Origin of the sequence: Rugamonas aquatica, assembly GCF_009380215.1 — a bacterium.
In the GTDB taxonomy this organism is placed as follows: domain Bacteria; phylum Pseudomonadota; class Gammaproteobacteria; order Burkholderiales; family Burkholderiaceae_D; genus Rugamonas; species Rugamonas aquatica_B.
The window spans coordinates 168,962-226,632 of record NZ_WHUG01000001.1 but is presented as its reverse complement, the minus strand read 5'-3'; the positions used below and the strand labels follow the sequence as shown (position 1 = coordinate 226,632).

The window sequence follows — 57,671 nt, the reverse complement described above, 5'->3', positions numbered from 1 at the left end:
AGGCGTCAGATTCAGGCGCGAGGCCAGCACGGCCTTGGTGGCCGGCAGCGTCAGTTCGCCGCCGGCTTCCTCATGCAGCTCCTTGAGCAGATAGCCCGCCACCCGCTGCGTGCCGGAGCGCAGCGAAAACGACTCCATGTCGCACATCAGGCTGTGCATGCGCTGGCTCAGGCCGGCCAGCATCTTGCACGCGAACTCGGGATCGGCGTGGATCTCGCGGTAGATCGCCGGCTTGGCTACGTGCAGCAGCAGCGTGTCCTCGGTGGCCTGGGCGGAGACAATGTAGGGGCTGCCCATGAACATCAGCGCCTCGCCGAAACTCTGGCCGGGGCCGATCAACTCAATCACCTTCTCGCCGCCGGCCAGCGACGTGAACGCCAGCTTGACCTGGCCATACACCACCTGGTGAAAGCCGACGCAATCGTCGCCGCGCTGGAAGATGGTGCCGCCGCGGTCGACGCGCAGCTCGGTGGTACCGAGCGCGATGCGCGACAATTCCTCCGCCCCCATCGAGTTAAACAGCGGCACCCTGGACAGGAAGGTCTGCACTTTGATTTTGTTCTTTTCCATACCCACCTCAAATGGTTCGCGAATACCGCACCGGCTGCGGACCTTCGACACGCGGCGCGTGCAGATAGCGGTCGAAGGCCATGCAGATATTGCGGATCAGCAGGCGCCCGCGCATCTTCACGCGCAAGCCCTTGCTGCCTATGCACAGCAAGCCCTCCTCTTCCAGCGGCTTCAGGCGCTCCAGCTCGGCGGCGAAATAGTCGGCGGCGGCCACGCCGTCCGGCAGCGTCAGGCTGGCGTAGTCCAGCTCGAAATCGCACATCAGCTGGCCGATCACGGCGCGCCGCAACAGATCGTCGGCGCTCAGTTCGATGCCGCGCGCGATCGGCAGTTCGCCCCGGTCCAGGCGTTCGTAGTAAGCCGACAGGGTTTTCTCGTTCTGGCTGTAGCTGGCGCCGACCGCGCTGATGGCCGACACGCCCAGCGCCACCATCGGCGCATCGGCATGCGTGGAATAGCCCTGGAAGTTGCGCTGCAACTTGCCTTCGCGCTGGCTGCGCGCCAGGTCGTCGTCCGGCAGCGCGAAGTGGTCCATGCCGATGTAGACATAGCCCGCTTCGGTCAGCCGCTCGATGCACAGACCCAGCATGGCCAGCTTGGTGTCGGCGTCCGGCAAGTCTTCGGCCTTGATCAGGCGCTGCGACTTGAACAGCTGCGGCATGTGGGCGTAGTTGTAGACCGCCACGCGGTCGGGCCGCGCCGCGACGATCTTGTCCAGCGTCGGCCCGAAGCTGGCCACGCTTTGCAGCGGCAGGCCGTAGATCAAGTCCACGCTGACCGAGCGGAAGCCGCAGTCGCGCGCCGCCTGCAGCACTTCCATCGTCTGCTCGTAGGACTGAATGCGGTTGACCGCCTGCTGCACCGCCGGATCGAAATCCTGAATGCCCAGGCTGATGCGGTTGAACCCCTGGCTGCGCAAGGTGGCGATGCGCGCCGGCGTCACCGTGCGCGGATCGACTTCGATGGAAAACTCGCCCTCCGCATCCGGCGCGAACTCAAACTGGCCGCGCAGCGTGGCCAGCAGACCGGCCATCTGCTCGTCGCTCAGATAAGTCGGCGTGCCGCCGCCGAAGTGCAGCTGGTCGACGCGGCGGCGGCCGGACAGCAGACTGCCCTGCATCGCGATCTCGCGGTACAGATAATCCAGGTACTCGACCGCCTTGTCGCGGTCCTGGGTAATGATTTTATTGCAGCCACAGTAGTAGCACAGCGAGGCGCAGAACGGGATATGCACGTACAGCGACAGCGGCGCCGCCGGATCGACGCCGGCCACGGCGGCACGGTACTGCTGCGCGCCGAAGCCGCCGTCGAAGCGGTCCGCGGTCGGGTACGAGGTGTAGCGCGGTCCCATCTGGTTCAACTTGCGCACCAGCGCCGCGTCGAATTCGACGGACGGGGTCAGTGCGATCACTCTGGCGGATGACATGATAGGACTCCGTTCAGCAAGGCATGGCCGCGTTCTTGCGGGCGTAGCACCACCAGGTGATGGCGATGCAACTGACGTAGAAGCCGATGAAGCACCACAGCGCCGCATCCGGGCCGCCGGTCATGGCGATCGAGGTGCCGTAGCTCTTCGGAATGAAGAAGGCGCCATATGCCGCCACGGCCGAGGTAAAGCCCAGCACCGCCGCGCCTTCCTTGTTGGCGTCGACGATGGCTTGCTGTTGCACGGCGGCCGGCTGGCCGGCTGCGGCGCGTTGGCGTTCGGTCAGGAAGATCACCGGGATCATGCGGAAGGTCGAGGCATTGCCGACGCCGGTGCCGGCGAACAGCAGCATGAACATCCAGAAGAAGCCGTTGAAGTTGCCGCCCGTGCCGCCGTGAGGCAGGAAGTTGATGACGCCGTACACCGCCGCGATCATGCTGGCAAAGGTCCACACGGTCACGCGGGCGCCGCCCAGCTTGTCGGAAATGATGCCGCCAACCACGCGCGCCAGCGCGCCGACCAGAGGGCCGAGGAAGGCGTATTGCAGCGGATTGACATCGGGGAACTGCGTCTTGATGAGCAGCGGGAAGCCGGCCGAATAGCCGATGAAGGAACCGAAGGTGCCGGTGTAGAGCCAGCACATCAGCCAGTTGTGCTTGCGCTTGAAGATCACAGCCTGGTCGGCGAACGACGCCTTGGCCGAAGCCAGGTCATTCATGCCGAACCACGCCAGCAGGCTGCTGACGGCGATGAACGGCACCCAGATGAAGCCGGCGTTCTGCAGCCACAGCGTGGTGGTGTGGCCGGCCTTGGTGGCGCTTTGCGAATCGCCGCCCAGCGCGCCGAACACGCTGCCGGTAATCACCAGCGGCACGACGAACTGCACCGCCGACACGCCCAGGTTGCCCAGGCCGGCGTTCATGCCCAGCGCGTAGCCCTTCTGCGCTTTCGGGTAGAAGAAGCTGATGTTGGCCATCGACGAAGCGAAGTTGCCGCCGCCGAAGCCGCACAGCAGCGCCAGCGCCAGCATGGTCGGGTAGCCGGTGGTGACGTCCTGCACCGCGAAGCCGATGCCGATGGCCGGGATCAGCAGCGAGGCGGTGGAGATCGTGGTCCACTTGCGGCCGCCGAAGATGGGCACCATGAACGAATAGAAGATGCGCAGCGTGGCGCCGGACAGGCCCGGCAGCGCCGTCAGCCAGAACAGCTGGTTGGTGCTGTACTGGAAGCCGATGGCCGGCAGGTTGACCACCACCACGCTCCACACCATCCACACGGCAAACGCCAGCGCCAGCGCCGGGATCGAGATCCACAGGTTGCGGTTGGCGGTGCTGCTGCCGCCGCTGCCCCAGAAGGAGGGGCTTTCCGGCTCCCAGGTGTTAATCATGTATTTGCTCATCATTTTCTCCTTGAATAGTTGTGGCTCAGGCAGGCACGGCACCAGCCAGCGCTTGCGGCTCAGGCTGTGACGCCGCCGTCGGGCGGAACGAGTAATGCATCCAGATCAGCGACACGCAGACCGTGCCGTACAGCAGCATGAAGGCGCTGGAACGCACGCCGGTCAGGTCCAGCAGCGCGCCGAACAGAATCGGCAGCACGAAACCGCCCAAGCCGCCAGCCAGGCCGACCACGCCGGACACGGCGCCGATGTTGTCGCTGAAATCGTCGCCGATGAATTTGAAGACCGAAGCCTTGCCGATCGCCATCGCGGTGCCGACCACGAACAGCAGCGCGGTGAACATCCACGGCGTCAGCGCCAGTTGCAGGTGGACGTCGCCGTGGGTGGTCTTGACGATCATCGCCGTCGGCGGATAAGACAGCAGGAAGAAGCAAACCCAGCACACCCACATCACCCACCACGTCACCTTGTAGGCGCCGTAGCGGTCCGAGATCCAGCCGCCCAGCGCGCGCAGCACGCCGCCCGGCAGCGAGAAGCAGGCCGCCAGCAGCGCGGCCAGGCGTAGGTCGAAACCGTATTCGCCGACGTAGTACTTGGTCATCCACAGCGCCAGGCCGACGTAGCCGCCGAACACCACCGAGTAGTACTGGCAATAGCGCCACACGCGGCGGTCCTTCAGCACCTTGAGCTGCTCGGACAGCGGCACGCTGGCGCCGCTCTGGTGCGATGGGTCGGTGGCCGAGAACACCCAGAACAGCAGCGCCGTCACCAGCATCGTCACCGCATACACGGTGGGCAGCGCTTGCCAGCCCCAGGCCGCGATGATGGCGGGGGCGACGAACTTGGTCAGCGCCGAACCGGAATTGCCGGCGCCGAAGATGCCCATCGCCAGGCCGCGCCGCTCACGCGAGAACCAGCGCGCCACATAAGGCGTGCCGACCGAGAACGAACCGCCGGCCAGGCCGATGAACAGGCCCAGCACCAGGAATTGCCAGAACTGCGTGGCCAGGCCGACCAGGTAGATGGCCGGCACGGTCGCGAGCATCAGCAGGAAGAAGACGATGCGGCCGCCGTAGCGGTCGCACCAGATGCCCAATGGCACGCGCACCAGCGAGCCGCTCAGCACGGGCATGGCGGCCAGCAGGCCGAATTCGGTTTCGTTCAAGCCCAGCATTTTTTTGATGGGGATGCCCAGCACCGCGAACATCATCCAGATCGCGAAGCAGATCGTGAACGACACCGTGCTGCTCGCGAGCACCTGAACGGCCTTGTTATTGTTAGACACTTTGAATCTCCTGACGGACATAGGGATGGCATCAGGGTAAGCGGCGCGGGCACGGCCGCCAATCGGCAGGAAGGCCAAGAGAACAAAGCAATCAGGCTAGCGCTCTAGTCCAAAAGAACTAGATAGATCGGCCAGGTTGACTGGAAGCTGATCCCGCTCAATCAACCATTCAAACGCTCAGCGCCGCCCCGCCATCGCGACCATACTTCAAGCCCGGGCATAGGTGGAACGGTCCCTCAACGGAGGCTGAGATGGCAGATGTGACGGAAATGACTTTTACAGGCGACTGGCGGATCGGTGTGACCAGCCGCGACGCCAGCTGGGACCAGCGCGTCGTCATCACCGGCGCGGCGGGCGGCGTGCTGACCCTGGGCGGCAACCCCGGCGCCATGCTCGATGTCTACGGCATCGGGCAAGCGCCCTGGACGCTGAGGATCGAACACAACGATGGCCAGCATGGCTGGCAGGCCAGCTTCTTGCGAAACTCATCGGCCATTGTCGGCATGCGCTATTACTGGGTGGTCGAGTCCGAGGACGACACGTCCCCTGCCAGCGATCGCGACTTCAACGATCTCGTAATACGGCTGGACAAGCTCGGCATGCTGGCGCAGCCGGTGCCGCCGTTCGCCGTCATGCCCGGCACCCTGCAGGCCATGCCCGAAGGCGTGTTCGAGGCGACGCTGGGCCGCTACCTGATGGCGGTGCGGGTGCAGAATATCTGGACGCTGCCGTGGCCCGCTTCCGCGCGCGTGGGCCTGACCGACCGCAGCCGCGCCTGGCTGGCGGCGGCGGGCGTCAACGTCATCGATGCCTGGTCGGTGCGGGATATGGAAGCGCTGGGCCAGTCCGTGGCGGGCGGCCGCGTGCTGGCGGGTTCGCTGGCGCCGTGGAGCCAGCGGATGATCTATTTCAAGGTCGACGTCGCCCAGGCGGCGGTGCGCAAGCACATCGTCGAACTGCAGGTGGTCAGCGACCAGGGCGCCGAGGAACTGGCGCTGATTAACAAGGCTGCGCGCGCGCCGATCTCGGTGTCGCGCACCACCTTCGACCCGGCCCGCTCGGCGTTCGTGGCGCGCTGCGACCAGGGCGTGATGACGGCGTCGATCAGGAAAATGACCGTGGATCTGCGCACCTTCAAGACCGCGGTCGACCTGGCGCGCCGCATGTGGAACGATGGTACGGGAACCGGCGGCGGCACGGGCGGCGGTTCCGGCGGCGGCGGCTCCATGGGCAGATGCAACCGGCTCGCGCTGGAAAAAGCCCGCGAGCAGCTGCGCGCTTTCCTCGAAGGCAAGGAGGTCGACCTGTGCGCCGTGTGGCGGCTGGTCGCCTGTTGCTGCGCGGGCGGCTCCGGCCAGGGCGGCGGCGGCGGCGGTGGCGATGGCGGCGACTGGACCGGCGGGCTCGATCCCGGACTGGGTTTCTTTGCCTGGCCGACCGTGGTCGACTACGGCGTCGACTACACCCATCCATTCACCGGGCAATACGGGCCGATTCCGTTCCAGGATCCATGGTGGAAGATCCTGCTCATCATCATCGCCATCATCCTGTCGCTGGCCGCGGCCGCGTCCGGCGGCGCCGACCTGGTCAACCGCAGCGACGACCGCGTGATCGGCACGCTCACCCGGTCCGTGCTCAATGCGCTGAAGACCAAGCCGGCCAGCCCGCCGCCCATCACCGATCCCGGCTCGGTCGACGCCGCCGTCGTCACGCTCAACGGCCACCGGGGCCTGACGCCGGCGATCTTCAGCGTGCTCGACGCGGCGGCCGGCGAAGCCGCCACCACGCCTATCGTCGCGCTGGGCGGACACATCGACACGCCGGGCACCATCCTCACCAACGCCCAGATCAGCGCGATCTTCCAGAACCTGGCCGATCATCCCGGCGACCCGGCCGCCCAGGACGCGGTCCGCATGTTCAAATCCGGCGCCCGCAGCGGCACCAGCACGGCGGTGCTGGCGTCGGTGGTGCCGATCCAGCCGCGCGGCCCCGAGGACGACGGCAGCACGATCTTCTTCCTCAACCAGCTGAGACTGGTGGCCGACGAAACCGGCGCCGCCACCTCCTGCCCGGGCGACTCCGGTTCGCTGTGGTTCCAGAAAAACAGCCTGGCCGTGATCGGCCTGAATCACGCCGGCGGCGATGGCGCGGAAGCGATCGCCTGCAGGATCGAAGACGTCCTCGCCGCGATGGCGATACGATTCGCATAAGGAGCACAGATCATGTCAGCCCCAGCCAGCAAAGTCACACTCGAACAGGCCGCCGCGTCGGAAACGCTGCGGCTGGCGCACGACCCCAACATCGTCTGCGTGGGCTACGGCCTGAAGCAGGTGGGCGGACAGCCGACCATGGTAGCGGCGCTGCAATACCATGTCCGCTCCAAACGGGCGTCCGAAGCCGAGATCCGTGCGCTGGGCAGCACGCCGGTCGCCGCCGCGGTCGAAGGCTATCAGACCGACGTGCTGCCCTGGACCATGGCGCGCCGCACCGCCTGCCCGAGCGCCCACCGTCCCACCGGCGCGCGCGGCGACAACGAGGAAGACCCGCTGGTCGGCGGCACGTCGACCTCCATCCTGGGCGCCTTCATGTCCTTCCCCACCGCTTACGGCACGCTGGGCGGCATCTGCTTCGACGCGTCGAGCGGCGCATCGATGGCCTTGTCCAACGCCCACGTCTACGGCAGCGACACCGGCCACGACGCCATCCAGCCTTTCACGCCGGTGTCCGACTACGTTGGCGGCGCGGTCGAATGGCTGGCCTGCGGCGGGCCGCTGTCGCACCTGTTCTTCTGGACCGCCCCATCGCCGCTGACCGGCATCCTGACGGCTGCCGCCGCCGGCGCTTGGGTGGCGGCCGCCGCCTCCGACGCCGAAGACCCGAGCCGCTGGGGCCAGCGCACCACCACCGTGCCCGCGCCCGGCGTGACAACCACCCGCGAGCAGATCCACCTGGAGGCGGATGTGCCCCGCATTCCCTTCCCCGGGCGCTACTGGACCACCGCCACGCGCTGGGACTACAGCCGGGTCACCAATGCCGGCGCCACCACCGGATCCATCGCGCAGGACAGGCCCAACGAGCACGTACTGGTCGGCAAACGGGTGTTCACCGACCGCGCCGTCTATGCCGGCGGCGACGCGGTGCGCATCTGCGCCCAGATCTGGACCAGCGCCGGCGAGCGCGATCCGGAGCGCTTCGTCGTCGCGCACAGCTTCCCGATCGCCGATCCCACCCGCGCGGTGCAGCGCGTGCTGCACCAGGACTACGTCTGCGCGCGCATCGACAGCGACACCGATGGCGAACGCAGCACGATCTGCCTGCATGGCTTCACCCATCAGGTGGCCGGCATGGCCCAGGTGAATTTCCCTATCATCGCTGCGCCGTTCGTCTTCATCGGCGAGGATTCGTCGGTCCTGCTCGATCCGGGGCCGGGCAATCCCTCCGGTGTCACGGCGCTGCGGCTGCCGGGGCGCCCGCTGGCCTTCGCCTGCCCGCCGAGCACGCACGTCGAACTGAAGGTGTTCCACTGCGGGACGAAGATCCACGCCACGGCCATCAGCGCCAACAACAGCGCCGTCGACCAGGCCGACGCCCACGGCGAAGCCGGCGAGGTGCAGACCATCACGCTGAGCGGTCCCGAGATCGTCCGCGTCATCCTCGACGCCGGCGACGACGAGGGGGAAGCCTACCTGGCCGAAGTGTGCATCGACAAACGCCGGCTCGATATCGGTCCATGGAAAGGCGTATCGACCTACTACACCGGAAGCTTCACGCTGCCGCTGAACGAAGCGGACGGCAAGTGGGCGGTGGTGGTCGTGACCCAGTCGCTGGACCAGACGCCGACCGGCGGCGATCCGATCCAGGCGGCGCGCCAGCTGGGCGGCATCGTCGACTCGGCCAATGTGGTGGAAACCGGCGAGTGCGCGTGCGAAATCCTGTTCGACCACACCTTCGACGTCCGCAACGACGTCATCATCCTCAAATAAGCGCCGGCGCGGCCGGACAGGCGATGTCGGCCAGCGTGACCGCGTCCAGCGCCGTCAGGTAGGCCAGCACCGCCTGGCCCAGCATGCCCTGCACGCAGCAGCGGCCCGCATGCACGCAGGTGGACTGGCGGGCGTCGAAGCAATCGGCCATATGGAAGTCCGGCTCGCTGGCCCGCACCACCTCGCCGATGCGGATGGCCGACGGCGCGCGCGCCAGCGCTATGCCGCCGTGCCGCCCGCGCACGGTGCGTATCACTCCCGTCAATCCCAGCTGGTACACCACCTTGGTCAGGTGGTGCCTGGACATGCCGTGGCGCTCGGCAATCTCAGCGATGGTCGCCAGCCGGTCCTGCTGCCCTGCCAGGTAGATCAGCGTGCGTAATGTGTAATCGGTGAAGGCGGTCAGGCGCATGGTGGGCTCCGTTGTAGAGGGCAGCGCCATTATTCATGCATCCAAAATATTTGTTCATAACCTGGATCAAGAAAAACCGGGATCGAATATGCATGTTTAAGCGCCGCGCCTAGAATCGGCTCCGTCGATCCGGCCCTTGCCGGTTCGCGCTCCATCCTCTCATCAGCCAACTTAAGGAACCATGCCATGCACGCCACACGCAAGCTCTGGACCTGGCTCGCCATCATCTGCGCCCTCTCCTTCGCCGTTCTCGGCTGGGTGGGTGCGGAAATCTACCTGACGGCGCCGCCCATTCCCAAACACATCACCAGCGTCGACGGCAACGAGCTGTTCGGCGAAGGCCAGGTCGACCGCGGCCAGCAAGCCTGGCTGTCGGCCGGCGGCCAGCAGCTCGGCACCGTCTGGGGCCACGGCAGCTACGTCGCCCCCGACTGGTCGGCCGACTGGCTGCACCGCGAAGCGCTGGCACTGCGCCAGATCTGGGCCAAGCGCGATTTCGGCGCCAGCTTCGACGATCTGAGCAAATCCAACCAGGCCGCGCTGAACGCCCGGCTGAAGGAGGAAATGCGCCGCAACAGCTATGACGCCGCCACCGGCACCATCGTGCTGTCGGCCGACCGCGCCGCCGCCGTCCGCGAAGTCGCCAGCCACTACACCAGCCTGTTCGGCGACGACCGCGCGCTGGACCATCTGCGCGAACAGTACGCGATGAACGCCAATTCGCTGCCCGATCCGGACGACCTCAAGGCCTTGCCGGCCTTCGTGTTCTGGTCGGCCTGGGCTGCCGCCACTGACCGTCCCGGTTCCGTCGACCTTAGCTACACCAGCAACTGGCCGCACGAACCGCTGATCGACAACCGCCCCAGCGCCGGCGCCGGCATCTGGTCCATCGCCAGCATCATCCTGATGATAGGCGCGATTGCCGCCATGGTGATGGTGCACTCGGCCGCCAAGGAAGAAGCCGATCCTGTGCCGCCGAAGACCGATCCGCTGTTCAACCTCAAGCCTACGCCATCCATGCTGGCGACCAAGAAGTACTTCTTCGTGGTCATCGGCCTGATCCTGGCGCAAGTGGGCATGGGCGTCATCACCGCCCACTATGCGGTGGAAGGCCATAGCTTCTTCGGCTACCCGCTGGCGCAGATCCTGCCGTTCGTGGTCAGCCGCACCATCCACACCCAGTTCGCCGTGCTGTGGATCGCCACCGCCTGGCTGGCCACCGGCCTGTACATCGCACCGGCCATCTCCGGCCACGAGCCCAAGTTCCAGAAGCTGGGCGTGAACCTGCTGTTCTACGCGCTGCTGTTCATCGTGGTCGGCTCGACCGCCATGGGCTGGCTCGGTTCGCTGCAACACAAGGGCAATGCCTTCGCCTTCTGGCTCGGCAACCAGGGCCTGGAATTCACCAGCATGGGCCGTATCTGGCAGATCCTGCTGTTCGTCGGCCTGCTGTTCTGGGTCACGCTGCTGGGCCGCGCGCTGTGGCCGGCGCTGGTCAGGAAATCGGAAAGCCGTGGCCTGATCGTCATGGTGTTCCTGGCCGCGCTGTGCATCGGCGGCTTCTACGCCACCTCGCTGACCTGGGGCCAGCACACCCACTACTCGATGATCGAATACTGGCGCTGGTGGCTGGTGCACCTGTGGGTCGAAGGCTTCTTTGAAGTGTTCGCCACAGCCGTCATCGCCCTGCTGTTCACCCGCCTGGGTTTGATCCGCGCATCGACCGCCAACAGCGCCATCGTGCTGGAAACCATCGTGTTCCTGTTCGGCGGCATCCTCGGCACGCTGCACCACCTGTACTTCACCGGCACCCCGACCTTCGTGATCGCCATCGGCGCCATGTTCTCGGCGCTGGAAGTGGTGCCGCTGTCGATGATCGGCGTCGAAGCATGGCGCAACTACCAGCGCTCCAAGGCCGCGCCGTGGGTCAGCACCTACAAATGGTCGATCCTGTGCTTCATCGCGGTCGGCTTCTGGAACACCGTCGGCGCCGGCCTGCTCGGCTTCTCGATCAACACGCCGATCGCGCTGTACTACATGCAGGGACTGAACATGACGGCAGCCCACGGCCATGCCGCGCTGTTCGGCGTGTACGGCATGCTGGGCATCGGCTTGCTGCTGTTCTGCCTGCGCGGCCTGTGTGACCGCCTGGCCTGGTCCGACGCCCTGCTCAAGGTCATGTTCTGGTGCCTGAACCTCGGCCTGGCGATGATGGTGTTCATCTCGCTGGTGCCGGCCGGTATTTACCAGGCCTGGGCCAGCGTTAGCACCGGCATGTGGTTTGCGCGCTCGCCGGAAGTGATCCATTCCAAGCTGATGGAAACGCTGGTCTGGATGCGCGTGCCCGGTGACGTGGTGTTCGCCATCGGCACGCTGTTCCTGGCGCTGTTCGCCTGGCGCCTGCTGACGGCGCGCGGCAACAAGGCCCGCCTGGCGGCGGTGTCCGCAGACCGCGCCTGATCGTTCTTTGCGGGGCGGCTGAGCGGCCGCCCCGCTTTTCTTTTTGAGGAGTCCACCATGCCACACGATTGTTCCCAACCCACCGTCCCGGACGGCATCTATCCCTTCGATGCGCGCGGCGTCGCGCGCCGGCTGCGCCACGCCGCCATCTTCGGCGCGCTCGATGCGCTCAACCCCGGCGAGATCATGCGCTTCTGTAACGACCACGATCCGCTGCCACTGCTGGCGCAGATCCAGCACCGCTACGGCCCGCGCGTGCAGGCCGCCTATGTATCGCGGGTGACGGGCCACGTGATTATCGACTTCCTCGTCACCGAGCACTGAAGCCGCCGCCAATATCGAATTCGACAACCCAGGTCAAGGATTTTGCCGTTTGCTTCCCCTAGCATGGAAGCGCACTCAACTGAGAGTGCGCCCAACAACTAAAGGCGACATAACAATGAAAACGCAATTGAAACTGGTCGCGGCCGGCCTTGCTGGCGCCGTACTTGCCATGACCCACGCCAACCTGGCCGCCGCCCCCGAGGCGGTGCTGCCCACCATCACCCAGGAACTGCTGGCGCCGCCGCTGTTGCCGCCACCGATCACCCGCAAGACTCCGGCCAAGGTGGTGGTCAACCTGACGGTGGAAGAAGTCGAGCGCGAGATCGCCCCCGGCACCCGCTACACCTTCTGGACCTTCGGCGGCACGGTGCCGGGCAAGATGATACGGGTGCGCGAAGGCGACACCGTCGAGCTGCACCTGCTCAACCTGCCGGACAACAAGCTGCCCCACAATATCGACCTGCACGCCGTCACCGGCCCCGGCGGCGGCGCCGCGCAGACGCTGATCGCGCCCGGCAACGAAGCCAGCTTCACCTTCAAGGCGCTGGCGCCCGGCCTGTACGTGTACCACTGCGCCACCGCGCCGGTCGGCATGCACATCGCCAACGGCATGTACGGCATGATCCTGGTCGAGCCCAAGGAAGGCCTGCCGCCGGTGGACCGCGAATACTATGTGATGCAAGGCGAGTTCTACACCAACGGCGCCTACCGCGCGCCCGGCCTGCAGGGCTTCGACATGCAGAAGGCCATCGATGAAAAACCGACCTACGTGCTGTTCAACGGCGCCGACGGCGCGCTGACCGGCGCCAACGCGCTGACCGCCAAGGCCAACGCATGTACTTCGGCGTGGGCGGTCCCAACATCACCTCCAGCTTCCACGTGATCGGCGCCATCTTCGACCGCGTCTACACCGAGGGCGGCAGCCACTACCAGGAGAATGTGCAGACCACGATGGTGCCGTCGGGCGGTTCGACCATCGTCGAGTTCACGCCACGCGTGCCGGGCAACCTGACGCTGGTGGACCATTCGCTGACGCGCGCCTTCAACAAGGGCGCCATCGGTCTGATGGCGGTGAGCGGCCCGGAGCGGCCTGAGATCTACGGCAAGGGCATCAAGAAGGCCTTGCCTGGCGCGGCTGCGGCGGCGACCGCATCTGCGGCTGCCGCCGCCAAGCCGGCCGAGAAGCCTGTCGCCACGGCTGCCGTGAAGGCGGCCGACCGCGCCCAGCAACTGCGCGGCAAGGCGGTCTATGACGCCAACTGCTCGGCCTGCCATCAGGCGGATGGCAAGGGTGTGTCCGGCGTGTTCCCGCCGCTGGCCAATTCCGACTTCTTCCAGCAGCGGCCGTATGAAATGGCGCACATCGTGCTCAACGGGCGCAATGGCGAGATCGTCGTCAACGGCGAGCACTACAACGGCATGATGCCGCCGCAAGACCTCAGCGACGAAGACATCGCGGCCGTCATCAACTATGTCGGCGCCGAGTTGAACAAGGGGGCGCCAGGGCTGACGCCGGCCCAGGTCCGCGACATGCGTAAATCGCGCCAGCCATGAAGCCCCGCGCCGCGCACCGCCTGGCCGCACTGGCGCTGACCCTGTTGGCCGTAGCTGGCGCCGGCAGGGCCATCGCTGGCGATACGGCCATCGGCATGGCCGGGGATGCCGGCTACCGCGCCATCGTCGGCGGCACGCTGCGCAGCGTGCTGCCGGCCGACGGCGTGGCGGCGCCGGCCAGCGTGGCGCCCTATCTGCTGCGCACCCGGCTGGTGACAAACGCCGAGTTCGCAGCTTTCCTTCAACGCACACCGGCCTGGCAGCCCGGCGTCGTACCCGCGCTGATGGCGGCGCCGAGCTATCTTTCGGGCTGGCGCAGCGCCACCGATTACGCACCGCTGGCCGGCGACGCCCCGGTGGTGCGCGTCGGCTGGTACGCCGCCCGGGCTTATTGCGAGTCCGAAGGCGGCCGCCTGCCGCGCTGGTACGAATGGGAATTCGCCGCCGCAGCAGACGCCCACCGCCCAGACGCCCGCGACGATGCCGAATGGCTGGCCCACATCCTCGGCTGGTACGCCGATGCCGGCAAGCAGCCGCCGCGCAGCGTGGCCGCCGGCGAGGCCAACTACTACGGCATCCACGACCTGCACGGTCTGGTGTGGGAATGGGTCGAAGACTACAGCGGCCTGTTCGTCAACGCCGACAGCCGCGCCAACGGCGACCAAAAAATGCTCGACTACTGCGGCGGCGCGGCCGTCTCGCTGGCCGACCGCCGCAACTACGCCATTCTGATGCGCCTGGCCCTGCTGTCCGCGATGGAAGCAAGGCAGGACGGCGCCAACCTGGGATTCCGCTGCGTGCGAGATCCCGCTCCTCACGATCAAGGAAGCAAACCATGAACCATTTCACCTCCATACGCCGCGCCCTGCTGGCCGCCGCGCTGCTGCTGCCGCTGCACGCCTGGAGCGCCCCGGCCGCAGCCAGCCTGCCCGGCAACTCCATCTACCGCCTCGACGCCACGCTGACCGACGCCGGCGGCCAGCACTTCACCCTGCGCGACATGGCGGGCACGCCGGTGCTCATCACCATGTTCTACGGCGACTGTCACGCGGCCTGCCCGATCATCATCGAAACGCTCAAGCGCACGGTGGCCGCGCTGGGGCCAGACGGCAAGCGGCTGCGGGTCCTGATGATCAGCCTGGATCCGCGCCACGACACGCCGGCCACGCTGTCCGGGCTGCTGAAGATGCATCAACTCGATTCATCGCAATTCCGGCTAGTGGTAGCCGACGGCGACAGCCAGACGCGTGCGCTGGCGGCTGTGTTGAACATCAAGTATCGGGTGTTGGAAAGCGGCGAGATCAATCACACCAACCGCATCGCGCTGCTGGACACCAGCGGCACGGTGCAGGTGGACACCACCCGTCTCGATGCCGAGCCCGATCCGGCGTTCGTCAAGCGCGTGGCTGCGCTGATCCGGTAAGGAATTTACTCGGCCAGACGCTCGGGGATAGGCTTGAGCCGGTAATGCTCATGGAAGAACAGATCGGCCTTGTGCTGATCTGAGCAGAAGTTGGTCACTTCCTTGATTTTCCCGTGCTCGAATCGGAAGACCAGGCACCAGGTCAAGTCCAGGCCGCCGCCAGCGGTGCTCCATCCACGGTGGTGGTCGATGACATAGTCGCCCTGCTCTACGATAGCGAAGGGCTGAGCTTGGAACTCAGCTTTTCCAAGCTGATCGAAGAAAGCCAGCACCTCCCTGATGCCGCGCTTCTCGCCTGCGAGAGGGTGATGGCCTGGAATGCGCCAGACGATATCTTCCGTCATGACATCGCTGACCGCAGCGACATTCTTGCTTGCATATGCTTCGAAAAGTGCACCAATCTTTTGAAGGTTCGACATGAAATACTTCCTCTCGTGAGCGATGTAATTCCTGCGTAGAACGGACACCATGCATGGCGCCCCTGATCCGGCCAGGCCGGAACCATTATCAAAATGGCGACGTTAACTTTAAAGCATTTGCAAAATTCCCGCTATCCCAACAATGGGGTCAAGTCTGACATTTGGACACGGCCCCAGCCGTCGCATGCCGATACTGTCGAGTTCGTGTCCAAATGTCAGACTTGACCCCACCCACCTATTTAAGGCGATCTTTCGCGCTGAAGCGTTTTCCGGTGGCGGGATGTACGGCGCCAGCCTTGCCCAGTCCAAATAGCGGCATGTTCGCATAGACGTTCTCGCATGCGCCCGGCGAAATCTTGTACGTCTCATGCCAGATGCCGACATCGCCGGAAGTTCCCACTGCCTGGTTGAACTTTCGCCAGGCCGGAAGGTGCTCGGCGTCCTTATTGGTCGCGTAGGCCAGCAATTGCTCGGACGAGCGCCAGTATTGCACCATGATGGTGGTCCGGCCAAACCACGATTCAAACGACAGCAAGCCCGAGTCCGGCGTAGTCATCAACTCGCGCAGCATCTTCGGCATGGCCAACACGACCGGCAGCCACTTGTGGATTTTCCACGGCTTGTTGATACGCATGCCAATCAGGAAGACCACGAAGTCCCCCTCCACTTCCGCGGTCAGGCGTTCGGAACGAATCATCTACACTCCCATGCGATTAATGTCCGGCAGCCGGATGGCAGCCATTGTAGCCTGTTTGATAACTAACTAGATCAAGTTTTCTGCCAGCCTCCGCCAGCCGCGCAGCGACTTGCCGCGAGCCTTTTGCCGATCAAGCGGAATCCAGATCAAGAAATCTCAACATTGCGTCCTCCACAATTGACGGCACCATATCTAGTGCATAACCTTCTCAAACCAACTAGATATGGGATCAAGGAGAAAGCATGCAAGGATTGTTTCATACGCAGATCACCAAACGCGACGGCAGCGAGCAGGCCTTTTCGCTGGCGAAGATCGAGGCGGCGCTGTTGAGGGCCGGCCGCGCCAGCGGCGAGTTCGACCTGCCCGAAGCTCGCCACCTGGCCGAGTGCGCGCTGCTCCACCTGTCGTCGCTGCGCCCGCAGGAGCACATGACCGTCGAGCTGATACAGGACACCGTCGAACGCGTGCTCTACGACGCCGATTACCGCCACACCCTGCGTCGCTACGTGGTCTACCGCGAACAGCACGCCACATTGCGCCAGGACCGCCACGCGCTGGTCGACGTCGCCGCCTCGATCAACGAATACCTCGACCGCCAGGACTGGCGCGTCAACGCCAACGCCAACCAGGGCTACTCGCTGGGCGGACTGATCCTCAACGTGTCGGGCAAGGTCATCGCCAACTACTGGCTCAACCACGTCTACCCGCCCGAAGTCGGCCGCGCCCACCGCGAGGCCGACCTGCACATCCACGACCTCGACATGCTGGCCGGCTATTGCGCCGGCTGGTCGCTGCGCACCCTGCTCAACGAAGGCCTGAACGGCGTGCCGGGCAAGGTGGAATCGAGCCCGCCGCGCCACATGTCCAGCGCCATCGGCCAGATCGTCAACTTCCTCGGCACCCTGCAGAACGAATGGGCCGGCGCCCAGGCCTTCAGCTCCTTCGACACCTACATGGCGCCCTTCGTGCGCAAGGACAGGCTCGGCTACAACGAGGTCAAGCAGTACATGCAGGAGCTGATCTACAACCTCAACGTGCCATCGCGCTGGGGCACGCAGACACCGTTCACCAACCTCACCTTCGACTGGGTCTGCCCGGACGACCTGCGCGAACAAATCCCCTGCATCGCCGGCGAGGAAATGCCGTTCGCCTACGGCGCGCTGCAAACCGAGATGGACATGATTAACCGCGCCTACATCGAGATCATGATGACCGGCGACGCCAAGGGCCGCGCCTTCACCTTCCCCATCCCGACCTACAACATCACCGAGGACTTCGACTGGGACAGCCCCAACGCCGAACGCCTGTTCGAGATGACGGCCCGCTACGGCCTGCCCTACTTCCAGAACTTCATCAACTCCGAACTCAAGCCGAACATGATACGGTCGATGTGCTGCCGCTTGCAGTTGGACTTGCGCGAGCTGCTCAAACGCGGCAACGGCCTGTTCGGCTCGGCCGAGCAGACCGGTTCGCTGGGCGTCGTCACCATCAATTGCGCGCGCCTCGGCTATCTGCACCGCGGCGACGAGGACGGCCTGCTGGCCGCGCTGGACCGCTTGCTGGAACTGGGCCGCGACAGCCTTGAGATCAAGCGCAAAGTGATCCAGCGCCATATGGACAATGGCCTGTTCCCCTACACCAAGCGCTACCTGGGCACGCTGCGCAACCACTTCTCCACGCTGGGCGTGAACGGCATCAACGAGATGGTGCGCAATTTCGATATGCGCGGCGAGCGCGACATCACCTCCGACTGGGGCCGCGCACTGGCACTGCGCCTGCTCGACCACGTGCGCGCCCGCATGGTCGAATTCCAGGCCGAAACCGGCCATATGTACAACCTGGAAGCCACCCCGGCCGAAGGCACGACCTACCGCTTCGCCAAGGAAGACCGCAAGCGCTATCCGGCGATCCGCCAGGCCGGCACGGAGGACATGCCCTACTACACCAACTCCTCGCAGCTGCCGGTGGGCTACACCGACGATCCCTTCGAGGCGCTGGAGCAGCAGGATGCCTTGCAGCGCAAGTACACCGGCGGCACGGTGCTGCATCTGTACATGACCGAGGCGCTGTCGAGCGCGGACGCCTGCCGCTCGCTGGTGCGGCGCGCGCTGAGCCGCTTCAGCCTGCCTTACATCACGGTCACACCGACCTTCTCGATCTGCCCCAAGCACGGCTACCTCAACGGCAGCCATGCCTACTGCCCGAAATGCGATGCCGAACTGCTGGCCCGCAAACAGGCCGTCAATGCCTGAACTTTTTAAACTCAACCAAGGACTATCATGAACAATCTGCCACAAACCACCATCGCCGAACTCGACAACGCAGAGCGCCAGCCATGCGAGATCTGGACCCGCGTGATGGGCTACCACCGTCCGCTCGCCTCCTTCAACATCGGCAAGCAGGGCGAGTTCCATGAACGTAAATTCTTCAGCGAAGCCGCTGTCAACGCGGGCCGCTGACATGGGCCAGGCCAGCCTCAAGGTGGGCGGCTACACGCCGTTCAGCGCCACCGAATATCCCGGCCTGCTGTCGGCCGTGGTGTTCGTGCAGGGTTGTCCGTGGCGTTGCGGCTACTGCCACAATCCGCACTTGCAGCCGCGCACGAACGCCAGCCCGCTGCCGTGGGTGGACATACTGTCGGCGCTGGAACGACGCGTGGGCTTGCTCGATGCGGTGGTGTTCTGCGGCGGAGAGGCCACGATGGACCCGGCGCTCGCAAGCGCCATCGGCCAGGTGCGGGCACTGGGCTTCAAGATCGGACTGGAAACGGCAGGCATCTATCCTGAGCGCCTGGCCGGCCTGCTGCCGCTGCTCGATTGGGTGGCGCTGGACGTGAAGGCGCCCTTCGCCCACTACAGCGCCGTCACCGGCGTGGCCGGCAGCGGCGATCCGGTGCGCGACAGCATCGCCGCCGTGCTGGCCAGCGGTGTCGATTACGAGTGCCGCACCACCGTGCATCCAGCCCAGCTGCCACCGGCGCAGCTGACGGCGCTGGCGCACACGCTATCCGAACTGGGCGTCGACAACTATGTGTTGCAGGAATTCCGCGCCACCGGCTGCCAGGACCAGGCGCTGCTGACCAGCGCCGTCGCCGGCTATCCGGGCGACGAGCTGCTGGCGCGCATCGCGCCGCTGTTCTCCCGCTTCAGCGTGCGCCGCAACCACTAGGCGCGGGCGCGACGGCCCGGCAGAATGTCGAGCAAGCGGGTCAAGGCCTGCTTGCCCAGTTCCGTCAACGGCAGCGCGGTCGCGTCCAGCGTGTTCTTGACCAGCAATCCCAATTCCGTATCCCCCTGCATCGACAAACGACGCGAGAAGAACAGCGTGTCCGGGTCTTGCTCGCGCCGGGCCAGAGCGATGAAGTCGCGCGTGCAGGCGCCGATTTCCAGGTCCGGCTCGCCCGCCGAACGCAGCGGCGCGAAGCCCTGGCCGCGCCACGTAAAGTCGAAGGACACGCCGCCATCGGTGACGCACACGCGCATATGCTTGCCCTGCAGGCTGGCGCGCACATCGTCCGGCAACTGCGGACGCAGCACCAGATTCAGCGCGGCCACGCACAGCAGCGCGCCGGGATAGGCCGGCAGCAGACGGCCGAACGCCGCCAGCGCCGCAGGCAGCGGCCGCGCCGCGCCGCCCGATTGATGAGTGGTAACGGGATTCATGCTGCGTGCTCCAGGTGATAGTCGAGTCCGGGCTGGCCGTACCAATAGCCGTTGCAGGCGGCGGCCGGCAGCAGCGCTTCCATGGCTAGCGCCGTCGGCGTGGCTTGCGAGGCGCCGCCACGCGCAGCATCGAAAGCCGCGATAATCTGCGACATATGCTGCGACTGCGGGCTCAGCCTCACAACATCGACGCCCATCGCACTCATCTCGCCCATTTCGCCGATCAGGTTGTACACCAGTGCGGACTGGCTCTGGATGCCGTTCAGCACCAGGAATTCCTGCTTCTCCTTGGTCCGCATCATCAGGCCGTCCGGATGCTCGATGCAGCTGAAGCGGCAATCGTCCTTGGGCAGGTTGCGGTTGCGCGCGGTGAAGCAGCGCGCCGAGAACGCCAGCGGCATGCGGCCGAACGCAAACACCTCCGTCTCCATGCCGGCTGGGCGCTGCGCCTGCATATGCCGCAGCCCGCTGCGCCCCATCTCCAGCGGCATGACCCAGCGCTGCGCGCCCAGCCCGTGCAGCAGCGACAGCGTCGGCGGGTTGTAGATGTTCAGATGCGGCCCGGCGACAAAGCCGCCCTGCCCCGACAGCAGCTGCACCGCGCCCATGTCGTTGGCCTCGACCCGGTAGCGGCCGTTGCCCGCCAGCCGGCGCTGGGCGCCGAAGTCGGCGCTCGATTCGATCAGCGCGAGCGAGGACAGCAGCACCTGCTTGCCGCGCGATTCCAGCATGGCCGCCAGGTCCAGCCAGTCGGCGGCGCGCAGTTCGTGGCGGCGCGAGCACACCGTTTCGCCCAGGTAGACGATGTCGACCGGCGTCGCGGCCATCTCTTCATAAAACGCCATCACGTCGGCACGCGGCCAATAGTAGAGCAGCGGACCCAATGCAAGTTTCATCATGGTGACTCCAGGTTTCATTTCCACGAGCGGTGATAGGCGCCCAGCGTGTGCTGCTGCCCCTCCGCCAGGGTGTTCAGTTCGGACATCCAGCCCGGCTTGACCGAGTAGCGCGCGGCGTTGCCCATGCACTGGTCGAGCGCCTCGCGCCAGACCCGCGTCACCTGCGACACATAGGCCGGACTGCGCTGCCGTCCTTCGATCTTGACCGCCCGCACGCCCATCTCCAGCAGCTGCGGCAGCAGTTCCAAGGTGTTCAAGCTGGTCGGCTCCTCGACCGCGTAATAGGTTTCATCCTCGACTTCGAAGCGGCCCTTGCACAGCGTCGGATAGCTGGCGTTTTCCTGCGGCGTGTAGCGGTCGATCATCACGCCGTTCAGGCGCGACTCCAGGCCGTTGGCGTTCTGCTGCCAGCGCACCGCCTTGGCCGGCGAGCATACGCCGTGGGTATTGGGCGATTCGCCGGTCACGTAGGACGACAGCGCGCAGCGGCCCTCGACCATCACGCACAGGCTGCCGAAGCCGAACACTTCGATCTCGACATCGGTGTTCTTCACGACATGCTCGACCTGCGCCAGCGACAGCACCCGTGGCAGCACGGCGCGGGCGATGCCGAAGTGGCGCTGGTAAAAGTTGATCGCCTCGGCGTTGGTGGCCGAGCCTTGCACCGACAGGTGCAGGCGCAGCGACGGATGATGGTCGCACGCATATTGCATCAAGCCGGGATCGGCCAGGATGACGGCATCGACACCGGCCGCGGCGGCGCGGTCGATGGCGCTGCGCCACAGCGCGCTGGTGTCGGGTTGCGGATAGGTATTCAGGGCCAGCAGCACTTTGCGGCCGCGCTCGTGGGCGTAGGCGATGCCGGCCGCGATGGCGGCATCGTCGAAGTTGAGGCCGGCGAAATTGCGCGCATTGGTGGCGTCGCGGAAGCCCAGGTAGACGCAATCGGCGCCGAGATCGACGGCGGCCTTCAACGCCGGCAGGCTGCCGGCGGGACACACCAGCTCAATGGGCCGCGTGGGAGTGGATACGGGAGAGTCGGTTCGATTCATGTGGGGGTTGAGGCACGGGTAAAAAAATCATGGCCAAACGGCGAACGAACTGTATCCCGCCGTCAACCCGGAAATCCTTGATGTGAATCAAAGAAATTCCGCTTCAGCGGGTGGGACAATGCCTACCAGCACATAACGAAGGACAACAGCATGCATACGATCGCCCACTATCTCGATCAGGATCATCGCCGCTGCGACGATCAGTACACCTTGGCCGAGGCCGATATCGCCCGCCGCGACTGGACCTCCGCCGCGCCCCGCTTCACGCTGTTCCTGCGGATGTTCGAGCGCCACCTGGACAAGGAAGAGCGCATCCTGTTCCCCTGCCTGGACCGCGCCATGGGCAATGCCTACGGCCCCACCGCCGTCATGCGCGCCGAGCACGGCCACCTTCGCACCGAGCTGTCCCACATGCGCGCGGCCATCATGCGCCGCGACAGCGACGCCTTCTTCGACCACGCCGACACGCTGCGCGTGCTGATGCGCCAGCACAACCTGAAGGAGGAAGGCATCCTGTATCCGCACGCCGACCGCGTGCTGGAAGGCCAGGCCGAGGCCATCGTCGCCAGCATGGAAGGCCTGGCCCTGGCCGAAGCCGGGAGCCCCGCATGAACGCGCCTGCCGGACATATGGGCAGTACGCGCCTGCTGGACGTGGGCGGCATGGAGCCGCCCGAGCCGATGGTACGCATCCTCGAAGCGATCGACACACTGGGTCCGGACGAGCGCCTGCGCGTGCTGATCGACCGCGATCCGATCCCGCTCTACCGCGTGCTGCAACGCTACGGCTACCAGCACCGCACCACGCCGCAGGCCGACCAGCGCTATGAAGTGCTGATCTGGCTGGTGCCGGACGCCGCCTCCGCATGAAAGCCGCCGACGCTCCGCAGCGCTCGCTGTCGTTCGAACACAATCCGCCGCTGTCGCTGCCGATGCGCTACTTCCTCAGCGCCCCGCTGTTCGCGGCGCTGGCGGCCGCGCTGCTGGCGTGGCAAGGCCCGGCGGCGCTGCTGAGCCGCTGGTCGCCGCAAACGCTGGCACTGACGCACCTGATGGTGCTCGGCTGCCTCAGCATGACGATGGTGGGCGCGCTGTTGCAGATGCTGCCGGTGGTCGGCGGCATCGCCGTGCCGCGCTCGCGCACCGTGGGCGCGCTCGTGCACGCGGGCCTGTGCGCGGGCACGCTGCTGCTGGCGGCCGCCTTCTGGCTTGAACAGCCGCTGCTGTTCCGCTGCGCGATGGCGGCGCTGCTGGGCGCGCTGCTGCTGTTCCTGGGCGCGTGCACGGTCGGCATGTGGCGTCCGCATGCACCCGGCGCCGGCGCGGTGATGGCCGGCATCCGGCTGGCGCTGGCGGCGCTGGTGGTGACGATGGTGTTGGGCGGCATGCTGGCCGGCGCCTTCGCCTGGCCCGGCGCGGCCAACTGGCCGCTGGAACGCCTGACCGACCTGCACGCCATGTGGGGCTTGCAGGGCTGGGTCGGCCTGCTGGTGATCGCGATCGCCTTCCAAGTGGTGCCGATGTTCATGGTCACACCATCCTACCCGGCGCTGCTCACCGGCGGCTACACCACGGCGCTGTTCCTGCTGCTGACGGCGGTATCGCTGTCGAGCGGGCTGGCCGGGCCGGGGCAACTATTCCATCTGGCCAGCCAGGTGCTGCTGGCGACGGGCTACGGCCTGTTCGGCGGATGCACGCTGTATCTGCTGGCACGCCGCAAGCGCCCCAAGGCCGATCCCACCACGCTGTACTGGCGCACCGCCATGGCCAGCCTGCTGGCCGCGCTGGCCGTGTGGCTGTGGCCGGATAGCCAGGCTTCCAATGTGCGGCCCCTGTTGGTGGGCGTGCTGCTGGTGGCCGGTTTCGCGCAGTCCGCCGTGCAGGGCATGTTGTACAAGATCGTGCCCTTCCTGGCCTGGTACCACCTGCGCGAGGCGGCGCCGGACCCGCGCTGCAAGCTGCCCAGCATTACCAAGATCATTCCCGAGCACCGCGCGCAACGCCAATTCTGGACGCATGTGCTGGCCCTGCTATTGCTGGCGGCCGCCTGCTGGCAGCCCGACACGCTGGCGCGGCCGGCGGCGGCGCTGATGTGCGCGTCCTGCCTGTGGCTGTGGTTCAACCTGGCCGGCGCGGCCCGCCTGTACTGGCGGCTGCGCGCTGCGCCCGCTCCATCCTTTTCTGTAAGCGCAACAACATGAGCACCACCAGTTATCTCGACGCCTGCCTGCAACAAGCCAGGCCACGCCTGAACACCATGCTGATCCTGATGTTCAGCGAAGCCCAGTTGTTCGGGCAAAAAAGCCAATGGCTGGGCAGCGCCATCGCGTTGATGGAGCCGCTGGGCTTCCAGGAGCGGGCGATACGCACCGCCCTGTTCCGGCTGGCCGCGCACCAGGCGGTGCGGGTCGAGCGGCACGGCAGGCGCAGCCTGTGCAGGCTGGCTCCGGCCACGGCGGCGGCCGTCGCGGCTGCGCGCCAGCGGCTGGACATACCGCCGGCCCGCAGCTTCGGCGAGGATTGGACCATCCTGGTCAACAGCGGCGGCATCAGCGCGGCGCGCTACGGCGCGGTGCGCAAGCGTCTGCTGACGCTGGACTACTGCCAGCTCGCGCCCAACCTGCTGGCTCGGCCGACGGCTTACCGGGCCAGGGCCGGTGTCGAACGCGACATGCCGGCATCGGAAGAGCATGGTCTGGCATTGTTCGATGTCGGCGGCGCGCAACTGGCGGCGGCAATGCGCCAGCCGCTGTTCGGCCGCAGCGATTGCGATCTGGAGGCGGCCGATGAGTTGTACCGACAGTTCCAGCAACGCTTCCAGCCCTTGTCCAAGCTACTGGCGCAGCATGGGGCGATCAGCGATGAGCAGGCTTTCTTGATACGGCTGCTGGTCAGCCACGGCTACCAGCACTGCCGCCGCAGCGATCCGCTGTTGCCGCAGGAATTTCTGCCGGCTACCTGGCAAGCGATGGCGGCCTACCAGACCTACACCGCGCTGTACTGCGGCTGCGCGAGCCAGGCCCGGCGCCATATCCAGACGGTGACGGCGGCCGTGGCGGCAGCGGGCCAGCCCACAGCCGCCGCGCCCCGGCTGCGGCGCGCGCTACTCACATCGGACAGTCTGGTGGCGGCATAAGGCGGGGCCGCGCCTAGTCCTTATTGCCGATTGCGCCGCCGGCCGGCGTCCGGCCACAATACCCACATCCATTCCAGGAGAAAAAGCATGGAGTCTATGGCAGAGGACTTTTACAACGGTCCTACCTTGAGCATCACGATCAGCCGCGAAGGCAGCCGTGTCCACCGCCTGATCGACGACACCTGTTACCCGCTGCGCGCCAGCAAGCTGACGGTGCGCCGCGATCCGATGGTCGAAGCGCTGTTCGGCGCGGCAGGCGTACCCGCTCCGCTGGCCGGCGCGGCGATGCCGGCAAGGAAACGCTGAACCGGCAACCGTCGTTCCCGCGAAAGCGGGAACCCATACGCCGCATGCTCGCCGAGGCCGTATGGATTCCCGCCTGCGCGGGAATGACGGAATCTTAGGCGGCCGGCGCGTTGCGGTACATGGCGGCGTACTTGACGCCAAAGTACACGATGTAGCAGTAACACACGGCCGGCACCAGGAACGAGGTGTACAGCCCAGCCACATCGGCCACATAACCCTGCACGAACGGCACGATGGCGCCGCCCACGATAGCCATGCACAGCACGCCCGAACCCTGTCCGGTGAACCGGCCCAGGCCGTTAAGCGCCATGCTGAAGATGGTCGGGAACATGACCGAATTGAACACGCCCACCGCGATAATGGCCCACATCGCCACGTGCCCCTTGCTCAGGATAGCCAGCAAGATCAGCGCGATGGAAACAGCCGCATTGAAAGCCAAGGTCTTGCCCGGGCTGATGTAGCGCATCACGGCGAAGCCGATAAAGCGGCCCACCATGGCGCCACCCCAGTAGTAGCTGACGTAGTGCGCGGCCGCGCTCGGCGCCAGGCCGGCCACATCGGCCTCGCCGAGGAAGTTGATCAGGAAGCTGCCAATGCTCACCTCGGCGCCGACATAGACGAAGATACCGATCGCGCCAAGCACCAGATGGCGATACGAGAACAGCGACGCCTTCAACGGCGCACCCGGCGCGTCATCCTGCGCGGCGGTGTCGGCATAGGCGATCTTCGGCAAACGCACCAGCGCGAACAGCACCGCCAGCATCAGCAAGGCCGCGCACAGCGCCAGATACGGGCCGCGCACCGAGCCGGCCTGCTGGGCCTGGTAAGCCACTTGCTCAACGCTAGGCAGTTGCGCGAACTGCACCTCGGTCAGCACGCCGCCCGACAAGATCAGCAAGCCGCCCAGCGTGGGCGCGATGGCCGTGCCGAGCGAATTGAACGCCTGCGTCAGGCTCAAACGGCTCGACGCCGTGGCCGGATCGCCCAGCACCGTCACGTAGGGATTGGCCGCCACCTGCAACACCGTGATGCCGGCCGCGAGCACGAAGAAGGCGAACAGGAACATGCCGTAGCCGCCCGTCGAAGCCGGGTAGAACAGCGCGCAGCCGGCGGCGGCGATCACTAAACCGGCCACCGCGCCGTTCTGGTAGCCCAGCCGTTTAATCAGCATGCCGGCCGGCAGCGAGACGATGAAATACGCGCCGAAGAAGCAGAACTGCACCAGCATCGCCTGCACATAGTTCAGCGAATACACCGCCTTGAGGTGGGGAATCAGCACGTCGTTTAGCGACGTCAGCAGCCCCCACAGGAAAAACAGCAGTGTCACGATCATCAAGGGCGCGGTGTTGCTGCCGCCTTGCGTGTCGCCGCGCTGGGCGACGCCCATTCCTGAAATATGTTCCATGTTTCGATCTCCGTGGTCTTGTTGTTCTGTCGCCTGTCCAGCCGGCGCCACGAATTTTCCATGGCCGCCGCGGCCAGGTCAAACACTGCCTCGGCGGGAGCGCCAGTTTCGCGAGATTCACTAAACAAGCGCGGCCTCGCGCGCGGGGCGAACAGCAGCGTGTTTAGTGAAACGCGATAAACTGAGCCGTCCGCGAAAGATTCCCTCTCTGCGGCGTTTTTCGCTGTGATTAAATCGCGCCACGGTCTACCAGTGGACTGTAACGGATGAAACGGTAGTGCAGGACGCGCGGGCGGCGTGCAGGGCAAGGCGCAAAGCACAGCAATAGCGAGCTATTGCGAGCATTTGCAACGCCGCCATGCGCGGCGATCCGCGTGGCAGGCACTACCGTTTCATTCGTTACAGTTCACTAGAACCCTTCCCGCAAACTAACCACAAGCGATAATGGCCCCGAATTTCCTCTCCCGCGATGTACTGCTGGCGCATGTGCGCCACACGATGGCCTTCTACGATCCCCGCTGCGTCGACCCGAGCGGCGGCTTCTATCACTTCTACCAGGACGACGGCACGGTCTACGACCGCCACACCCGCCATCTGGTCAGCAGCACGCGCTTCATCTTCAACCATGCGATGGCCTATCGCCACTTCGGCCTGCCGGAATACCAGCAGCGCGTGCGCCACGGCATCGCCTTCCTGCGCGACGTGCACCGCAACCCGCAGACCGGCGGCTACGCCTGGGAACTGTGCTGGAACGGCACCGACAAGCTGATCACCGACGCCACCAACCACTGCTACGGCCTGGCCTTCGTGCTGCTGGCCTACGCCCACGCCAGCATGGCCGGCGTCAGCGAGGCCAACGACTACATCGCCGAAACCTTCGCGCTGATGGAGCAGCGCTTCTGGGACGAAGGCCACGGCCTGTACGCCGACGAAGCCAGCGGCGACTGGTCGGAACTGGCGCCGTATCGCGGCCAGAACGCCAATATGCACGCCTGCGAGGCGCTGATCGCCGCCTTCGAGGCCACCGGCCACCGCCCCTACCTGCTGCGCGCCGAGACGCTGGCGCACAACATCACGGTGCGCCAGGCGGCCCTGTCCGGCGGCCTGATCTGGGAACACTACCGCGCCGACTGGTCGGTCGACGCCGACTACAACAAGGACAACCGCAACAACATCTTCCGTCCGTGGGGCTACCAGCCCGGCCACCTGACCGAATGGTGCAAGCTGCTGCTGATCCTGGAACGCCACCAGGCCCACCTGGCGCGCCAGCCGGAATGGCTGCTGGAACGGGCCCGCGCGCTGTTCGACGCCGCCGTCGGCAGCGCCTGGGACGCCGAGCACGGCGGCCTGTACTACGGCTTCGCGCCGGACGGCTCCATCTGCGACGGCGACAAGTATTTCTGGGTGCAGGCCGAATCGCTGGCCGCCGCCGCCCTGCTGGCGCACCGCAGCGGCGACGCCGTCTACTGGGACTGGTACCAGCGCCTGTGGGACTACAGCTGGCAGCACTTCGTCGACCACAAGCACGGCGCCTGGTACCGCATCCTGGCGGCCGACAACAGCAAGATCTGCATCTACAAGAGCCCGGCCGGCAAGACCGACTACCACACCATGGGCGCCTGCTACGAAGTGCTGAACGTATTGGGCAACGAGCATGGTTGATGTCGCACTGCCGAGCTTTGTCGTGGCCGGCGAGGCGCTCACCGACATGATCGTCGACGAGGACGGCGGCCAGCATTGGACCAGCCAGGTCGGCGGCTCCGGCTGGAACGTAGCGCGCGTGATGGCCGGCCTGGACGTGCCGACCGCCTTCGCCGGCGCCATCAGCACCGACGTCTTCGGCGAGGCGCTGTGGCAGGCCAGCACGGCAGCGCGGCTGGACCTGCGCTTCCTCCAGCGCCTGCCCAAGGCGCCGCTGCTGGCGGTGGTGCACCGGCGCTCGCCGCCCAGCTACTTCTTCATCGGCAGCGACAGCGCCGACCTGCACTTCGATCCGGCGCAGCTGCCGGCCGGCTGGATGGGCCAGGCGCGCTGGGTGCATTTCGGCGGCATCAGCCTGGCCCGCGAACCGCTGGCCGGCAAGCTGGTGGCGCAGGCGCAGACGCTCAAGGACGCCGGGGTACGCATCAGCTACGACCCCAACTTCCGCAAGCTGATGGACGCCGGCTATGACGCCACGCTACGCCGCATGGCCGGGATGGCCGACGTCATCAAGGTGTCCGACGAAGATTTGGCCGGCCTGTTCCGCACCTTTGATGTCGACGCCGCGCTGGCCACGCTGCGCAGCTGGAATCCCGAAGCGATCTGCCTCTACACCCGGGGCGAGGCTGGCGCCGAGCTGCACATCGGCGCCCAGCGCTGGAGCGCGCCGGCCGTGCCGGTCATGGTAGCCGACACCGTCGGCGCCGGTGACGCCAGCATCGCCGGTTTGCTGTACAGTCTGATGCGCAAGCCGCTGGACACGCCCGAGGAACACCTGCGCTTCGCGGTCGCCGCCGGCGCGGCCGCCTGCCAGGGCCACGGCGCCACCCCGCCGTCGCTGGCCGCGATCCGGCAACTGCTGTAGGCAAGCGCTGTAAGCACCAGGCCACGCCTGCCCGGCGCGGCCCTTTTCACTACCGATCACCTGGAGCCGCCTCCATGCATACCCGTACCGTTCTGCTGCTCGCCCTGATAGCGCCGCTTGCCGGCGCCGCCGACCTGAGCGTGCAATCCCCCGACGGCGCCGTCGTCGTCACCGTCAGCGACAACCGCGCCCATCCCAGCTACAAGGTCAGCTACCGTGGCAAGGAAGTCATCGCCAACTCGCGCCTGGGCCTGGTGTTCAAGGACCAGGCCGCGTTCGGCGACGGCTACCGCATCGTCGCCAGCGCGCCCGCCTCGGCCGACACGCAATGGACCCAGCCCTGGGGTGAACGCAAGCTGGTGCGCGACAAGCACAACGAGCTGCGCGTGGACTTCGGCGGCAGCGGCAACGCTGGCAGTAGCGCCACCGGCCGCTTCACGGTACGCTTCCGCGTCTTCGACGACGGCATCGGCTTCCGCTACGAGGTGCCCAAGCAGCCCGGCATGGACCAGGTCGAGATCGTCGACGAGTCCAGCGAGTTCGTGCTGCCCGAGGTCGACGCCACGCGCGCCTGGTGGATCCCGGCCCGCGCCTGGCGCAGCCTGGAATACCTGTACCGCAACACCTCGCTGCGCGAAGCGGTCCACGTCGAAACGCCGTTCACCATGCGCCTGGCCTCGGGCGTGCACCTGAGCATCCACGAAGCGGCGCTGACCGACTACGCGTCCATGACGCTGGCGCAACAGCGCGACGGCGTTTTCAAGGCCGACCTGACGCCGTGGTATGACGGCATCAAAGTCAAGACCCGCACCGATTTCAAATCGCCGTGGCGCACCGTGCAGATCGCCCCGGACGCGCCGTCGCTGCTAAACTCCGACCTGATCCTGAACCTGAACGAACCGAACAAACTGGGCGACGTCTCCTGGGTCAAGCCGGGCAAATACGTCGGCATCTGGTGGGCCATGCACCTGTGGCAAAAGACCTGGTCGTCCGGCGACAAGCACGGCGCCACCACCGCCGAAACCAAGCGCTATATGGACTTCGCCGCCAAGTACGGCTTCGCCGGCGTGCTGGTCGAGGGGTGGAACGTGGGCTGGGACGGCGAATGGCCCGACAACGGCGACCTGTTCAAGTTCACCCAGCCCTATCCCGACTTCGACATGAAAGCCATCGCCGCCTACGGCAAAAAGACCGGCGTACAGCTGATCGGCCACCACGAAACCTCGGGCGCGGTCAGCCACTACGCCAGCCAGATGGACGCCGCCTACGACTACTACCGCGACAACGGCGTAACGCAGGTGAAGACCGGCTACGTGGCCGACAACGCCAAGATCAAGCGCATCGACGAGCAGGGCCGCGTACGCTACGAATGGCACGACGGCCAGTACATGGCCGGCGAATACCTGCGCTCGGTCGAGCAGGCGGCCAAGCGCCACATCAGCATCGACACCCACGAGCCGATCAAGGACACCGGCCTGCGCCGCACCTATCCGAACTGGATCACCCGCGAAGGCGCGCGCGGCCAGGAATACAACGCCTGGGGCTTCCCGCCGAACCCGCCCGAACACACCGCCATCCTGCCGTTCACGCGCATGCTGTCCGGGCCGTTCGACTACACGCCGGGCATCTTCAACCTGAAGCCCAACGGCGAGACCTCCGAGAACCGCGTGCGCTCGACGCTGGCCAAGGAACTGTCGCTGTACGTGGTGCTGTACAGCCCCATCCACATGGCGGCCGACCTGCCGGAAAACTACGAGGCGCGGCGCGACGCCTTCCAGTTCATCGTCGACGTGCCGACCGACTGGGAGCAGAGCCGCGCCATCGCCGGCGAGGTGGGCCAGTACGTCGCCATGGCGCGCCAGCAGCGCGGCGGCAACGACTGGTTCCTCGGCGCGCTCAGCAACGAGACTGCGCGCACGCTCAACCTCAAGCTGGACTTCCTGGCGCCGTCCAAGCGCTACCAGGCGCAGATCTACCGCGACGGCGCCAAGGCCCACTGGGATACCAACCCTTACGACATCGTCATCGAAACCCGCGAAGTGGGCCGCGAAGACATGCTGGCGCTGTGGCTGGCGCCCGGCGGCGGCGCGGCCGTGCGCTTCAAGGCGCTCGACAAGTAAGCGCCACGGCGGGCCGTGTTTACTAAAAGCCGTTAAACTGCCCGCCGTTTTTCCGCCCGCGTTGACCCCGTTTTTTGCCGATGCTATACATTCAAGCATATGCAATTTGACACCCGCACACTGAGGAAACCGTAATGCACATCTTCCCACCGTCCAAATCCCTGCTGCCGCTGCTGACAGGCGCCCTGCTCGGCACCGCCTGCATCAGCCAGGCCGCCGCGCCTGTCGCGTCGGCCGCGCCGGTCAACACCTTCATCGGCACCCAGGACGACGGCAACACCTTCCCCGGCGCATCGGCGCCGTTCGGCATGCTGCAAGTCAGCCCCATCGGCGAGCACTACGCCGGCTGGCACTACACCGATCCCAAGATACGCGGCTTCGGCCACTTCTTCCTGTCCGGCGCCGGCTGCTGGGAGCAAGGCGGCCAGCTGTCCGTGCTGCCCGTCACCGGCAGCATCGGCCCCGGCGGCAACTTCGACACCAGCAAACCCGGCAGCTTCGACCACAAGAAATACGCCGCCGACTACACCCATGACGGCGAAGTCGGCGAAGCCGGCTACTTCAAGGTCAAGCTGACCAGCTACGGCGGCATCGTCGCCGAGACCACCGCGCTGACCCGCGCCGCCGCCGAACGCTACACCTTCGCGCCGGGCACCGCGCAGGGCCATGTGCTGGTCAACCTGGGCCAGGCCAACGAACGCCACTCGGTGGTCGGCAGCAGCCTGCGCGTGGTCGACGACCACAGCATCGAAGGCAAGATCGTCACCCGCAGCTTCTGCGGCGGCGCCCAGTACGCCACCTGGTTCCGCATGGAATTCGACCGCCCGTTCAGCGCCCACGGCGTATGGAATGAAAACGGCGGCCTGCCCGGCTCCAAGCTGCTGAGCCAGCAAGGCGACAGCCGCCCGCACGGCGCCTGGTTCACCTTCGACGTCAAGGACGGCAAGGCCGTGACGGCGATCAGCGCCATCTCGCACGTGGACGCCGATGGCGCCCGCCGCAACCTGCGCGCCGACGCTTACGCCCAGGGCGCGCCGCGCAGCTTCGACCAGATGCGCGAGCAGGCGCAGCAGGCGTGGCAGCAGGAACTCAAGTCGGTCAACATCGAAGGCGCGGACCAGAACCAGCGCACCGTGTTCTACACCGCGCTGTACCACTCGCTGCTGCAACCGCTGACCGGTAACGACAGCGACGGCCGCTATCGCGGCTACGACGACCGCATTCATTCGTCCGGCAAGTCCACCTACTACGAATTCTTCTCGCTGTGGGACACCTACCGCGCACAGAACCAGCTGATCGCCCTGCTGCGTCCCGAGCGCGCACGCGACATCGCCGATTCCGTGCTGAAGATCCGCGACCAGGGTGGCTGGCTGCCGCGCTGGGGCTACGCCAATTTCGAATCGAACGTGATGACGGGCGACCCGGTCACGCCTTTCCTGGTCGACCTGTGGCGCTACGGCGCGCTGAAGGGCCGCGAGCAGCAAGCCTACGCGGCGCTGCGTGAAAACGCCTTCGGCGTGCCGCCGTTCGGCAGCCGCAACGAAGGCCGCGCCGGCAATCCGAGCTACCTGTCCAAGGGCTACGTGCAGTACGACCTGTCGTTCCGCGCCAAGGGCATGGATGTCGATCCACACCACGGCGGTTCGGCCACGATGGAATACGCGCAGGCCGACGGCGCGCTGGCCTTCATGGCCGAGGCGCTGGGCAAGAAGGATGACGCGGCGCTGCTGCGCAAGCGCGCCGGCAACTGGCGCAATGTGTGGGACACCAGCGCGCAGGACAAGGCGCTGGGATTCCAGGGCTTCCCACGCGCCAAGACCAGCGACGGCCAGTGGTACACCGAAATCGACGGCAGCTACACGCCACGCGCCGAGCACGGCTTCCACGAAGGCACGGCATGGCAGTATCAATGGCTGGTGCAGCAGGACGTGGGCGGCATGGTCAAGGCGATGGGCGGACGCGAGCAGACCGCGCGCCGGCTTGACGCCTTCTTCGCCTACGACGCGCTGCGCGCCGATCCCTTCCAGGCGGTGCGCAAGGAATGGGTGATGGGCGCGTACAACTACTACAACCAGTACCACTACAATCCGAACAACGAGCCTGACCTGCACGCGCCGTGGATGTACACGCTGATCGGCCAACCGTGGAAGACCACGACCGTGCTGCGCGCCGCCGAGACCCTGTTCAGCAACGCGCCCAACGGCGTCACCGGCAACGACGATCTGGGCACCATGTCGGCCTGGTATGTGTTCAGCGCGTTGGGCATCTACCCGTCCACGCCGGGCAGCGGCCGCTTCCTGCTGCACGAGCCGAAGTTCGCCAAGGCGCAGGTCGACCTGGGCAACGGCAAGCAGCTGAGCATCGAGAAGGATGGCTTGCCAGCCACCACGTCGGCCCTGTCTCCGGCGGCGCAGCCCTCCTTCGTCACGCAGCTGAGCTGGAACGCCCGTCCGCACGACAAGGTCTGGCTGGATTGGGAACAACTGCAACGCGGCGGCCAACTGCGCATGCAACTGTCCACCGACCCGGCTGCGGCACACTGGGGCAGCAGCCCCGCCAGCGTGCCGCCTGAACCGGGCGCCAGCCCGGCGCCGTAAGCGTCTTCCAGCCTCATCCCGGCCAGCGCCGGGAATTCCCTCACCGTCCGCAGCACCGGCCCGTAGCCACACGGGCCGGCCGCGTCACGCCCGTACGCCGCGCTTTTCCGGAAAGACCGACGATGGATCACCACACCGACAACATGCGCCATCCGCTGCGCTGGATCACCAGCCTGTATCTGGCCGAGGGATTGCCGTTCTACGCGGTCGCCCTGGTCGCCAGCCTGATGTTCAAGAGCCTGCACATAGCGAACGAGCAGATCACGCACTGGACCGGTTTCCTCGGCCTGGCCTGGGTCATCAAGCCGTTGTGGAGCCCGCTGCTGGAGCTGACATCGAACAAGAAAAGCACGGTCATCGTCTGCCAGTGGATCACCGGCTGCGCTTTCGGGCTGGTCGCGCTGGCCTTGCAGCTGCCCGGCTACTTTGCCGCCTGCATCGCGGTGTTCATGCTGGCTTCGCTGTCGGCGGCCACCCACGACATCGCCGCCGACGGGCTCTACATCATGCACCTGAACGAGCACCAGCAAGCCCGTTACGCGGGCTGGTGCGGTGCGTTCTTCAACGCGGGCAAGTTCATCTCGCTCGGCGGGCTGGTGATACTGGCTGGTTATCTGGAGAACCGGTTCACGGTGCGGGTGGCGTGGTCCATCATCTTCCTGCTGCTGGCGGCCATCATGCTGGCGATCGGCGCCTACCATACGGTGGCGATCCCGCACACGGCCGCGCCCGCCAAGTCGGAGATGAGCGCGGGCGAGACGCTGCGCGATGTGTTCCGCGATTTCTTCCACAAGCCGGACATCTGGCTGTGCGTGGTGTTCATCATCTTGTTCCGCGCGGGCGAGGCGCAGGTGCAGACCATCGCGCCGCTGTTCCTGCGCGAGGCGCGGGAGTTGGGCGGGCTGGGCTTGAGTACGGGGCAGATCGGTTCGGTCTATGGCACGGCAGGGACGCTGACCTTCATCCTGGGCAGCCTGGGCGGCGGCTACTTCGCCGCGTGGCTGGGCCTGCGCCGGGCGCTGATCTGGCTGGTGCTGGCGGTGAACCTGCCCAATCTGGTGTTCTACTTCCTGAGCACGCAAATGCCGAGCGATTTGTGGGTCATCACGGCGGCGGTAAGCGTGGAGATGTTCGGCTACGGCTTCGGCTTCGTCGGCCTGATCCTGTTCATCATCCAGGTGCTATCGGTGGGGAAATACAGCGCCGCGCACTACGCGCTGGCGTCGGGCATCATGCAGCTGGGCTTCGTCATCTTCAAAGTGGTCAGCGGCGACATCCAGGCGGCGCTGGGCTACCAGCATTTCTTCCTGTGGGTGCTGCTCAGCGCCGTGCCCGCGATGCTGCTGGTACGCCGCATCCCGCTGCCGGGCGTCCGCCCGAAGGAATGACCGGAGGATACAGGGGGTGGTTCGCTTTTTTTCGGGTTTTACTAAAACGCGCTAACCACTACTACCTCATGATAACCATCGATATTTCATCCGAGTCCGCACTAATCGGGTACTAACTGCTGCTAACCGATGCTAACGAATAGAGGTCAAAAATTTTTAGTATCGATTAGCGATCGGTACGGAAATTTTAGTAAGCGTTAGCACCCGGTAGTACGCCTTAGAGTAGGTTAGCAGCGGTTAGTAAAACCCCGATTTTTGCGAACCCCCATACATATCCTGCCATTCCCGAACCATCAGACTGCAGCGCCCAGGTGGCGCAGCTTCAGGCAGCGGCGCAGATCGGCGATGCTGGCGCCGGCGCCGCCCGCGCCGCTGACGCGCAGCACGCGCTGCTCGCCCGGCAGCAAGGTCAGCGCGTTGTCCGATAGTTCCACGTCCAGACCCTCGAACTCCACCCACACCGCACGCGCCAGCGCCTTGCACGACAGTTCGAGCCGCACATGGTCGCCCTGCTCGCTCAACTCGGCATGCAGGCCCGGATCCGGCAAGTCCAACTCCTTGGCCGCCACGAAGTAGACCACGCTGCGCGACACCACCTGGCCGCCAAGAGTCAACTCGAACACCGCCACATGACGGCGCGGATCCAACTGCCCCAGAAGATAATCGTCGCAGTAGCTCGCCACCTGCACCACCGCAACGGGCCGCATCACGTGCTGCTCGGATTCCTCGCGCAGGCAACGGCCATGCATGTCCATCACCCGCATGCGCAGCTCGCCGATCTGCGTCTGCTGGCTGTCCGACACCAGCGTCGCACGGGTAACGCCCCCGTCGCGGCTGGCGGCGACGATTACCGGCGCAAAGAACCTGCGCGTATGGAATTGCAGCGCCTTCCAACGTCCGTAATAATCGACGCTGGCCCACGAAGCTCCCGGCCACACATCATTGAGCTGCCAATAAAGCGAGCCCATCGTACGCGGCATGCTGGCGCGATGATGCAAACTAGCCAGCTCAATCCCCTCCGCCTGCATCACCTGACTCAGGTAGACAAAATCGGCAAAGCCGGCCGGCTCGCGATAATTGGCGCGGATGTAATGCAAGATCCTGTCATTGCCTGCCCCCGCCAGAAACTTCTGATGCGCCCGCACTTCCGTCGAATCGATCTGCTGATGCTTGCGTGCAATCACACTATCGATGGTGGCCGCCACCGGCCAAGCCTGCAAGCCGAACTCCGACATGAAGCGCGGCGTCTCCCGCTGATACTCCTCCACCGGCTTCGAGCCCGCCCACACATCCCAGTAGTGCTTGTCGCCATTGTTGGAATCATTGGCTGGCCCATCCAGATCATTGCTAGGCGAGCTAGACAAATACCCCATGCCGCCGCCATTTTTGGCCACAACCTTGCGCAGCAGCGTGCCGAACAACTGCACATAGCCGTCCCAGACAGTGGCGGCAAACTCCGGCGCCTCGGCCTTCAGCTTGGCGCCGATGCCCCAATCCTTCCACGCCGTCTCCTCCTCGTTATTGCCGCACCAGAGCACGACGCAAGCGTGGTCGCGCAAGCGGCGCACCTGCTGCACAGCCTCGAACAGCACATTGTTGCGGAAGCGCGCATCGTAGGCAGGCACCACGCCGCCTCCGAACATGAAGTCCTGCCAAACCATCAGGCCAAGCTCGTCGGCGATATCGTAGAACTCATCGCACTCGTAATAGCCGCCGCCCCAGTTACGCAGCATATTCATGTTGGCCTTCTGCGCCGACTTCAATATCCCGCGCATCGCCGCCGAACTCACACGGTTGGGGAACATATCGAAAGGAATCACATTGGCGCCCTTGGCGAACACCGAAATCCCGTTGACGACAAAATGGAACTGCCGCCCCCACTGGTCTCTCGCCCTGCGCAACTCCACGCTGCGCAAGCCTACACGGCGACGCTGCTCCAGCACCACGCCATTCGCATCGCTGATCTGCACCACCAGCGTGTAAAGCGCAGCCTCGCCATAACCATTGGGGAACCAGCGGCGCGGACGATCGACCTGCACCGCGAACTGCTCCCGCTGCATCCCCGCCTGCATCGCCAGCAAGCGCGTGATGCTGCGCACCTGCTGCCCGTCCGGGTCGATCAGCGTCAGTTGCAGCTTCAGCGGCGCGGCCCGGTCCAGCCGCAGCGAGCACTGCACATTCAAGCGCGCCAGCTCCGCGTTCACCTCCAGCTGCTGCACATGCAACTCGGCCAGACGCGCCACATCACCCGTCTCCAGCCTCACCGCACGCCAGATGCCCGCCGTAACAAAGCGCGGCCCCCAGTCCCAGCCATAGTGATAGCCGGGCTTGCGCACGAAGTTGGCCGTCATCGCATCGCGCGGTTCATCGCCGTACGGCGACGGATAATTGCCCTGCAACTTGTGCGGCATCGCCTGCACCGCCGGCAGCATGCGGCCGATAGGCGAATGCAGCTGCACCAGCAGCTCATTGCCGCAGGCCTTCAACATGCCGCGCACATTCAGGCGCCAGCTGCGGAAGGCATTGGCCGTCGACCGCAGCTTGACGCCATTAAGCCAGATATCGGCAAAGGTATCGACGCCATCCAGCACCAGATGCTGGCGCCCATGCGTCAGCGTCGCCGCATCCACGTCGAAGCGCAAACGATATTCCCAGCCCGCGTTGCCTATCCATTGCAACCCCGCTTCCTCATGCTCCTGGTAGGGATCGGCGATCAGCTTCAAGGCCAGCAGATCGGTGTGCACATGGCCGGGCACACTGGCCGCATGCCATTGGGTGAGCGCGGCACGGCCTGCGGCCTGGGGATCGGAAGGCAGCAGGCGGAACTGCCAGTCACGCGCCAGCATGCCGTCGGCGTGGGAGCACAGGGAAACAATAGAAGTCATGGTTGCGGAATTTTCATTCAGTATTACGGGATTATGGGCCCAAGGCAAAAAAGACCTGAACCCGGCGAGGGGTTCAGATCTTCTGGTCAGCACCAGCTAACGTGCATCACATCTTGGCGCGCAGTCCGAGGAAGAACTGGCGGCCGTTCTTGTAGAAAGCGCTCGGACGGTCCTTGCTGCCGGACCACGATACGAGCATAGGATCGTTCAGGTTCTTGCCCTCGAACGACAGGCTCAGGTTCTCGGTGATCGCATATTGCAGCGATGCCGACAGGTTGCCGACGCCGCCCTGATAGATCGCGCTACGGCGGTCCAACCCGTTCAAGTAAGTCGAACGGTAGCTGTAGTTGATACGCGCACTGAACTTGGCGTTCTCGAAGAACACACCGCCGTTGGCCGAATTGCGCGAAGTGCCGACCATGTCGCAGTTGTTATGCTCGGCGCAGGCGGAAGTCGGCGCGCGGCCGGTTTCCTTGCCGTCGGCATAGCTGTAGTTGGTGTTGAAACCGAAGCCGTTGCCCAGGTCATGGATGTATTGCAGCTCCAGGCCCTGCACTTCCGCCTTGGTGTTCAGCGCCGACGTCATCGCATAGGTCGTGATCTTGTTCTGGCGGCGGTTGAAGAACTGCTCACGCGACGAACCGAAGGTGATGTAGGAACCGATCTGCATCTTGTACAGTCCCACCGACACCATCGAACGCGGCTTGAAGTACCACTCCAAGCCCAGGTCGAAGTTGTTCGACATGATGGGCTTGAGGTTCGGGTTGCCGCCGCTGCCGTTCAGCGTCAGATCGTTCAGATCGATATTGCCCAGCGTGCCGATGTCGGGACGCGCCAGCGTGCGGCTGGCCGAGGCGCGCAAGGTCAGGTCCGGCCCCAGCTCGCGCCGCAGATTCAGGCTCGGCAGGAAGTTGCCGTAGCGGTTGTTGGTACGAACCGGATCCCACACGGCTTCCGGCGAACGGTTGGCCACCTCGACATCGGTGCGGACATAGCGCACGCCGACATTGCCCTGCACGCTCTCGAAATTCAGGTCGCCCATCAGATACGCGGCCTTGGATTTCTCGCTGATGACGAACTGGCCGTTGTAGGTCTTGCGGTAGGTGACATATTTGTCGCCCCATGCCGCCACCGCATCGGGCGCGAACGTCCACGGACCATCGAGCACATTGGAGAGCGGGCTGGATGGGTAGCTGGTCAGGCCGCCCGGATTGTTGGCCACCGTCTTGCCGGCGTCGGACACATCGCCCGAGCGGCCTTCGTGGATGCGGTTGTGGTCGGCCGCGCGCACGCCGAAGCGCAGATTGGGCAGCGTGGTCCACGGCGTGACATAACTGCCGTCCACCTGGCCATAGGTTTCCTTGTCGGTGGCGCTGGTTTCGAAGGCCCAGCCGCCGACCGGCTCCACCGTGCGTGGCGTGTAGGTCTTGGCGTTGTCGACCCAGATCGAGGCCGGCGCGTCGATGCCGTGCAGCGTGTAGCCGCTGCCCGAATACGCCTGGTTGGCGGCATAGGCGATATCCGGCGAGAAGCCCGTGCCCTCGGTCTTGCCGAACTTGCCCTTGAAGCTGAGCGCATCGCTGGCGCGATAGTTCCAGTCCAGGTTGACATAGCCGGAATCGCTATACGACGACGGACGCGCAATGATGTGCTGCGCCGACGACACCGCTTTCGAACAGTTCTGCGCCGAGCACACGGCCGGGAAGGTGATCGAGGTAACGGTGTCGCCGCTGATCGTGTAGGCCGACGGCAGCGCCCCGCCGCCGATGGTATCGACCGGCGCGTGCATGTAGTTGGCGTTGGAATTGCGCGCATTCATGCGCGAGTAGAAGCCCGAAATGTCGAAGCCAAAGTCCTGCGACACCTTGACCTGCACATCCAGGCTGCCGCCCTGGCGCTCGCGTTTCTGCTGGAACAGGGCCGAGCCGGTCAGCAGCGACAGGTATTTGCCGCGCAGGTCGGGATGGGCGGCCAGCAAGGCGGCCGAATCGATATTCTCGACCTTGTCCCACCACAGGAACTCCTGACCGAAGCGGCGCAGCGATTGCTTCTGCTCGAAGGCTTGCGCCAGGATGCCGACGGTGTTGCTGTCGTTCTTCCAGTTGACCAGGGCGCTCACCTGCGGATCGAACTTCCCGGCGCCCGTGCCGTAGACGGCTTCGGCCGTGCCGATGGCGGTGAGCTTCTGCTTGAAGCTCAGCGGCTTGCGGGTTTCGATATCGACCGTGCCGGCCGCGCCGCCTTCGATCAGGTCGGCCTGCGAGCTCTTGTGCACCACCACCTGGCCTATCATCTCGGCCGGGAACAGCGAGTAGCTGACGCTGCGCCCGCCGCTGTTGATGTTCTGGTTGAACCAGTCGCCCGACGAAACGGTATGGCCGTTCAAGGTCGTCAAGGTCATATTGGACGGCGTCGCGCGCAGGCTGACGCGGTCGTTCTCGCCGAAGCCGCCCTCGGTGCCGCCGGCGGTCGCCACCGACACGCCGGCCACGCGCTGCAGCGAATCGGCGACGTTCTTGTCCGGCATCTTGCCGATGTCTTCGGAGGTAATCACCTCGACGAAGGAATCGGCGCGGCGTTTCTGGTTCAACGATTCCGCCATCGACGCGCGGATGCCCGCGACCGTGACGCTCTGCATCGCCGGCGCTGCGGCCTGCTCCTGCGCATGAGCTGTCGCGCCCAATGCCAGCGTGGCAACGGCGAAGGCGATGGCGGTCAGCCGGGTACTGTGCGGCCGACAGCCAGGATAAATGTGCTGCTCTTGCATGTGATCTCCCTTTGGTATTCTGCTTATATTTTTCTGCCTCCAAAACGATGTTGCTGCGTTTTTTGGCAGTGCATTTATACCATCGGGAAAAATCAGTTTTTCAGAAAGCACCAAAACAAGGCCACGTTTAGGCGGCTTTAGTAAACACGGCGATAAACACCGCTATTTGTTGCCCTCCCTCTCCTTGGCCCACGCCAGGAAGGCGCCCAGCGCCAGATTGGCCAGCTCGCCGTCCTCGGCCGAGGTGGCGCCGGAAACGCCGATACTGCCCAGCACCGCGTCGCCCACCACGATGGGCACCCCGCCCTCCAGCGGGCTGACGTGGGCGTTGCCCAGCATCCGCAAGCCGCTGCCGCCGTCGGCGATCATGTCCTCGAAAAACTTGGACGGCCGCTTGAAGTTGACCGCCGTCCTGGCCTTCTCGAAGGCAAACGCCACGCTGCCGTAGTTGGCATGCTCCATCCTGTGCACCAGCACGATCTGCGCGGCACTGTCCAGCACCGTCACCACCAGTTTCAAACCGCGTTCGTGGGCCACGCTCTCCGCCGCCGCCGCGATGTGCTTCGCGGCGGCCAGCGTGACCGGTTGACCATAACTCAAAGTCTTGCTCATCTGCTGCTTCCTATGCTGTGGGGTTGAACGCCGCCGGCATTTGCGGGATCCGTTCGCGCAAATGCTCGGCGACCCAGGTCAGGTCGATCTCTTCGAAACTGCGCCGCCCCTGCGTCGCCTGCCGCAGCAGATCGGACTGAAGCTTGCCGCGCTCGAAGGCGATCAGGTAAGGCATGCGGCTGAACGTCACCATGCGGTAGCGCGACACAAAGCGCTCGGGATAGCGCTGCTCCAGCCAGCTCGATAATTGCCGCTCCAGCGCGAACTCCGCGCTGCTGACGCGCTGGCTCATCTCCGTGTAGTTCTCCAGCGCCATCGCCTGGATCGCGCCGGCGTTCGGCTGGCACTCGGCCTGGTAGGCGGCCAGCGCGTCGGGCAGCGATGCGCCCTGTACCAGATGACGCGTCAGCGCCACCGCATCCTCCAGCGCGCAATTCATGCCCTGGCCGTGGAACGGCACCATCGGGTGCGCCGCATCGCCCAGCAGCACGACATTGCCATGCGCGTGCCACTGTTTCAGCGACAAGGTTCCCAGCATGCCGACCGGATGCGTGTCGTAGTCGTTGGCAAAATTGGGCATCAGCGCGTACAGCTCGGGAAACGCCTCCGCGAACCAGCGCTGCGCGTCGGCGGCCTTGCCCAGCGCGGCGAAGTTCGGCGTATCGGGTTGGTCGCTTTGCAGATGCAGGAACAGCGTCGCCGTGAAACTGCCATCGATATTCGGCAGCGCGATGCACATATGCCCGCCACGCGGCCAGATGTGCAGCGCATCGCTGTTCAGGCGGAATCCGCCCGCCTCCGCCGCCGGGATCTCAAGCTCCTTGTAGCCATGCTCCTGGTACTGGCACGCCTGTCCCAGATCGACCTGCCTGCCCAGCGCCTTGCGCACCGCCGAATCGGCGCCGTCCGCGCCCACCAGCAGTTCATAGTCCAGCGCTTCGCCGCCCTGCTCCAGCGTGATGCGGCGTGATGCGAAATCGATGTCGGCCACGGCCGCGTCAAAGCGCAGCTGCGCGCCGGCCCGCTCCGCCGCGTCCAGCAGCAGGCCATTCAAGCGCGCGCGCTGCAGCGACCAGATCGCCTCGCTGTCGGACAAACCATAGGCGTGGAACTCGCTCGGCCGTCCGAGCGGGTGCACCTGCCGGCCGCGCATCGGCAGCGCGATCTCCATTACTTGTTCCTCAAGCCCGGCCTGACGCAGCGCGTACCGGCCGCGCTCCGCCAGCGCCAGGTTGATCGAGCGGCCCGCAGTGCCGGCGCTGCGGCGCGGATCGCCCCGCCGCTCCAGCACCTGCACCGCATAGCCGCGCTGCGCCAGCAGACAGGCCAGCAGGCTGCCGGCCAAGCCGGCGCCGGCTATCGTCACCGGGACACGGCGCGCGCATTCGCCCGCCATATCGCTAAAATCGCCTTGCATGATGCGTTCTCCTCAAAGGGTGCTGCGTATGCGCCATAGCTCGGGAAAGAGCACGAAGTCCAGGGTCTTGGCCAGGTAAGGCACGCCGGAGCTGCCGCCGGTGCCGCCACGGCGGCCGATGATGCGGTCCACCGTGGTCATGTGCCGGAAGCGCCACTGGCGGAAGCTGTCCTCGAAGTCGACCAGCTGTTCGCCCAGGTCGTGCAGGTCCGCATACTCCTCGGGTGCGCGGTAAATCGTCATCCAAGCGGCCTCGACCGTTTCATCGGGCCGGGTCGCCTGCTGGTCCGCCACGGACAGCAGCCGCGCCGGGTCGATGTCGAAGCCGCGCGCGGCCAGCAGCCGCACCACTTCGTCGTAGATCGACGGCGCCGCCAGGCGCTGCCGCAAGACCTGCAACGACGCCGGGCAATGCGCGTGGCTTTCCATCTGGCCGCGATTCTTATTCCCGAGCAGGAATTCGAGTTCCCTGAACTGGCAGGACTGGTAGCCCGACGACGAACCGAGGTACGGCCGCATCGCCAGGAACTCCAGCGGTTCCAGCGTCGCCAGCACGCCCCAGGCATTGACCATGTGGTCGAGGATGCGCCGGCTGCGCGCCAGCAGCCGGCTGGCTTTGGACAGGCGGCGCGCGCGTATCAGCTGGCTGGCCTGGGTCAGTTCGTGCAACAGTAGTTTCATCCACAATTCCGCACTCTGGTGCTGGATGATGAACAGCATTTCGTCGGACACCGGCGACAGTGGTTCCTGTCCGCCCAAAATCGTCCGCAACTTCAGGTAGTCGCCGTACTGCATGGCGGGAGCCGGGGGGCTGGTCGCATCGGCTGCGGGTCGATGCGCGAAAGGACATTCTTGCATGGTGGACCTCATGGGATATCGATGGATGGGACACCGATCAACCGCCGGCGACCGCCGGCAAAATGGTGATCGCGTCGCCAGGCTTGACGGGCGACGCCAGTCCCTGCTGGAAGCGGATGTCGTCGTCGTTGAGGTAGATGTTCACAAAGCGGTGCAACTGGCCGTCCTGCATCAGGCGGCCCTGCATGCCGGGGAAATTCCGTTCCAGGTCGTGGATGACTTCCTGGATCGAGGTGCCGCTGACGACGACCGTCTTCTGGTCCTCGGTCAGCGTGCGCATGATGGTGGGCAGATGTACTTGTACAGACATGATTAACCTTCAATGTATGGGGTGGACAATGCAACGTCGGCGACGACGACCGGCTCTTCCGACACGCGGCCGTCGGCGATGCGATAGCTTCGGAGCGCGGGCTGAAAGCGCGGGTCGGTGCCGACGATCAGGTGATGCACTTCGGGATAGGCGGCGGCATGCGCGATATCGCTACGGCTGGGATACGCCGCCGACGCGGTGTGCGAGTGGTAGAACACCAGCGGGACTTCGCCCGCCGCGTCCATGCCGCGCCAGACCTTCAACTGGTCCAGCGGCGCGAATTCAAAATACTCTTCCGACTGCGCCATATTCCGCATGGGGATCAGCCGATACGGCGGCCTTTCATCCGGCAGGCTGGCGACGATCCCGCAACACTCCAGCGGGTGGGCGGCGCCGGCCTGCGCCAGAATCGCGTCGACGATCTCGCGAGGCAGGGTCAACATGCGCGGCTCCGTCAATACAGGCTCTGGCTTGGGTCGACAGCGCGTATCCACGCCAGGATGCCGCCGTCCAGATTGCGCACGCCGCCGTAACCGGCTTGCTGCATGGCGCGCACCACTTCTCGCGAACGGGCGCCGCCCTTGCAATACACGACGAACTGGCCGGACTTGTCAAACTCGTCAATGCCGTCATCCAGCATGCGCCGCTTGGGGATCAACTGCGCGCCTTCGATGCGGCAGATTTCCCATTCGTTCGGCTCGCGCACATCGATCAGGGTCAGCGGCTGTCCGCCGGCCAGCAATTCCTGCAAGGCACGCGGCGCTATGCCCGGCACGTCATGCGCGGCGGGCGCGGTGGGCCGGTGGCCGCAGAACGCCGGGTAGTCGATCAGCGCGGTGATAGGCTGGCGATCCGGCGCGCGCCGCAGCGGCAGGAAGCGGTAGCTCATCTCCAGCGCGTCGTACACCGCCAGACGGCCTAGCAGCGACGTGCCGGCGCCGGTGATCAGCTTGATCGCCTCGGTCGCCATGATGGAAGCGATGGCCGCGCACAGCACGCCCAGCACGCCGCCCTCGGCGCACGATGGCGCCAGTTCCGGCGGCGGCGGCTCGGGATACAGGTCGCGGTAATTGCGCCCCATGTCGCCGGGCGCGTTTTCCCAGAACACGCTGGCCTGGCCTTCGAAGCGGTAGATGGAGCCCCAGACATAGGGCTTGTCGGCCAGCACGCAAGCGTCGTTGACCAGGTAGCGGGTGGCGAAGTTGTCCGTGCCGTCGACGATCAGGTCGTACTGGGCCACCAGCGCCAGCGCGTTCTCGCTGTTCAGCCCTTCTTCGTGCAGGCGCACTTCCACGTGCGGATTCAAGTCCCGTATGGCGCGCTGGGCGCTGACGGTTTTCGCCTCACCGACCGAGCTCACGCGGTGAATGATCTGGCGTTGCAGATTGCTGACATCGACGCGGTCGAAGTCGGCGATACCCAGCACGCCGACGCCCGCCGCAGCCAGGTACAGCAGCGCGGGCGAACCGAGTCCGCCGGCGCCGATCACCAGCACCTTGGCGGCTTTCAATCGTTGTTGACCGCGCAGTCCGATCTCGGGCAAGAGGACGTGACGGCTGTAGCGCGTCATTTCGGACTGGTCCAGCGCCAGCCCGTCCGTGACGAGAGGAGGTAGTTTCATCTTCCGGTTTCCTATCGAGATATAAAAAATTCAGGCGCCGACGGCGTCGGCGAACAAGGTCGATTCCAGCGCCGATTGCAGCGCTTCCATTTCTTCGTCCAGGCCTATGGTCACGCGCACCCAGTCCGGCGCTTCCGGCCAGCTGCGGCCGATGTGGATGCTGTGGCGCTGCGCCAGCTCGCGCGCCAGCTGGTTGCCGTCACGGCCGATCTGCAACATCATGCAATTGGCCTGGGACGCGGTGTAGGCGATGCCGCGCTGGTCCAGCCAGGCCATGAAGGCCTCGCGCACGCGGCGGATGATGGCCTTGCGCTCGGCCAGCGCCTCGCTCTGCTTCAGGCTGGCGAGCGCCGCCGCCGCGCCCGGCACGGAAATGTCGTGCGGCGGCACGGTGTGGATCAGCGACAGCGAAGCCGGTTGCGCAATCGCGTAGCCGACCCGCAATCCCGCCATGCCGTGTATCTTGGAAAACGTGCGCGTGACGATCAGGCTGGCGTCGCTGGCCACCTGGTCGACCAGCGATGGCTGGTCGCAGAATTCCAGGTAAGCCTCGTCGATCAGCAGCGTGGTGACGGGATTTTTCTTGCGCAGCAAATCCATCAGATCGCGATGCGGCGTGATGCTGCCGGTCGGATTATTCGGGTTGGCGACGTAGATCAAGCCGCCGGCCGGCGCCGCCGCGCACATCGCCTCGACATCGTGCGAGCCGTCGGCGCGCAGCGGAATCTTGCGCACCGGCCGCGCCGCCAGGCGCGCCGCGGTTTCGCACACCGCATAGCCCGGGCTGGCCACCACCAGCGGCGCCGTGGCCGAGGTGAACGCCATCGTCGCGTAATGCAAGACCCGGTTCGAGCCCGGATACAGCGACACCCAGGCCAGCGGCACGCCGTGCCATGCGGCTATCTCTTCGCGCAATTGTTCGGCCAGCACGAATTGGTAGCGGCCGGACTGGCCGACGGCCAGGCGGGCCGCGCTGGCAGCCTCCGGCAACAGGCCGAAGGGCGATTCGTTAAAGTTCAACAGCACATCGCGTGACATGGTTACTTCCTTTACTTAGGTTGGCAGATTCATGTAATTCTTCGCCCGGTTCAGCAACGCGCGGCTTTGGGCGGCTTGCCGAAATAGCGGGCAAACGCCGCACTGAAATTGCTCGGATGCTGGTAACCGACCTGGTAGGCCGCCTGCGCGACCTGCTGTCCCCGCTCCAGCAATTCCAGCGCGCGCTGCATCCGCAATTCCAGCAGCCGTTGTCCGGGGCTCACGCCGTAGGCCTTGCGGAAAGCGTCCTTGAGCTTGTATTCGCTCAGGCCGGTCTGCGCGCACAACGACGCCATGCTCAACAGCTGGTCGAGATTGGCGCGCATAAACGTATCGAGCCCGGCCAGCTTGTCCATCTCTTCCGCACGCAAGCGCCCCTCGGGCCGTGCGGGCGGTGTCAGCAGCCGCAACTGCTCGGCCAGCAGACTCAGCGCCTGAATCCGCAAGCCCAGGTCGTTCTGCTGCCCCAGCAAACGCACGTCCGAAAACGCGCGCAAATGCATGCTGGCCGCCGTCGCGCCAAAACTCAGCTGGCTGGTGCCTTCGCTGCGCGCCAGCGCCGGCCGCAGCACATGCCAGCTCAGCTCCGGTCCCACATAGCGCAGCAAGGCGCTCTCGCTGACGATCAGCCGCAACTGACGCACCGGGCGCTGGCCCGGATGGCAGCGCTCGCCACGTCCCTTGATGTAGGACGACACTGTCGTGTAGCCGCTGCGGAAATACAGGTTGTCCCCACTGCGGTCACGAAATTCCGAATCGCCTTCCAGGCCGAAAGTCAGCACCAGGTTGCGCTCCCTGCCCTCGTACTCGCAGGCTTGCATCTGATCCTGGCTGGTCTGCACGCTCGAACTGACGACGGAGAAACCCGTTTCACAGTCGAAGCGCTTCACTTCATTTGCCGGCAGGTGGCCCGCTTCGACCACCCAGGCCGATTTCGACATCGCGCCATCGCTGGCGGCATCGGACTCTAACAACGTACGCATCGATGGAAATCCTCAGGTTGCATTAGAGAAAAGACAATCCAAATTGATAACGTTAAGCGCAGCCTAACGACAAATCCCTGCGCTGCGCAGAGCCTTCTACGAATCGCATACGAAATCATCCGGATTGAATACGTAATAGTAATGACACTCATTCTCATTTTCATTTATATTTACAAAATGTGCAATATATACAACTTTGCACCTTCTTTTCACCGCGCATAAGGGTCGCAGCATGGTTCATACAAGCACGCAGCTTGCTCAGAAAGACGTGGCGGCAGGCTGTCTTCCATTGACGGGAATCCGGCTGCGCCTCGGCGCCGCCGGCGACGATCTGCAGCCGCTGCAGGACGCCCTGCGCCGCCGCGCCACCATCCTCGGCGCCGAGGTGATCGTCGCGCCGGGCCAGCTCCAGCCCGGCGCCCTGCTGGCCACCCTCGGCGACGCCAGCGGCGCCAGCGTGCAGCTGTGCTTGCGGGCCTGGCCGCAACAGACAGGCGGCAGCGCTGCGCTGCTGGAGGCGGCCAGCGGCATGACGGCTTGGCACCAGCGCGCCTCCGGCGAGTTCCTGCCCTTGGGCATCGACTACCTGGCCACGCTGGGCGCATCGCTGGCGATGTGCGCGGGTGTGGCGACACTGCTAACGCTGCGGGAGCACGGTGGCCACGTCGGCCTGAACCTTAACCTAGCTGAATGCGCGCTCTTTGCGATGAATCAATACTTGGCTATGGACCATGCGGGGCAAATCGCGCTAGATCGCAACCGCGCCGACGACCGCAGCCCACCGTTTGCCAGCGGCGACGGCATCCGCTTCGAGCTGGAAGCCTTGAGCGCCGAGAGCTGGCGCGCCTTCTGGCAAGCGGCCGGCGCCGAGCCCGACGACGTGCGGCGCGGCTGGGCGCCTTTCATGCAGCGCTACACGCAAGCCAGGGCATTTTTGCCGGCCGGATTGTTCCGTTGCGCGGGCACGCATCTGTACGAAGACTTGCAGACGATGGCGGCGCAGTCCGGCGTGACGGTGTGCGCACTGCACCAGGCAGCCTCCGTTGCGAGCGACGATCCCGAACGCGAGCGCTGGATGCACGGCGGCCCGTGGCAGTTCGAGCCCGTGGGCGCAGCCTCCCCCGCCCTCGCCGCCAGGCGCTGCGAGGGTTCGCCGGCACTGCCGCTGGCCGGCTTCAGCGTGCTGGAATCCTGCCGCCTGATCCAGGGCCCGCTGGCCGGGCATCTGCTGCACCGCTTGGGCGCGGACGTCGTCAAGGTCGAAATGCCGGGCGGCGATCCGATGCGCGCGCTGGCTCCGCTGGCGGGAAATATCTCCGCGCATTTCGCCGCGATCAACCAGGGCAAGACCAGCCTGGAACTCGACCTGAAGGCGGCCGACGGACGGCAGCGCCTGCTGGACTTGGCCACCAAGGCCGACGTGTTCCTGCACAACTGGGCGCCCGGCCGCGCCGCTCAACTGGGCTTGACGGCCGCCGATCTGGCGCGCACCTGCCCGACGCTGATCTACGCCAGCGCCTCCGGCACGGGCCAGTCGCCGCAGCCGGACGATCCGGTCGGCACCGACTTCATGATCCAGGCCCACAGCGGCGTCGCCAGCCTGCTGCGCACCGCAGAAGGCCAGCCGCAATCCGGCACGCTGCTGACCATCATCGACGTGCTCGGCGGCGCGGCGACGGCGGAAGGCATCGTCGCCGCCCTGTATGCGCGGGCCAGCCGGGGCCAGGTGCTGCATCTGGATTCGGCCATGGCCGGCGCGGCCGCCATGCTGGTCGCGGCAGAGTCGCAATCGCACCAGCGCGCCTTGGGCGGCTGCGCCGACGCCAACACCGTCAACCGCCTGCTGGCGCTGCCGCGCGGCTACGCCACCAGCGACGGCTGGCTCATGCTCGATCGCATCACCGGCCAGGACGCAGCCAGCTACGCAAGACGGCTGGCCGCATCGGCGCCGGACGCCGATCTTGCCGATGACTTCGCACAAGCGCTACAAGCCCGGTCCAGCGCCGACAACCTTCAAGAACTGCGCCGGCACGGCATGCAGGCCGAAGCCGTCGCCATGAACGCCGCCGAGGTGATCGGCCACGTCCAATTCGCAGGGCTGGCAAACCAGCAAAACGGTTTATTGCAATTTCAAAACCCCTGGACTATTTCGCCAAATTCCATCAACTCACACATCTATCCAACCATGACAAACCACAGCACAGCCTCCTCCGCCAACGTCACGGATATGGTCGACGCCAAACAACGGCAAGCCTGGGCCGACGCAGGCATCTACAAAAACCTGGACCTGTTTGCATCCTTCCTTCAGCACTGCAACGAACGCCCGCAATCCATCGCCGTCTGCGACCAGGATGAAAGCCTGAGCTACGCCGCCCTGCGCGCGCGCAGCCTGAGCCTGGCCACCGCGCTGGCCCGCCTGAACGTCGGCAGCGGCGACGTGGTCGCCGTCAACCTGCCGAATGGCTGGCGCGGCTGCGCGGCCGACATGGCCGCCGCCGCACTGGGCGCCATCGTCCTGCCCTTCCCGCTGGGCCGCAAAGCCCACGAGAGCCGCCTGATCCTCAGGAAATCCCGCGCCAAAGTCCTGATCTGCCAACGTCAGGTCGGCGACGCCGACTACGCAGCGCTGATCGACGGCATCCGCGCCGATCTGCCCGAGCTGCAAGCGGTGCTGGTGCACGGCACGCAGTATGGCGACTGGGGCGACCTCGACGCCGCCTGGGACCAGCCCGCCTACGACTACCGCGCAGGCACGATAGACCCGAACGGCGCGGCCCGCCTGATCGCCTCGTCCGGTTCCGAATCCGAACCCAAGCTGATCGCCTACTCGCACAACAACCTGCTGGGCGGCCAGGCCAACTACCTGACCAGCCTGGGCGCACGGCCGGCCGACATGCGCGCACTGTTCTGCGTGCCGCTGGCGTCGCCGTTCGGTTCGCTGGGCACCTCGTGCGCGCTGGCGGCCTTCGGCGGCACGCTGATCAATTGCGAACGCTTCCAGCCCGAACAGGTGCTGCACCTGGCGGCGCGGCGCGAAGTCACCCACATGTTCGCCGGGCCGAACATGGTGGACATGCTGCTGAACTGCGAACTGCTGCAAGGGGACCAGCCGTTCCGCCTGCCCGCGCTGAAGGCCATCGTCAGCGGCGGCTCGGCGCTCAGCGCGGAAACGGCGCGGCGCGTGCGTACGCAAATCGGTTGCGCGCTGATTCAATCCTACGGCTCGGCCGACGGCGTCGCCTGCCACACCGCGCTGGAGGACGATTTCGACACCACCGTCAACACCGTCGGCATTCCCGACAGCAGCGTGGTGACGGTGCGTATCGTCGACGAACAGGGCCAGCCGCTGCCGCCGCAACAGGAAGGCGAGATCTGGGCGCTGGGTCCGATGACGCCGATGGGCTATTTTGGCGCCCCCGACCTCGACAGCCGCTACCGCGATCCCGAAGGCTGGGTAAAAACCGGCGACCGCGGCATGCTGGACGAAAACGGCCGCCTGCGCATCGTCGGCCGCCGCGCGGACACGGTGGTGCGCTCCGGCATCAAGCTGAATCTGCCGGAGATTGAAAACCTGCTGCACGGCCACGCCTCCATCGCCGACGCCGTGCTGCTGCCGGTGGCAACCTCCACCCAACTGCGCCTGCACGCCTGCCTGGTGCTGCGCGGCGGAGCCACCGCGCCGGACATGGCGGCGCTCAACCACTACCTGCTGAACGACCTGGGGCTGGAACGGTATAAATCGTTAGACTCGGTCAGCTACCACGAGCAATTCCCCATCGCCCCGTCCGGCAAAGTGGACAAGGCCGCCCTGCTCAAGCACGTGCACACCGAAGCCGAGCCACGGCCGGCGGGCGAGTTGTCGGCCCAGTCCATCCTCGAAATACTGACCGGGGTGGAACGCGCCGGCGTGCTGCGCGCCGCCATCCAGCTGGGCGTGTTCGACCTGCTGGCAAGCGGCCCCAAGACCTCCGTCCAGCTGGCGCAGGAAAGCGGCGCCAATGCACGCGGCATGCGCGTACTGCTGGACGCGCTGGCCGGCCTGAAACTGCTGGCAGCCGAATCGCCCGCCAAGGACTACGCGCTGACGCCGCAATCGCAGCGCTTCCTGGTGCGCAGTTCGGCCTACTACGTCGGCGGCCTGTCCCAGGTCTACACCGACGACCTGATGTGGGAAACCTTCCGCGACTTCAAAGCCGCCGTGGTGGCCGGCCAGAGCGTGCTGCCGGCCAGCCTGGAGATTGCCAACCATCCGTACTGGGAGCAATACGCGGCCGGCATCCAGAACACCAGCCGCACCACGGCGGCCCGCGTGTCCGGCTTGCTGAAGGACTGGCGCCAGGGCGAGAAGCAGCTCGCCATCCTCGACCTGGCGTGCAGCAGCGGCATCTACGGCTTCACCGTGGCGCAGCAGTTCGACGATGCCAGCGTGTGCGGCGTCGACTGGCCGGCATCGCGTCCGAAGTTCGAAGCGCAAGCGCAGGAATTCGGCATGGCTGAGCGGTCCAGTTTTGTCGCCGCCGACCTGTTCGAACTGTCGCTGCCGGACAAATACGACCTGGTCATCATGAGCCAGATCCTGCACCACTTCGACACGGCGCATTGCCGCGAACTGCTGGCCCGCGCGCGCGCCTGCCTGAAACCCGGCGGCCGCCTGGTGCTGTGCGACTTCATGCTGAGCGAAGCCGCGCCGCACACCGAAACCATGCAGCGCCTGTTCGGCGCGCAGATGCTGGGCCTGACCAGCGCGGGCGAGTGCTACCGCGCCGATTTCTTCCAGGATCTTCTGCGCCAGCAAGGATTCCAGACGCCGCAACTGCGCGCGCTCAAGGGCCTGCCCGTGCATTGCATCCTGGCCGACCTGGAGCCATAGACCATGAACCTTCCATTGTGGCGCCTCGCGCAACGCTTCCTCGCCGCCATACTGGCCTGCATCGGCAGCAATCTGCTGGTGACGGCCAGCTACGTCGCCCAGGCCCTGTGCCTGGCGATGGCGGTGCGCGCACTGTACCAGCGCGATCCCGACTGGCTGGTGTGGCTGGCCGCGTATGCCGCGCTGGCCGTGGTACGCACGCTGCTGATGTGGATCAGCGAGCGCGCCGCGCAACGGGCTGCCGCAACGGTCAAGTTCCGCCTGCGCGCCGAGCTGCTTGAACCGGCGCTGCGGGCGCCGGCCGGAGTCAACGAGGCGGAGTTGCAAAACACGCTCATCAACGGCGTGCAAGCGCTGGAGACCTACTACAGCCGCTATATTCCGGCGCTGTTCGGGGCACTGCTCGGCTGCGGCGCGATCATCGCCTACCTGGCCTGGCTGGACCCGGCCTCGGCGCTGGTGCTGGCCGTGTGCGCCCTCGCCCTGCCCGTGTCCGACCGGCTCTGGCTGCGCTGGCGCCGCCCGCAGGCCACCGGCTTGTTCGGCAGCATGGGCCGCTTCGCCGCCTATCTGCAAGACAGCCTGCAGGGCGTGGAAACCCTGAAGGCCTGCGGCGCCAGCGCGGCCCGACGCCGTGTGCTGGCCGGCCACGCGCACGCGCTGCGGCAGCAGGCGATGTCGGTGCTGTACCTGGTCCTGATGCGCAACGGCCTGACCGGGCTGTTCGGCCTGGGCGCGGTCGCGCTGGTGCTGGGCATGAACGTGGTGCGCAGCGCGAACGGCAGCCTCGCTCTGGACAGCCTGCTCATCATCCTGTTCCTGGCGCGTGAAAGCTTCCGCCCGCTCGACAGCCTGGACAAAGGCTTCCACACGGCCTGGGGCGCCGCCAGCGCGATCAAGCCGGTCACCGCGCTGCTGGAGGCTCACACCCAAACGCCGCCGCAATGGCAGCCTCCAGCGCAACCGAGCACGGCGTCGACCTCGTATGCGCTGCGCTTCGAAGGCGTGCATTTCAGCTGGCCCGCCAACGCCGAGTCGGCCGTGAGCGACCTGAATTTCACCATCGGGGAGCGGGAATTCGTCGCCGTGGTCGGCGCCTCCGGCGCCGGCAAATCGACGCTGGCCGCGCTGGCCTTGGGCTTCGCAGCGCCGCAACAGGGCGAGATCAGCCTGGGCGGCCGGTCCATGCGGCGCTACTCGCAAGAGCAATGGCGCGCCTACTTCAGCGCGGTGCTGCAAGACAGCACGCTCTTCTCCGGCACCATCACGTCCAATCTGCTGCTGGCCGATCCGCACGCCAGCATCGAGGCCATGTATGAGGCGACTCGTCTGGCCGGCCTGCACGAGGAAATCCTGCGCATGCCGCAAGCCTACGCGACCGAGATCGGCGAGCGCGGCAACGCGCTTTCCGGCGGCCAGCGGCAGCGCCTGGCATTGGCGCGGGCGTGGCTGAAGGACGCGCCCATCCTCGTGCTCGACGAAGCCACCGCGCATGTGGAAGCGGCCAGCGAGGAAGCGATCAGCGCCGCCATCGCCCGCTACACCGGGCGGCGCAGCCTGCTGGTCATCGCCCATCGCCTGGATACGCTGCAACGCGCCGACCGCATCCTGGTGATGGAACGCGGCCGCATCGTCGAACAGGGCAACCACCAGCAATTGATAGCGCGGAACGGGGCCTACGCCCGCCTGTACGCCGCCCAGCAAACCACCGAAACAACGGGAGCCGAACATGGATGAGGTCTTAGGCATATCGCCGCAATTGAGCCGCAGCGGCCGGCCCGCATGGCGCGAACGCATCGCCGCCTATCTGGCGCTGGTGCAGCTGGCGCGCACGCAAAGCCGCCTGCTGAGCCTGACGTTGTGCGCCAGCGTGCTGTCCCAGGCCGGCATCATCGGCTGCCTGGCGCTGGGCGCTTGGCTGACCGGACTCGCTTGCGCCGGCCAGGCGCCGGAGCCGCTCTATCTGGTGGCGCTGGCGGCGACGGTAATCGCCGGCGCGCTGGCGCGCTGGTGGCAGGCCGACGTGTCGCACCGGCTGGCCTTCGCGCTGATCGAAACCCTGCAAGTCGGCATCTACTCCGGTCTGGAGCGGGCCGCCCCGCTGCCCGGCACCCGCAGCGGCGACCTGGCCAGCATCGCGACCCAGGATGCGCAAACGATGGAACACTTCTTCGCCCACTTCCTCGGCGACCTGCTGGCGGCCGTGCTGCTGCCGCTGTTCGCCTTGCTGCTGCTGGCCTTGATCGATCCGCTGTTGGCGCTGGCCTGGCTGCCGCTGCTGCCTTTGCTGGCCTCCGTGCCGCTGTGGCTGGGATGGCGCGCAGAAGTCCAGGGCCGGCAGCTGGCGGCCGTGCAGTCGCGGCTCAATGCCGACGTGGCGGAAGGCTTGCAGGGGCGGAAGGAATTCGCCGTGTTCGGGCAAGAGGACCGCTGGCTGCACAAGCTGGCGTCGAACGTGCAGAGCTTGCAGACGGCGCAGAAGAAGTACGCCGCCCGCGCCGGCCTTGAACAGGCAGCCATCGAATTGCTGCAAGCCGGCGCGGTCGTGCTGGTGGCTTGGGCTGCGGGGCATCTGGTGCTCAACCTGAGCGTGCCTCCCGCCCTGCTGCCGCTGGTGCTGGTGCTGGCCGCCACGGCTGCTGTGCCGCTGGCCGAACTAGCCCAAAGCGCCCGCAAGCTGGGCGAGTTGAAGGCGGCGGCGCAACGCATCCTCCATGTGCTGGAGCTGCCCGAGCGCATACCGGACACCGGCCACGCCACGCCCGGCAACGCCACGCTGAACTTCCGTCAGGTCGGCTTCAGCTATGCGGAGCGCCAGGTGCTGCACGGCGTAGATTTCGAATTGCGGCCCGGCGAGATCGTCGCGCTGGTCGGCGCATCCGGCGTCGGCAAGAGCACCTGCGGCAAGCTGATGCTGCGCTTCTTCGACGTGCAGGCCGGACAGATCTGCATCGGCGACACGGATATCCGCGACCTGTCGCTGGCCAAGCTGCGCCAGACGGTGGCCTATGTGCCGCAGGATGTCTACCTGTTCGAAGACAGCGTCGCCAACAATATCCGCCTCGGCCGTCCCGACGCCAGCATGGCCGACGTGGAACGGGTGGCCCGGCTGGCGCAGGCGCATGACTTCATCTGCCGCCTGCCGCAGGGTTACGACACACCGTGCGGCGTGCGCGCCAGCCGTCTGTCCGGCGGCCAGGCGCAGCGCATCGCGATTGCGCGCGCGCTGCTGCAACAGGCGCCGATTCTGGTGCTGGACGAAGCAACCTCGCACATCGACACCGTCGGCGAGCTGGCCCTGCACAAGGCGCTCGACACCCTGCGCGCCGGACACGGCATTTTGCTGATCGCGCACCGCCCGTCCACGATACGCCAGGCCGACCGCATTCTCGTGCTGGAGCACGGGCGCGTCGTCGAGCAAGGCAATCACGCCGAATTACTGGCGCGTCAGGGCGCGTACGCGCGCCTTCTTTCCAATGAGTCCACATAAAGGTTATGCAGTATGAGTGCAGATAGTTGGCAGCATCCGTTGTCGTCCCGTATTCCGTTCCGCTTGGCCGGCCCTTGCCTCTTCGGCATCGGCCTGGCCCTGATCCAGCCAGCCAGGGCCGACGACCCGCAGCCCGCTTCAACCGCTCAAACCAAGCAACTGGAAACCATCAACGTCAGCGCCAGACGGCATGACGAGCCCGATTACTCGGTGCCGATCAGCCTTCAAGCCTTCACCGCTGAGGACTTGAGTTGGCGCATCAGCCCCGGCCAGAGCAATGCCAGCCTGGCCCGCAGCGTGCCCAATCTCAGCTTCGTCGATCTGGGGACAACCTACAGCAACGTGTTCACCATACGCGGCGTGGGTTCCTTCATGCCGCTGTCCAGCGACGACAGCTCGGTCGTGGTGTACCTGAACGACGTGCCGCGCGCCGCCACCGGCGCCTCGCCCAACCTGCTCGATGTGGAGCGGGTCGAAGTCCTGCGCGGCCCGCAAGGCACGCTGTTCGGCCGCAACACGCAGGGCGGCGCGATCCAGATCATCCCGAACGCGCCCGAGTTCAAGCGCAGTTTCAGCACCACGCTGGAGTTGGGCGAACACGGCCACGTATCCACCGATGTGGTGGCGAACACGCCGCTGGCGGACAAAGTGGCGGTGCGGCTGGCGGTGCGCTATGCCGACCAGGATGGCCGGATACCGAATCTTTCGACCGGGACCAGGGATGGCGCCGTGCGCCTGGGTGTGGCGCGCGCCTCGCTGCTGTGGGGCGTGGATGACCGCACGCTGGTCAGCGCGATGGTCTTCCAGGATCAGACGCGCAGCAGCGTGTCGCGCTTCGTCTGGCGGGAAAATCCAGCCTTTCCGCAAATCGCGCAAGACACCGAGACGCTGGGGCAATGGCGCGACAGCGGCGCCAGCATCCGGCTGGAACACGATTTCCCGTTGTTCAAATTGACGGCGGTCAGCAGCTACCAGGACTCCAGCAACCGCCAGGTCTTCGACCTGAGCGACGCGCTGATCAGCGTCGCCATGACGCACCGGCCGGCGGCAACATTCAACGTGCCGGGTGCGGACATGAGCTCGATGAACCTGCATGAAAAAACCATGATGCAGGAGTTGCGCCTGAACGCGCCGGCCGACAGCGCGCTGCAATGGACGGCGGGCCTGAATTACTTCCGCTCGGACTTCGACAACACGACCGTGGCGCGCGCCTCGCCGGCCGCGTTCAGCTTCGTCAGCACCCAGAACGGCCGCCAGTACAACCGCACGCGCACCGGCAGCACCTCGCTGTTCGGCGAGGCCAACGTGCCACTGGCCGCCAACATCAGCGGCATCGCCGGCCTGCGCTACACGACCGAGCACAAGTCCGCGAGCTATGTCTTCGACGGCAACGGCAATCCCATGGTCGTGCCGCATTTTGACGGCAGGGAAGAACTGGACGCCAATCTCCTGACCGGACGGCTGGGACTATCGCACGACGACAAGCGTGGTACGCTGTTCTACGCCACAGCGGCACGTGGCGCCTCCGCTCCAGGCTACTCGGCGCTGTCCACCAGCAGCCCGCGCGGCAAGCTGGAGCCGGCCTTCCCCGAATCCAGCAACTGGACTTACGAAGCCGGCTTCAAATCCCGCGCGCTGGCGGCCGGCCTGGATGTGCGCGCGGCCGTGTTCTACAACGACGTGAAGAACGGCCACCTGGTCGTCTTCGATCCCAGCCAGGCGCTGTTGCGTCCGGTAT

The 57,671-nt window shown here is 65.8% G+C and carries 42 protein-coding genes and 2 pseudogenes (2 of these 44 running past the window's edge); 23 read left to right on the top strand and 21 right to left on the bottom strand.

Going from position 1 to position 57,671, the window contains the following annotated elements; all coding sequences use genetic code 11:
* The 4 genes in view from GEV02_RS01040 to GEV02_RS01025 are tightly spaced (at most 25 nt apart) and all read right to left on the bottom strand, a layout consistent with a single transcriptional unit that may run on beyond the window.
* Positions 1-570: the 5' portion of a Crp/Fnr family transcriptional regulator gene (locus GEV02_RS01040; protein ID WP_152836101.1), read on the bottom strand. 111 nt of this gene lie to the left of the window's left edge; the window shows 570 of its 681 coding nt (coding positions 1-570); the start codon lies at positions 568-570; its stop codon lies beyond the left edge, outside the window.
* 7 nt (positions 571-577) lie between these two features.
* Entirely contained in the window at positions 578-1,996 is a 1,419-nt protein-coding gene (gene hemN, locus GEV02_RS01035) for an oxygen-independent coproporphyrinogen III oxidase (RefSeq protein ID WP_152836100.1), read from the bottom strand.
* Between the two features lie 13 nt (positions 1,997-2,009).
* Positions 2,010-3,395, bottom strand: coding sequence for a NarK family nitrate/nitrite MFS transporter (locus GEV02_RS01030; RefSeq protein ID WP_152836695.1), 1,386 nt, complete (start codon positions 3,393-3,395; stop codon positions 2,010-2,012).
* A gap of 25 nt (positions 3,396-3,420) precedes the next feature.
* On the bottom strand, positions 3,421-4,701 hold the full coding sequence (locus GEV02_RS01025) for an MFS transporter (RefSeq protein WP_152836099.1): 1,281 nt from the start codon (positions 4,699-4,701) through the stop codon (positions 3,421-3,423).
* A 230-nt stretch (positions 4,702-4,931) separates the two neighbouring features.
* Here GEV02_RS01025 and GEV02_RS01020 point away from each other — a divergent pair, with 230 nt between their 5' ends.
* Positions 4,932-6,890: a hypothetical protein gene (locus GEV02_RS01020; protein WP_174998919.1), complete on the top strand. Its 1,959-nt coding sequence runs from the start codon at positions 4,932-4,934 to the stop codon at positions 6,888-6,890.
* Between the two features lie 12 nt (positions 6,891-6,902).
* Positions 6,903-8,663, top strand: a complete 1,761-nt coding sequence (locus tag GEV02_RS01015; protein WP_152836097.1) for a hypothetical protein — start codon at positions 6,903-6,905, stop codon at positions 8,661-8,663.
* Here the strand turns inward: GEV02_RS01015 and GEV02_RS01010 are convergent.
* Positions 8,656-9,075 carry an Rrf2 family transcriptional regulator gene (locus GEV02_RS01010; RefSeq protein ID WP_152836096.1) on the bottom strand — a complete coding sequence of 140 codons (420 nt, stop codon included), beginning with the start codon at positions 9,073-9,075 and terminating at the stop codon, positions 8,656-8,658. The two genes, GEV02_RS01015 and GEV02_RS01010, sit on opposite strands and share 8 nt — an antisense overlap.
* A 186-nt stretch (positions 9,076-9,261) precedes the next feature.
* Between GEV02_RS01010 and GEV02_RS01005 the strand changes: the two genes are divergently transcribed.
* From GEV02_RS01005 to GEV02_RS00985, 5 genes and pseudogenes are all read left to right on the top strand, one after another.
* Positions 9,262-11,535: a nitric-oxide reductase large subunit gene (locus GEV02_RS01005; RefSeq protein ID WP_152836095.1), complete on the top strand. Its 2,274-nt coding sequence runs from the start codon at positions 9,262-9,264 to the stop codon at positions 11,533-11,535.
* A gap of 57 nt (positions 11,536-11,592) precedes the next feature.
* Positions 11,593-11,859 carry a DUF2249 domain-containing protein gene (locus tag GEV02_RS01000; protein WP_152836094.1) on the top strand — a complete coding sequence of 89 codons (267 nt, stop codon included), beginning with the start codon at positions 11,593-11,595 and terminating at the stop codon, positions 11,857-11,859.
* 169 nt (positions 11,860-12,028) lie between these two features.
* Positions 12,029-13,413: pseudogene (gene nirK / locus GEV02_RS33785) on the top strand (copper-containing nitrite reductase).
* Positions 13,410-14,252, top strand: a complete 843-nt coding sequence (locus GEV02_RS00990) for a formylglycine-generating enzyme family protein (protein ID WP_152836093.1) — start codon at positions 13,410-13,412, stop codon at positions 14,250-14,252. Before nirK ends, GEV02_RS00990 begins: the two are co-directional and overlap by 4 nt.
* On the top strand, positions 14,249-14,836 hold the full coding sequence (locus tag GEV02_RS00985) for an SCO family protein (protein ID WP_152836092.1): 588 nt from the start codon (positions 14,249-14,251) through the stop codon (positions 14,834-14,836). The genes GEV02_RS00990 and GEV02_RS00985 overlap by 4 nt, the downstream gene beginning before the upstream one ends.
* Positions 14,837-14,841: 5 nt before the next feature.
* On the opposite strand, the gene GEV02_RS00980 is transcribed toward GEV02_RS00985, so the two are convergent.
* Both GEV02_RS00980 and GEV02_RS00975 read right to left on the bottom strand, forming a co-directional pair.
* The gene (locus GEV02_RS00980) at positions 14,842-15,255 is read right to left on the bottom strand and encodes a nuclear transport factor 2 family protein (protein ID WP_174998917.1); all 414 of its coding nucleotides are present in this window, start codon (positions 15,253-15,255) and stop codon (positions 14,842-14,844) included.
* A gap of 235 nt (positions 15,256-15,490) precedes the next feature.
* Positions 15,491-15,952 carry a DUF4188 domain-containing protein gene (locus GEV02_RS00975; RefSeq protein ID WP_152836090.1) on the bottom strand — a complete coding sequence of 154 codons (462 nt, stop codon included), beginning with the start codon at positions 15,950-15,952 and terminating at the stop codon, positions 15,491-15,493.
* A gap of 242 nt (positions 15,953-16,194) precedes the next feature.
* On the opposite strand from GEV02_RS00975, the pseudogene GEV02_RS00970 reads away from it, so the two are divergent.
* Positions 16,195-18,411, top strand: a pseudogene (locus tag GEV02_RS00970) (ribonucleoside triphosphate reductase).
* Between the two features lies 1 nt (position 18,412).
* A complete protein-coding gene (locus tag GEV02_RS00960) occupies positions 18,413-19,120 on the top strand; it encodes an anaerobic ribonucleoside-triphosphate reductase activating protein (protein WP_152836088.1) in 708 nt (235 codons plus the stop codon).
* Here GEV02_RS00960 and ubiT read toward each other — a convergent pair.
* The 3 genes from ubiT to ubiU are packed head-to-tail and all read right to left on the bottom strand — an operon-like array spanning position 19,117 to position 21,565.
* Positions 19,117-19,614, bottom strand: coding sequence for a ubiquinone anaerobic biosynthesis accessory factor UbiT (gene ubiT / locus GEV02_RS00955; RefSeq protein WP_152836087.1), 498 nt, complete (start codon positions 19,612-19,614; stop codon positions 19,117-19,119). The two genes, GEV02_RS00960 and ubiT, sit on opposite strands and share 4 nt — an antisense overlap.
* Entirely contained in the window at positions 19,611-20,513 is a 903-nt protein-coding gene (locus GEV02_RS00950) for a U32 family peptidase (RefSeq protein WP_152836086.1), read from the bottom strand. The genes ubiT and GEV02_RS00950 overlap by 4 nt, the downstream gene beginning before the upstream one ends.
* Positions 20,514-20,527: 14 nt before the next feature.
* Entirely contained in the window at positions 20,528-21,565 is a 1,038-nt protein-coding gene (gene ubiU, locus GEV02_RS00945) for a ubiquinone anaerobic biosynthesis protein UbiU (RefSeq protein ID WP_152800856.1), read from the bottom strand.
* A gap of 150 nt (positions 21,566-21,715) precedes the next feature.
* On the opposite strand from ubiU, the gene GEV02_RS00940 reads away from it, so the two are divergent.
* From GEV02_RS00940 to GEV02_RS00920, 5 genes are all read left to right on the top strand, one after another.
* Positions 21,716-22,177, top strand: a complete 462-nt coding sequence (locus tag GEV02_RS00940; protein WP_152836085.1) for a hemerythrin domain-containing protein — start codon at positions 21,716-21,718, stop codon at positions 22,175-22,177.
* Positions 22,174-22,434, top strand: a complete 261-nt coding sequence (locus GEV02_RS00935; protein ID WP_152836084.1) for a DUF2249 domain-containing protein — start codon at positions 22,174-22,176, stop codon at positions 22,432-22,434. Before GEV02_RS00940 ends, GEV02_RS00935 begins: the two co-directional genes overlap by 4 nt.
* On the top strand, positions 22,431-23,765 hold the full coding sequence (locus GEV02_RS00930) for a permease (protein WP_152836083.1): 1,335 nt from the start codon (positions 22,431-22,433) through the stop codon (positions 23,763-23,765). Before GEV02_RS00935 ends, GEV02_RS00930 begins: the two co-directional genes overlap by 4 nt.
* Positions 23,762-24,700, top strand: coding sequence for a PaaX family transcriptional regulator C-terminal domain-containing protein (locus GEV02_RS00925; RefSeq protein ID WP_152836082.1), 939 nt, complete (start codon positions 23,762-23,764; stop codon positions 24,698-24,700). The genes GEV02_RS00930 and GEV02_RS00925 overlap by 4 nt, the downstream gene beginning before the upstream one ends.
* Before the next feature lie 87 nt (positions 24,701-24,787).
* Positions 24,788-25,006 carry a hypothetical protein gene (locus tag GEV02_RS00920; RefSeq protein WP_152800846.1) on the top strand — a complete coding sequence of 73 codons (219 nt, stop codon included), beginning with the start codon at positions 24,788-24,790 and terminating at the stop codon, positions 25,004-25,006.
* 94 nt (positions 25,007-25,100) lie between these two features.
* On the opposite strand, the gene GEV02_RS00915 is transcribed toward GEV02_RS00920, so the two are convergent.
* Positions 25,101-26,411 carry a sugar MFS transporter gene (locus tag GEV02_RS00915; RefSeq protein ID WP_152836081.1) on the bottom strand — a complete coding sequence of 437 codons (1,311 nt, stop codon included), beginning with the start codon at positions 26,409-26,411 and terminating at the stop codon, positions 25,101-25,103.
* 444 nt (positions 26,412-26,855) lie between these two features.
* On the opposite strand from GEV02_RS00915, the gene GEV02_RS00910 reads away from it, so the two are divergent.
* From GEV02_RS00910 to GEV02_RS00890, 5 genes are all read left to right on the top strand, one after another.
* A complete protein-coding gene (locus GEV02_RS00910; protein ID WP_152836080.1) occupies positions 26,856-28,073 on the top strand; it encodes an AGE family epimerase/isomerase in 1,218 nt (405 codons plus the stop codon).
* Positions 28,066-28,977: a carbohydrate kinase family protein gene (locus GEV02_RS00905; RefSeq protein WP_152836079.1), complete on the top strand. Its 912-nt coding sequence runs from the start codon at positions 28,066-28,068 to the stop codon at positions 28,975-28,977. Before GEV02_RS00910 ends, GEV02_RS00905 begins: the two co-directional genes overlap by 8 nt.
* Positions 28,978-29,051: 74 nt before the next feature.
* On the top strand, positions 29,052-31,097 hold the full coding sequence (locus tag GEV02_RS00900; RefSeq protein WP_152836078.1) for a glycoside hydrolase family 97 protein: 2,046 nt from the start codon (positions 29,052-29,054) through the stop codon (positions 31,095-31,097).
* Positions 31,098-31,231: 134 nt separating this feature from the next.
* Positions 31,232-33,694 carry a GH92 family glycosyl hydrolase gene (locus GEV02_RS00895; RefSeq protein WP_152836077.1) on the top strand — a complete coding sequence of 821 codons (2,463 nt, stop codon included), beginning with the start codon at positions 31,232-31,234 and terminating at the stop codon, positions 33,692-33,694.
* Between the two features lie 122 nt (positions 33,695-33,816).
* Entirely contained in the window at positions 33,817-35,082 is a 1,266-nt protein-coding gene (locus GEV02_RS00890) for an MFS transporter (RefSeq protein WP_152836076.1), read from the top strand.
* Between the two features lie 293 nt (positions 35,083-35,375).
* On the opposite strand, the gene GEV02_RS00885 is transcribed toward GEV02_RS00890, so the two are convergent.
* The 10 genes from GEV02_RS00885 to GEV02_RS00840 all read right to left on the bottom strand — a co-directional run bounded on the left by GEV02_RS00885 (position 35,376) and on the right by GEV02_RS00840 (position 47,573).
* On the bottom strand, positions 35,376-37,967 hold the full coding sequence (locus GEV02_RS00885; protein ID WP_152836075.1) for a beta-mannosidase: 2,592 nt from the start codon (positions 37,965-37,967) through the stop codon (positions 35,376-35,378).
* Between the two features lie 106 nt (positions 37,968-38,073).
* On the bottom strand, positions 38,074-40,734 hold the full coding sequence (locus GEV02_RS00880) for a TonB-dependent receptor (protein WP_152836074.1): 2,661 nt from the start codon (positions 40,732-40,734) through the stop codon (positions 38,074-38,076).
* A gap of 162 nt (positions 40,735-40,896) precedes the next feature.
* A complete protein-coding gene (locus tag GEV02_RS00875) occupies positions 40,897-41,346 on the bottom strand; it encodes a GlcG/HbpS family heme-binding protein (RefSeq protein ID WP_152836073.1) in 450 nt (149 codons plus the stop codon).
* Between the two features lie 10 nt (positions 41,347-41,356).
* Entirely contained in the window at positions 41,357-42,763 is a 1,407-nt protein-coding gene (locus GEV02_RS00870; RefSeq protein WP_217433107.1) for an FAD-dependent oxidoreductase, read from the bottom strand.
* A 12-nt stretch (positions 42,764-42,775) separates the two neighbouring features.
* On the bottom strand, positions 42,776-43,621 hold the full coding sequence (locus GEV02_RS00865; RefSeq protein WP_235922567.1) for a tryptophan 2,3-dioxygenase: 846 nt from the start codon (positions 43,619-43,621) through the stop codon (positions 42,776-42,778).
* 37 nt (positions 43,622-43,658) lie between these two features.
* Positions 43,659-43,931, bottom strand: a complete 273-nt coding sequence (locus GEV02_RS00860) for a MoaD/ThiS family protein (RefSeq protein ID WP_152836071.1) — start codon at positions 43,929-43,931, stop codon at positions 43,659-43,661.
* A 2-nt stretch (positions 43,932-43,933) separates the two neighbouring features.
* A complete protein-coding gene (locus GEV02_RS00855) occupies positions 43,934-44,374 on the bottom strand; it encodes a Mov34/MPN/PAD-1 family protein (RefSeq protein WP_152836070.1) in 441 nt (146 codons plus the stop codon).
* Between the two features lie 11 nt (positions 44,375-44,385).
* The gene (gene moeB / locus GEV02_RS00850; protein ID WP_152836069.1) at positions 44,386-45,552 is read right to left on the bottom strand and encodes a molybdopterin-synthase adenylyltransferase MoeB; all 1,167 of its coding nucleotides are present in this window, start codon (positions 45,550-45,552) and stop codon (positions 44,386-44,388) included.
* Between the two features lie 30 nt (positions 45,553-45,582).
* Positions 45,583-46,590, bottom strand: coding sequence for an aminotransferase class I/II-fold pyridoxal phosphate-dependent enzyme (locus tag GEV02_RS00845; protein ID WP_152836068.1), 1,008 nt, complete (start codon positions 46,588-46,590; stop codon positions 45,583-45,585).
* 50 nt (positions 46,591-46,640) lie between these two features.
* On the bottom strand, positions 46,641-47,573 hold the full coding sequence (locus GEV02_RS00840; RefSeq protein WP_152836067.1) for a helix-turn-helix transcriptional regulator: 933 nt from the start codon (positions 47,571-47,573) through the stop codon (positions 46,641-46,643).
* 289 nt (positions 47,574-47,862) lie between these two features.
* Here GEV02_RS00840 and GEV02_RS00835 point away from each other — a divergent pair, with 289 nt between their 5' ends.
* The 4 genes in view from GEV02_RS00835 to GEV02_RS00820 are tightly spaced (at most 12 nt apart) and all read left to right on the top strand, a layout consistent with a single transcriptional unit that may run on beyond the window.
* Positions 47,863-52,443, top strand: a complete 4,581-nt coding sequence (locus GEV02_RS00835) for a CoA transferase (protein ID WP_174998915.1) — start codon at positions 47,863-47,865, stop codon at positions 52,441-52,443.
* Positions 52,444-52,446: 3 nt separating this feature from the next.
* Positions 52,447-54,180 carry an ABC transporter ATP-binding protein/permease gene (locus GEV02_RS00830; protein WP_152836065.1) on the top strand — a complete coding sequence of 578 codons (1,734 nt, stop codon included), beginning with the start codon at positions 52,447-52,449 and terminating at the stop codon, positions 54,178-54,180.
* Positions 54,173-55,933, top strand: coding sequence for an ABC transporter ATP-binding protein (locus tag GEV02_RS00825; protein WP_152836064.1), 1,761 nt, complete (start codon positions 54,173-54,175; stop codon positions 55,931-55,933). The genes GEV02_RS00830 and GEV02_RS00825 overlap by 8 nt, the downstream gene beginning before the upstream one ends.
* A 12-nt stretch (positions 55,934-55,945) precedes the next feature.
* A protein-coding gene (locus GEV02_RS00820; RefSeq protein WP_152836063.1) for a TonB-dependent receptor crosses the window boundary here: on the top strand, positions 55,946-57,671 show its 5' portion. It continues 485 nt past the right edge of the window; 1,726 of the gene's 2,211 nt are visible here — the first part of the coding sequence; its start codon is at positions 55,946-55,948; the stop codon falls past the right edge of the window.

Excerpts from the sequence above, each read along its gene's own strand:
- ubiU (WP_152800856.1), bottom strand. The coding sequence starts at position 21,565 with ATGAATCGAACCGACTCTCCCGTATCCACTCCCACGCGGCCCATTGAG.
- GEV02_RS00885 (WP_152836075.1), bottom strand. The coding sequence starts at position 37,967 with ATGACTTCTATTGTTTCCCTGTGCTCCCACGCCGACGGCATGCTGGCG.
- GEV02_RS00875 (WP_152836073.1), bottom strand. The coding sequence starts at position 41,346 with ATGAGCAAGACTTTGAGTTATGGTCAACCGGTCACGCTGGCCGCCGCG.
- GEV02_RS00960 (WP_152836088.1), top strand. The coding sequence starts at position 18,413 with ATGGGCCAGGCCAGCCTCAAGGTGGGCGGCTACACGCCGTTCAGCGCC.
- GEV02_RS00975 (WP_152836090.1), bottom strand. The coding sequence starts at position 15,952 with ATGATTCGTTCCGAACGCCTGACCGCGGAAGTGGAGGGGGACTTCGTG.
- GEV02_RS00825 (WP_152836064.1), top strand. The coding sequence starts at position 54,173 with ATGGATGAGGTCTTAGGCATATCGCCGCAATTGAGCCGCAGCGGCCGG.
- GEV02_RS00890 (WP_152836076.1), top strand. The coding sequence starts at position 33,817 with ATGGATCACCACACCGACAACATGCGCCATCCGCTGCGCTGGATCACC.
- GEV02_RS00950 (WP_152836086.1), bottom strand. The coding sequence starts at position 20,513 with ATGATGAAACTTGCATTGGGTCCGCTGCTCTACTATTGGCCGCGTGCC.
- GEV02_RS00845 (WP_152836068.1), bottom strand. The coding sequence starts at position 46,590 with ATGTCACGCGATGTGCTGTTGAACTTTAACGAATCGCCCTTCGGCCTG.
- GEV02_RS00880 (WP_152836074.1), bottom strand. The coding sequence starts at position 40,734 with ATGCAAGAGCAGCACATTTATCCTGGCTGTCGGCCGCACAGTACCCGG.
- GEV02_RS00900 (WP_152836078.1), top strand. The coding sequence starts at position 29,052 with ATGCATACCCGTACCGTTCTGCTGCTCGCCCTGATAGCGCCGCTTGCC.
- GEV02_RS00935 (WP_152836084.1), top strand. The coding sequence starts at position 22,174 with ATGAACGCGCCTGCCGGACATATGGGCAGTACGCGCCTGCTGGACGTG.
- GEV02_RS01025 (WP_152836099.1), bottom strand. The coding sequence starts at position 4,701 with ATGTCCGTCAGGAGATTCAAAGTGTCTAACAATAACAAGGCCGTTCAG.
- GEV02_RS01030 (WP_152836695.1), bottom strand. The coding sequence starts at position 3,395 with ATGAGCAAATACATGATTAACACCTGGGAGCCGGAAAGCCCCTCCTTC.
- GEV02_RS00990 (WP_152836093.1), top strand. The coding sequence starts at position 13,410 with ATGAAGCCCCGCGCCGCGCACCGCCTGGCCGCACTGGCGCTGACCCTG.
- GEV02_RS00915 (WP_152836081.1), bottom strand. The coding sequence starts at position 26,411 with ATGGAACATATTTCAGGAATGGGCGTCGCCCAGCGCGGCGACACGCAA.
- GEV02_RS00930 (WP_152836083.1), top strand. The coding sequence starts at position 22,431 with ATGAAAGCCGCCGACGCTCCGCAGCGCTCGCTGTCGTTCGAACACAAT.
- GEV02_RS00895 (WP_152836077.1), top strand. The coding sequence starts at position 31,232 with ATGCACATCTTCCCACCGTCCAAATCCCTGCTGCCGCTGCTGACAGGC.
- GEV02_RS00985 (WP_152836092.1), top strand. The coding sequence starts at position 14,249 with ATGAACCATTTCACCTCCATACGCCGCGCCCTGCTGGCCGCCGCGCTG.
- GEV02_RS00855 (WP_152836070.1), bottom strand. The coding sequence starts at position 44,374 with ATGTTGACCCTGCCTCGCGAGATCGTCGACGCGATTCTGGCGCAGGCC.
- GEV02_RS01020 (WP_174998919.1), top strand. The coding sequence starts at position 4,932 with ATGGCAGATGTGACGGAAATGACTTTTACAGGCGACTGGCGGATCGGT.
- moeB (WP_152836069.1), bottom strand. The coding sequence starts at position 45,552 with ATGAAACTACCTCCTCTCGTCACGGACGGGCTGGCGCTGGACCAGTCC.
- GEV02_RS00860 (WP_152836071.1), bottom strand. The coding sequence starts at position 43,931 with ATGTCTGTACAAGTACATCTGCCCACCATCATGCGCACGCTGACCGAG.
- GEV02_RS01010 (WP_152836096.1), bottom strand. The coding sequence starts at position 9,075 with ATGCGCCTGACCGCCTTCACCGATTACACATTACGCACGCTGATCTAC.
- GEV02_RS00910 (WP_152836080.1), top strand. The coding sequence starts at position 26,856 with ATGGCCCCGAATTTCCTCTCCCGCGATGTACTGCTGGCGCATGTGCGC.
- GEV02_RS00925 (WP_152836082.1), top strand. The coding sequence starts at position 23,762 with ATGAGCACCACCAGTTATCTCGACGCCTGCCTGCAACAAGCCAGGCCA.
- ubiT (WP_152836087.1), bottom strand. The coding sequence starts at position 19,614 with ATGAATCCCGTTACCACTCATCAATCGGGCGGCGCGGCGCGGCCGCTG.
- GEV02_RS01005 (WP_152836095.1), top strand. The coding sequence starts at position 9,262 with ATGCACGCCACACGCAAGCTCTGGACCTGGCTCGCCATCATCTGCGCC.
- GEV02_RS00920 (WP_152800846.1), top strand. The coding sequence starts at position 24,788 with ATGGAGTCTATGGCAGAGGACTTTTACAACGGTCCTACCTTGAGCATC.
- GEV02_RS00905 (WP_152836079.1), top strand. The coding sequence starts at position 28,066 with ATGGTTGATGTCGCACTGCCGAGCTTTGTCGTGGCCGGCGAGGCGCTC.
- GEV02_RS01000 (WP_152836094.1), top strand. The coding sequence starts at position 11,593 with ATGCCACACGATTGTTCCCAACCCACCGTCCCGGACGGCATCTATCCC.
- hemN (WP_152836100.1), bottom strand. The coding sequence starts at position 1,996 with ATGTCATCCGCCAGAGTGATCGCACTGACCCCGTCCGTCGAATTCGAC.
- GEV02_RS00840 (WP_152836067.1), bottom strand. The coding sequence starts at position 47,573 with ATGCGTACGTTGTTAGAGTCCGATGCCGCCAGCGATGGCGCGATGTCG.
- GEV02_RS00870 (WP_217433107.1), bottom strand. The coding sequence starts at position 42,763 with ATGCAAGGCGATTTTAGCGATATGGCGGGCGAATGCGCGCGCCGTGTC.
- GEV02_RS00940 (WP_152836085.1), top strand. The coding sequence starts at position 21,716 with ATGCATACGATCGCCCACTATCTCGATCAGGATCATCGCCGCTGCGAC.
- GEV02_RS00865 (WP_235922567.1), bottom strand. The coding sequence starts at position 43,621 with ATGCAAGAATGTCCTTTCGCGCATCGACCCGCAGCCGATGCGACCAGC.
- GEV02_RS00830 (WP_152836065.1), top strand. The coding sequence starts at position 52,447 with ATGAACCTTCCATTGTGGCGCCTCGCGCAACGCTTCCTCGCCGCCATA.
- GEV02_RS00980 (WP_174998917.1), bottom strand. The coding sequence starts at position 15,255 with ATGTCGAACCTTCAAAAGATTGGTGCACTTTTCGAAGCATATGCAAGC.
- GEV02_RS01015 (WP_152836097.1), top strand. The coding sequence starts at position 6,903 with ATGTCAGCCCCAGCCAGCAAAGTCACACTCGAACAGGCCGCCGCGTCG.